Raw genomic sequence first — 56,293 nt, 5'->3', positions numbered from 1 at the left:
TGGTCGACATGCCACTGGGGCATGTCGTTTACGAATCAGGCGATCGACCTGAGTACGTCTACTTTCCCATCACGGCCATCGTTTCCCTGCTCTACGTCATGGAGAATGGCTCGTCGGGAGAAATCGCGATCGTCGGCAACGAGGGGCTGATCGGCATTGCCATCTTCATGGGCGGGGAAACCACGCCCAGCCGCGCCGTGGTCCAAAGTGCGGGAACCGCTTACCGCCTGAGTTCCCGCATGCTCAAACAGGAATTCAGCCGCGCCGGTGCCATGCAGCGTCTGCTGTTGCGCTACACCCAGGCACTCATTACGCAGATGGCGCAAACAGCCGTGTGCAATCGCCACCACTCGATCGACCAGCAGTTGTGTCGTTGGCTGCTGCTGAGCCTCGACCGCCTGCCGTCCAACGAGCTGCGCATGACGCAGGAACTGATCGCCAACATGCTGGGTGTGCGCAGATCCGGCGTCACCGAGGCCGCGTTGAAGCTGCAGACCGCCGGATTGATCCGCTATAGCCACGGGAATATCGAAGTGCTGGACCGGCCGGCCCTCGAACGCCGCGTCTGTGAATGCTATGCCGTGGTCAAACGGGAGTTCGACCGTCTCCTGCCCGCGCTTCAGGCGATCTGACTCCTGCACATCAGGAATCATTGATATCCCACCCCGCCTGATCTGGTCCGCCGCAAAGTTCCGTTTGAACGGTAGCGTACGGACGACACGCGAGAGACACCCCATCATGCGCCTGTGGGCGAAGCATTGGCCCGCGCACAGGACTGCGAGGCGACGCTGCCTGCTGCACGTTCAGTGCATCTGACCGAGTGGCGTCAAATTGAAGACGAATTTCATGATGCTTTGATCTACTGTAAAGGCAGGACTTCCGCGCGCGGCGCGAGCAGGGCCTTACCGCGCACTTCACTCCTGGGCACGACAGCTTGAAATTGCAGGCAGTCCTTTCCGTCTTGCCTTTCATCAGCCCAAGCTCTGTCGCGGTCATCCCGCCTCCAGTATTGCCGCAAGACCTGGAGTACCGATGAAGATTGCACAGATTGCACCACTTGCGGAGCGCTGCCCGCCCAGCCTGTATGGCGGCACGGAGCGCATCGTCTCCTACCTGACCGAAGAACTGGTGCGGCAGGGCCACGAAGTCACGCTGTTCGCAAGCGGGGACTCGGTCACACTTGCCGAACTGGTGCCGTGCTGCGATGTAGCGCTGCGCCTCGGCACGCGCGTGCGCGATCCGTTGCCGTATTACTTGATGATGCTGGACCGGGTCATGGCGCGCGCCAGCAGCTTCGATGTGCTGCATTTCCATATCGACATGATGCAGTTCCCGCTGCTGCGCCGCATGCCGGTGCCGGTGCCAGCTGTGACCACCTTGCATGGCCGCCTGGACCTGCCGGACCTGTTGCCGTTCTACACGCGCTTCCCGCAATTCCCGCTCGTTTCGGTCTCCACTGCGCAGCGCGCGCCGATGCCGCCGGTGAACTGGGCCGGCACCGTGCACCATGGCCTGCCTGCGAACCTACTCACCTGCTGTGCAAATCCACGCGGCGACTACCTGGCATTTCTCGGCCGGATTTCTCCGGAGAAGGGCCCCGACGATGCCATCGAGATTGCAGCACGCGCCGGGCTGCCGCTAAAGATCGCCGCCAAGATCGACGAAGTCGACCGCGCCTACTGGGAAAGCACCATCCGCCCACTGGTGGCGGCGCACCCGAATGTCGAATACCTCGGCGAGATCGACGAGCATGAAAAATCCGCCTTCCTCGGCAATGCGCTCGCGCTGCTGTTCCCCATCGACTGGCCAGAACCGTTCGGGCTGGTGATGATCGAGGCGATGGCGTGTGGCACGCCCGTGATCGCGTTTGCGTGCGGCTCGGTGCCTGAAGTGATCGAGTCCGGCGTCAGCGGCTATATCGTGCGCAGCATCGATGAAGCAGTGGCGGCAGTGCATCGCATTGGCACCTTGCCGCGCGCCGCGGTTCGTGCGGCCTTCGAGGCGCGCTTTACGGCAGATCGGATGACACGTGACTACGTGCGCATCTACCGGAGCCTGACAGAACCCAGCGCCGCGGCGTCGCCGGCAGACCAGCCCGGCGCACCGGCGCTCGCGTGAGTGGAGGAACCTTACCTATGCAATTCGAGCCGTCGAACGAACTACCGGGCAGCGCAACACTGGCCGCCGGGGCAGCCCATGTTGCGCAGTTCTATATCCCGGCGGCGGCCTCGCTGCAGGAGCGCCGGCCTCGCACGCTCAAACACGGAGACACCTTCGCGCTGTTCGACCACAACGGCGATGCCCTCGGTGTGCTGGGCAGTCCGGAAGGGCTGTTCCATTTCGATACCCGGCACCTCTCCTATCTGCGCCTGACCATCGATGGGGCGCGGCCGATGCTGCTGTCCTCCACATTGCGCGACGACAACGCCTCGTTGACCTGCGACCTGACCAATCCTGACCTGTTCGACGAGGACGGCCGCTTGTGGCTGGAGCACGATCTGATCCACCTGCGCAGGTCGCGCTTCCTTTGGAACGGCGCCTGCTATGAGCGGCTGAGCGTGCGCAACTATGACGACGTGTCACGAAGCGTGCGCGTGGATATTGCCTTCGATGCCGACTTTGCCGACCTTTTCGAAGTGCGTGGTACGCGGCGGCTGCGGCGCGGCACGGTGCACACGCCGGATGTCGCGGGTGCTACGGTCACACTGAGCTATACCGGTCTGGACGAGGTGCGGCGCGAGACCCGGCTCGCCTTTGATCCGGCGCCGGCCGAGCTGGGCGGTGGCAGCGCGAGCTTCAACCTGACGCTCGAGCCGTCGTGCTCGCAGGTACTTCGCATGGAGATCCGCTGCGAAGCGATGCAGCCCGAGCCCGTGGAGCCCCAATCCTTCCTCAGCGCACTGCTGCAGTCGCGGCGCGAGTTGCGGCGTGCGACCCGCCGCGCGGCATCCATCACGACCTCCAATGAACTCTTCAATGAAATGGCCCGGCGCAGCGTATCGGACCTGTACATGTTGCTGACCAACACCGAATACGGACCGTATCCGTATGCCGGCATTCCATGGTTCAGCACAGTGTTCGGGCGCGATGCCCTGATTACAGCGCTGCAGACGCTTTGGCTCGACCCCGAAATTGCCCGCGGCGTCCTGCAATACCTTGCCGCGATGCAGGCGAAAACGGTTGACCCACAGGCCGATGCCGAGCCGGGCAAGATCCTGCATGAAATGCGCCATGGCGAAATGGCGAGGCTGGGGGAAGTGCCGTTCGGACTCTACTACGGCAGCGTGGATGCCACGCCGTTGTTCGTGCTGCTGGCCGGCGCCTACCTGCGGCGCACCGGCGATGTCGAAACCATGCGCACGCTGTGGCCGCACATCCGGGCCGCGCTGGACTGGATCAACGACTATGGCGACCGCGATGGCGACCTGTTTGTCGAATATGGCCGACAGTCGCCGGAAGGCCTGATCAACCAGGGCTGGAAAGACAGCCGCGATTCGGTCTTTCATGAAGACGGGCAACTCGCCCCGGGCCCGATTGCGTTGGCCGAGGTGCAGGCCTACACCTATGGTGCCTGGCAGGCTGCAGCGTCGATCAGTGCAGCGCTGGGCGATCACGAGAGCGCAGCGGTCTATGCGGCCAGGGCGGACATGCTGCGTGAGGCTTTCGACGCGCGTTTCTACGACGCGGCATTGGGCACCTACGTGTTGGCGCTGGACGGCGAGAAGCGCCCATGCCGTGTACGTGCATCCAATGCGGGCCACGCCTTGTTTACTGGCATCGCGCTGCCCGAGCGCGCGCCTTCGGTGGTGGCTGCGCTGATGGACAGCAACGCATTCTGCGGCTGGGGCGTCCGTACCGTATGCACCGATGCAGCACGCTTCAATCCGATGAGCTACCACAACGGCTCGGTTTGGCCGCACGACAACGCTCTGATCGCCGCGGGCATGGCACGCTACGGCTACCATCCCGAAGCCAGCCGCATCTTTGAGGGCCTGTTCGCGGCCGCCAGCTACATTGAGCTGCGCCGGCTGCCCGAGCTGTTCTGCGGCTTTTCACGCCAGCGTAGCCAAGGCCCGACGTTCTATCCGGTGGCGTGCTCTCCGCAGGCCTGGGCGGCGGCCGCTCCGCTGCTGCTTTTGCAGGCCTGCCTGGGGCTCGACTTCGACACGCGCGAGCCGGCAATCACCTTCGAGTCTCCGTCGCTGCCGCCCTTCCTTGACGAAGTGGTCTTCCGCAACCTGGCAGTCGGTGAAGGCAGTGCGGATGTGGCGGTGCGCCGCTCCGGCGAGCGTGTGGTGGTCGATGTGCTGAACCGGCAGGGGCCAATCAGAACAATCACTCGAAACTAGCCGAGGGGTGACGGTCATTCGCGAATGACGGACGCGGGTTCTTTTATTGCACCGATCCCAGCGTTCCTGGCGATCAGTTTGTCACCCGCGCCGCGCTGGCCTCGGGGGTCAAGAACACCCCGCAACGCCCATGCCACTGACGAGGTGCCCGTCGCCCAGCACGTAGCGGCACTAATCAATCATGAGATGGCGCATCAAGAGCGCGGGATCCGCGATCTCCAGAATGAGACGACGTAGCACGCGTTTGCGCATGTGTTCTTCATCCAGCACCCACGGTGCGCTGACCTCGCTCAGATGGCGCGAGATCGCATCGTGATGGTCGGCACCTTCCGGAAGACCCAGGCGCGCCGCGAGCAGACCGGCAACGACGTCATCGATTTCAACGTCGAGGGCCTTCGCGTCAATGGTGAGCTGTAGTTTCATCGTGGCGGTTGAACCTGAAAAAGCCGGCACCGCAACAAGAGCGTGCGGCGCCGGAATGCAGTTGCACCGGCCGGCGGACCGGCCAGTCGATGGCAGCGCAACTGCGTGGTTCAGTAGTCCAGTTCAGGAGCCGCCGCTTGCGCGGGCTTCTCTTCCTTCGGCGCATCTGCAATGGTCGCATCCGTGGTCAGGATCAGCCCGGCGACAGACGCGGCGTTCTGCAGCGCGGTGCGCGTGACCTTGGTTGGGTCAACGACGCCCGCTTCCACGAGGTCGCCGTATTCGCCCGTGGCCGCGTTGTAGCCGTAGTTGCCCGTGCCTTCGGACACCTTCGCGATCACGACGGAGGGCTCTTCACCGGCATTGGCGACGATGGCGCGCAGCGGCGCCTCCAGGGCATGCTGCACGATCCGAATGCCGGCATCCTGATCGCTATTCGCACCCTTGAGGTTCAGCACCGCAGAGCGGGCTCGCAGCAACGCTACGCCACCGCCGGGCACGATGCCTTCTTCCACGGCCGCACGCGTTGCGTGCAAGGCATCGTCAACCCGGTCCTTCTTCTCTTTCATTTCGACTTCGGTGGCGGCGCCCACCTTGATGACGGCAACGCCTCCAGCGAGTTTCGCCACGCGCTCTTGCAGCTTCTCGCGGTCGTAGTCGCTCGTCGCTTCGTCGATCTGTACACGGATCGACTTGACGCGGGCGTCGATGCTGGCCTGGTCTCCGGCCCCGTCGATGATGATGGTGTCGTCCTTGCGGACTTCCACGCGCTTGGCTCGGCCAAGATCCTCCAACGTCGCCTTTTGAAGCTGCTTGCCTGTTTCCTCCGAGATGACGGTTGCGCCCGTGAGCACAGCGATGTCTTCGAGCATGGCTTTGCGGCGGTCACCAAATCCCGGCGCCTTGACGGCTGCGACCTTCAGGATGCCGCGCATTGCGTTGACAACGAGCGTGGCCAGCGCTTCGCTCTCGACATCCTCGGCGACGATCAGCAACGGCTTGCCGGCCTTGGACGCGGCTTCGAGGATCGGCAGAAGGTCCCGGATATTCGAGATCTTCTTGTCGTGCAGCAGGATGAGCGCGTCGTCCAGATATGCCGCCTGCTTCTCCGGATCGTTGATGAAGTACGGGCTGACATAACCACGGTCGAACTGCATCCCTTCGACGACGTCCAGCTCATTGTCGAGCGACTTGCCATCCTCGACCGTAATCACGCCCTCCTTGCCGACCTTCTCCATGGCGTCGGCGATGATCTTGCCGATGGCCTCGTCCGAGTTGGCCGAGATGGAACCCACCTGGGCGATTTCGCGGTTGGTCGAAATCGGCTTCGACAGATTCCGAAGCTCGTCGAGCACGGCGCCCACGGCCTTATCGATGCCACGCTTGAGATCCATCGGGTTCATGCCGGCGGCCACATGCTTCATGCCTTCCTGCACGATGGCCTGGGCCAGTACTGTGGCCGTGGTGGTGCCGTCCCCCGCAATGTCTGCGGTCTTGGATGCGACCTGCTTGACCATCTGGGCGCCCATGTTCTCGAAGCGGTCCTTCAGCTCGATTTCCTTGGCGACAGACACGCCGTCCTTGGTGATGGTCGGGGCGCCAAAGCTGCGCTCGATGACGACATTGCGGCCTTTGGGCCCGAGCGTCACCTTCACGGCGTCGGCAAGAACGTTCACGCCCTTGACGATACGGACGCGCGCGCTGTCGTGAAACTTGACGTCTTTTGCACTCATGTTTGTTGTTCCGGGTAAAGTCGTTGACTCAACGCGTCGCGAACGACCGGTCCACTCGCGGTGTCCGCGACCGGCTAGAGGCTTCAGGCAGCTTTGGCTACCGCTTCGGCATGGGTTTCGAGAACGCCCATGACGTCTTCTTCGCGCATGACGAGCAGCTCCTCGCCATCAACCTTGACGGTCTGCCCGGCGTACTTGCCGAACAGCACCTGGTCGCCGACTTTCAATTGGAGTTCGCGCTGCGTGCCGTCCTGGAGCAGGCGGCCGGTGCCGACCGCAATGACTTCACCCTGCTCGGGTTTCTCTGCGGCGGAATCAGGAATCACAATGCCCGAGGCCGTCGTCCGCTGCTGTTCGATTCGTTTGACGATAACCCGGTCGTAGAGGGGACGAATCTTCATTTCCATCTCCTGAGCGATAGATCACCAAAAAAGGAATCCGACTTGCGCACCGTTCTAGCGTGGAGCCCGACGGGCCGGCAAGCCGTGCCAACGCTTGGCGGAAACCAAAATAGAAGCGCACCGCAGCGACTTCAAGAGGCTCGCAAACCGTGAGTATGTAACCAAATGTTTCAAGGCAAAAGGATGCGCCGGACGGCGCCAAGCCGGTAGACCGTACGGCTGCGTCCCTGCCGTTGGCGCGGTACTGGAAGAATCGGACAGGGTGGCGGCCGCCCGCCATCGGGGCCCAGCGTGTCGTCCCGCTCGTCAAGCGCCCGCCACAGGCCACCCTTGACCGGACGGAACAGCCAGCGCAGGTAGCCCTCGTTTGCGGCAAGCTGCATCAGCTCGCCGCGATCGGGCGCGCCATCGATCAGCGCGTCATCCGCCGATGCGCCGTCGTAATCACCGAATGCCTGACGGCACGCCAGCGCTTCACCAGCCGACGCGCCCACCACGTTGCAACCGCGTCGCTCGACGCGCTCCAGATCCCATGCGCCGAGTCGCCAAGCCGCATCGAGTAGCACTTCATCGACAGCTTCGATGCAATGCCACGCGTGCCGGACTTGAATGGCTGAGCCCGGCACGGAGCGAGGTGGAATGTCGATGCCCGGTAACACGAGCGGACTGGCGCGGCGGAATCCGTGCCAATGCAGGATCGCCACGAGCGGCGTATTCAACCGCCTGGCCGCCGTCACGGTCACCGCGACCAACGGCAGACGCACCGCATCCATCTGTTCGTGCACCGCGTTGAAAAGGTCCATGAAACCTCCGAATGATGTATCGAATGGCCTCTTGAAATTTCCGCTTGCTTCCCTATTTTAGGTGTCGTCAATGCAGTCGCAGTTCACGCGCTGCGTGTTTCGATTTGTTTGTCAGTGGGCTTGCCACGGACGGATGACCTGGAGCGCGTAGTTCGGTTCAGTCTCCGTGCGGGCCCCCTTTCAGGAGCCAGCCATGAGCGATTTGTTTTTTGGCACCGATCTGCTGGGCGAATTCGACCGCCTGCACCGGCAGATGGCCAGCCTTTTTGCGGGGGCGCCCGCAAGCCTGCGCGCAACGCGCATCGGCACCTTCCCTCCCATCAACATCGGCAGCACAGACGACTCCGTCGAGATCGTCGCCTTCGCTCCGGGGCTCGACCCCACGCAGATCGATGTCTCGATCGACAAGGGGTTGCTGACCATCAGCGGCGAGCGCAAGCGCCCCGATTTCGAGTTGACCGACGATACGCGCGTCTATGCGGACGAGCGCTTCGTGGGCGCATTCCGCCGCGTGATTGAACTGCCACAGGACGTCGACCCGGAGAAAGTCAGCGCACGTTATGTCAACGGCTGCTTGACCATCAGTGTCGGCAAGTCGGAGGCTTCAAAGCCTCGGCAGATCACCGTGCAAGGCTGAGCCACGCCTTGCACATGAATGACGGAGCACATCATGAACGAGACCACCCAATTGGCTAACCCCGCCCAGACAGGCAATGCATCTGTTGCAAAGCAGCAGGCCGAACAGTCGGCTCAACGTCAGACCACGCTGGCACCGCCAGTCGACATCTTCGAGAACCGCCAGGGCATCACGCTGTATGCCGATCTGCCGGGCGTGCCGCGCGAGAAGCTCGATGTCAGGGTGCAGGACGGCACGCTGACCGTCGACGCAGAATTGATGGTGCCTACGCCGCCCGGCCTGCGTCTGCAGCACGGCGAAGTCCGGCACCCGCATTTCTCGCGCACCTTCGTCCTCAGCCCCGACTTTGACGCCTCGCGCATCGATGCTCAGCTGCGCGACGGGGTGCTAAAGCTGACGATCCCACGCCGGGATGAAGCCAAACCCCGGCGTATCGAGGTCCACGTCGGCTGAGCGGATCGCCCGCAGTGGCTCTGCCCTGGAAGCAGGCGCGTGCTATGCGCGCCTGCACTTGGCATGGCGGCTTGCCGCTAAGTCTCAAGGTATCCGGCGTGGCAAACGTTAAGCAGGCGCATGAGGATCCTGCCGATCGTGCGTGACCCAGATCAGCGCGGCGGTATCAATGCCCAGCGACCTCGCTCGCGCGACAATGGCCTCGCGCTGTGCAGAGCCCAGATGTTTGTCGCGTGCCAACACCCAGCAGTAACCGCGGTCAGGCCCCACCACGAGCGCCCAGCGGTAATCGACGTCGAGCGCGGCCACGTGATAGCCGCCATAGAACGGCCCGAAGAACGAGACCTTCAACGAGCCGACATGGTGGTCGCCCACGAACACCGCTTTGCCGACCGCCTCGCGCCACTCACCCTTGGCAGGATCGAAACCGCGGTTGACCACGCGGACGCTGCCATCGGGCCCGGGCTCATACGTGGCGGAGACATCGGTCAAGCCGCGCTCGAATGCATGATCGAGCCGTGCCAGTTCGTACCAGCGCCCTTGATAGCGCTGTAGATCGAACGGCGTGACGGCGGCGATGCCTTCGGGCGGGCTCGTCGGTGCGCACGCCGCCAGGAACGCCGCACCGGCGAGCAACGGTGCCAGCCATTGCAGGCGCCCCAGTGTGCGTGCGCCATGCAGCGCTACGCGCTTCGCAAGTTCAAACGCTTGTGTCAACGCATCTGCCATACAGCACCCCTATCGTGGTGTCGCCCATTGCGACATGAACTGCAGCACAACGCATCGCGTCTACAGGATATGGCGGAACACACCGCGCATTTCCGCCAATGAAACGGCATTGCATCAGCATGGTTCCGCTGCACCGCAGATGCCGGCTGCCCCGCGCGGTGCATGTCGTGTGCAGGATTTGCGTCAAGAAAATATCGTGCCAGTGTTCCCGCGCGAAGCGCTGCGTCAGTAGACTCCAGAAGCTGACTGTTCATCGCTTGCCCCACTTGTGCGCGTGCACCTTGCAATATGCCTGCCAAATGCACTCAGGTCGTTCGAACCGTGGTCCTTGTCCTGTGCATGCTCGTGAGCGCACAGGCGTTGCCCGATTGTCGCGACACGCTGCACGCGCCGCAACTGTCCGGCAAAGGTGCGCTGTGCCTGTTCGGGTTCTGCCTCTACGATGCGCAGCTATGGAGCGCTGAACTCCCGGCCAGCTATGACGCGCCATTTGCCCTCGAGGTGACGTATCGGCGGGCAATCGAGCGGAACCGACTCATCGAAACCGCCGTCGACGAAATCCGGCGGCTCCAGGCACCTGCCCCGTCCGACGACACCCTGGCGCAATGGCAGCGCGCAATGACGCCGGCCTTCCCCGACGTCAAGCCGGGCGATACCTTGTGCGGCGTGTATCTGCCCGGCCGCGGCGCACGCTTTTACGCCAATGGGCAACTGACGACCGAGGTGGACGATCCCGTCTTCGCGCGCGCATTCTTCGATATCTGGCTGGCACCCGGCACGCGCGCTCCGTCCCTGCGCCGCCAGCTCCTGGGCAAGTCACGCTGATGCACACCCAGCTAGTCGGCATCTCCCGGCGACTGGAAGCCCGGTTGCCCCAACTGACTTGGGAGCTGCGGCACACGCCGGAAGCGCGAAGTGTCGTAACCCATGGCTTCGAAACGACTCAGTGCCGCACGATAGTCGGCATCGCTCATATCGGGGTCGCGCGAGAACACCCAGCCGAGGCTTTTGTCTGGATAGCCCAGCAGGGTCACACGGTATTCGGGGTCGACATACAGCGTCAGCTGCGAGACGTAGATGGGCCAGAACAATCGCACGCGCCACTCGCCGCCGCCACTGCCCGGAACCACCGAATCGACGAACTGCATACGTTTGAACGGCGCATCGAAACTGCCTGGCCGATAGACGTAGGCATCGTCGATACGGCCATCGGGCCGCAGCGCCCATTCGGCATAGCTGCCGACATTGCCGCGCTCTCCAAAGTACGGAATGTTGGCGATGACATACCAGCGCCCCATGTAGCGCGGCAGATCAACCGGCACCGTCTGCAGCGGCACAGCAGCCCGCGGGTTGGGATTCGGCGGTGGGCCGGAGCAGGCAGCGCTGGCAAGGGCCAGCGCGACCACCGCCAGCCAACGTGCCCAACCTGACAGGGTGAGCCTACTGTGGCCTCTTCGATACGTTCTCATCGTGCCCTCCTCTATGCGGTCGCCGGACAGGCCGGCTGGTTTGTCTGCGTGCTGAGTGCCGCGTGGGATGCCGCGTGGCTGGGCATCGTCTTCGTCGCGGTACTGCTGGTGCTTCATCTGCGGCAAGCCCGCCACCCGTACCTGGAATTGCGGCTGGTACTGTGGGTCGTTGCGATCGCGGCGCCATGGGAGACGCTCCTGATCCGCACCGGGCTCATCGCCTATCCGCATGGCGCCCTGTGGGTCGGGCTCGTGCCGCCCTGGCTGCTGGCGCTGTGGGTGCTGTTCGCGATCCAAGTGAATGTCCTCTTTCGTTGGCTGCGCGGCAGGTGGTGGCTGGCAATGCTGCTGGGTGCCATTGCTGGCCCGCTGTCGTTTCGCGCGGGCGCGGCGCTGGGGGCTGCGCACATTCCCGATATGGCTACCACGCTCAGCGTGCTGGCTGTCGGCTGGGCAATATGGATGCCGCTACTGGTGTGGATGGGTGAGCGCAGCGACGGAATCGGCACCCTGCCCTGACTGTCCGCTGACTGTCCCCTGACTGCCGCCGCCCCCTATCGCTTGACGAATCGGTAGTGCGCCACGCCCCATTCGTTACCGCCGGCATAGCCGAACAACGTGGACACCGCCAGGTAGAACATGCGCCACCGCTGGAACCACACTGCCGCTTCGCGTTCACCGTAGGTCTGGGCAAACACCGGCATCAGGCGGCTCCGGGCGGCATCAAGGTTGGCCAGCCAGTGGTCGGCCGTGCGCGCGTAGTGCGTGCCGCTGACCCACCATTGCCTCGTCACGCGCAGGTCGTCCTGGAAGTGCAGCAGCAGCGCCTCCGATGGCATGGTCCCGCCCGTGAAGAAATACTTCGACATCCAGTCGGTACCGTCCTGCACCTGGAAGTGATACGCCAGCGTGCGGTGCGCAAAGATGTGCACGAACAACACTGCATCTGGGCGCATCCAGCGTGCAATCTTGGCGAGCAACAGACCGTAGTTCTTCATGTGCTCGAACATCTCGATCGACACGACGCGGTCGAAGCGGCCGCCTTCGGGCATCTGTGCAAACTCGAAGTCGACGATGTTGCCGGTGTGCACGGTAAGGTTGGACAACCCCCGCTCGGCGGCACGTGCCTCGATCCAGCTACGCTGGCCCTGCGAGTTGGACAGCGCCACGATGCGCGCATTGGGATAGCGCTTGGCCATCCAGAGCGACAGCGAGCCCCAGCCACAGCCGAGGTCCAGAATGCACTGGCCGTCAGCCAGGCCGGCCCGGTTGGCGTAGCACGAGAACATCGCCTCTTCCGCCTCGGCCAGCGTTTCATTGCCGCTCGGGTACAGCGCGCAGGAATACTTCAACTGCGGCCCCAGGTGGGCCTCGAAGAATGCGGGCGGCAACTCATAGTGCTGCGTGTTGGCCGCGTCTGTCTCAATTGCAATGGGGCTGGCGTGCAGTTCATCCAGCAACGCATTGAAGCGCCGTGAGCGCAGCTCGCCATCATGAATGCCTTCGTCTTGCAAACGACGGCGCATGAGGGTGCGCATGCCGGCGCGCACCAGGGCATCCGGCAGCCATCCGCGCTCGCAGCACTGGATAAGCCAGCTGTCACCGGCGTCGGGCGCGGCCTGCGGCGGTATGGTCGGCGTGAACAGCGCAGTCATGTGAGGTCTCCTTCGGTCTGCATATCAGCGGCGCGGTGGCCAGGGGATCAGCACGCTCGTTGTGCGAGCGTATTCGGCATAGTCGTCACGCGTGGCACGCATGTGGGCTTCGAGCATGGGAACGCCCGAGACCTTCACGAGCAGCCACGCCATGACCACCGGTGGCAGCAGCGTGAGCCATGCCCACGGCGTGCCGATCGCCAGCGGCACGTAGGCCAGCCAGTGCACGCATTCAAAGAAATAGTTGGGATGTCGCGAATAGCGCCACAGCCCCGCCCGGCAGGTCTTGCCCCGGTTCGCCGGGTCCGCCGCAAACTTGCGCAGTTGCCTGTCGGCCAGTGCCTCGCCGGCCACCGCAATCACCCACAGCGCGACCGCAGTCGCCATGGCGAAGGCGCCCGGTGAATCCTGCCGGTAGCTCGGCACCGCGAACGCAATCGACAGGAGCATCGATACCGCCGCCTGCAACTGGAAAAATCCAAACATGTTTCGCGTTGCCGCTGCACCCCACTCCTGGCGCAGCTTGCGGTAGCGCGCGTCTTCCGGCTTGCCGGCGTTACGCTGCCACAGGTGCCGGCCAAGGCGCGCGCCCCAGACCGCTCCGCCCACTCCGACCAACACGCGTGCAGGCAACGAACCCGTGCCCAACCACGCGTAAAGCAATGCCACCGCGCCGAGTGAGAACGCCCAGACCGGGTCGACCATGCCGGCGTTCTCGCTGGTCAATTGCCACGCCCACACGGCACTGAACACCAACACCAGAAACACGAGCGCTACGAGCGCGACGCCGATCGCCGACATGGTCATCCCCGCTGCAGCAGAAACTGCGACACGCCGATCCGGCCCTCGTCAAAGCCGGCCTCGCAGTAAGCGAAGTACAGCCGCCAGATGCGGATGAAGGGCTCGTCGAATCCGAGTGCGCGCACGGCCTCCAGCCGGGCCTCGAAACGCTGGCTCCAGCGGCGCAGTGTCTCTGCGTAGTCGCGGCCGAAGTCCAGGCGGTCGACCACACGCAAGCCGTACTGCTGCGCGAGCTTGGTAAAGCGCTCACGACTGGGCAACATGCCGCCCGGGAAGATGAACTGCTGGATGAAATCGGTGCCGGCGCGGTAGCGCTCGAAGTGTGCTTCGTCGATGGTGATGCTTTGCACCAGGGCTCGGCCGCCATGCCGCAGGCAGCGCGCCAGCGTCTGGAAGTAGGTCGGCCAGTAAGCCTCGCCCACGGCCTCGAACATCTCGATGGACGCGATGGCGTCGTACGCGCCATCCACGTCCCGGTAGTCGCGCAGTTCAACGCGTGCCCGGGGCTCGCCGGCCAGGCGCTCTGCGGTGTAGCGGCGCTGTTCTTCCGAGAGCGTGATGCCGTGCACGTGCGCACCGCGCGCGCAGGCCATCTCCATCAGGCCGCCCCATCCGCAGCCGATCTCCAACACATCCATGCCGGGCCCCACCCCGAGCAGATCGCACACGCGCCGATACTTGGCGGCCTGCGCGTCTGCAAGCCCGTGCCGCAGGCTGCCGTTGAACCACGCGGACGAATAGGCCATGCCCTCGTCCAGCCACAGCCGATAGAAATCGTTGCCGAGGTCGTAATGCAGGTGGATATTGCGGCGGCTGCCGCGACGGCTGTTCCGGCGCAGCAAGTGGCGCAGGCGAAGCACAGAGCGCGCAAGCGCATGTCCGAAGATCGCCTGGTCCAGCGTGGCGGCGTTGACGATAGCCAGGCGCAGCAGATTCGGGAGGTTGCCCGTGTCGATCCATCCGTCGCGATACGCCTCGGCAAAGCCCACATCGCCGCTGCGCAGGATGCGCCCACACGCACGCCAGTCGAGAATGCGCAGATCCGCCACCAGCGGCGAGGCGGCATCGCCGATCTGCACATCGCCATCGGGCGTGACAAGGTGGAGGAAACCGTGTCGCAGTCGACCGGCCAACGCCACGAACAGGCGCCCGGCAGCAGGAACATGGGGCGGCACCCAGGCGAGGGAGTGCAAAGCGGTCATCGGGAGTTCTCCGGAGAAGATCTGTCGTGGGCATCACGGCCAACGAACGGCACGCCCTTGAGCCACAAGCGAAGGGCCTGCCAATGGATGCGGCCGATAACCTGCAGCGCAAGCAACGGCTGCCGCAGCACCGCACGGCGCAGGTGAACGGCATCAAAGGGCCGCAGCCGTCCGCCGATGGCGGTCTGCAGCAAGAGGCCGTCTCGGTCGTGATAATCGATGCGCACCAGCGCTGTTGCAGCGGTCTCGGTAAAGCGGAACTGATAACCGCCCTCGACCCTGCAGAAGGGCGAGACATGCAACTGCTTGCGGCACGTCAGTACGGTGTGCGCGCCGATGGCCCCGCCGTCCTGCGCGCACAGCAGGTAGCGGTGGTCCTGGCCGAAGGTGTTGTTGACCTCGGCCAGCACCGCGCGCAGCTTGCCGGCCGCGTCGTGGCAATACCAGAACGAGACAGGGTTGAACATCCAGCCGGCAATGCGCGGAAAGGTCTGCAACCAGACCTCGCCATCGGCAGGCAAACCCGCGCCGCGCAGCACGCCACGTATCCAGGCGAGCAGGTCTGTGCCGTCTCGCGGTCCGTAGTCACGCACGCGCAAAGACAGCGGCCGGAAGCAGTCCACGCCAAACCAGGTGCCCGTCAGGCGCCCCAGCGCCGAGAGCTTTACGCGCACCGCAAACACCGGGTAGACAAAGCGATGGGCCACCGGCCGCAGGCGGCGATGCATGACCTGGCCGACGAGAAGCTGTGCGTCGCCGTTCATGGCGTCACCTGTGCCCACGCAGGAGCGCAGCCGAAATCCGCCGCCACGCGCAGGGCGGACTTCAACCCGTCTTCGTGGAACCCGTATCCCGTCCAGGCGCCCGCGAACCACGTGCTGCCACGGCCTTGCAATGCAGGCAGGCGGGCCTGCGCATCGATGGCCGGCTGATCGAATACCGGGTGCTCATATGCAAAGCGCTGATACTCCAGCTCGGGCGCCGGCGGAGCCGGCGGGTTGAGCGTGACGACCACGGGCGTCGACACGGGCAGCGGTTGCAGCTGGTTCAGCAGATAACTGACGCACGGCGCCGTGCCCGTTGCGCCCGCCCGCGAGGCGTCGAGATAGTTCCACGCCGACCACACACGACGCCGACGCGGCAGCAGACGGGGATCGCGATGCAGGAAGGCAGTGTTGGGCTGGTAGCGGAATGCGCCCAGCACGGCACGCTCTTCGTCCGTTGCATCGTCAAGCAGATGCAGCGTCTGGGGTGCGTGCGTGGCGAGCACCACGGCGTCGTAGCGCTCGCTGCCGGACTCGGTCCGCACGTCGACATGCCCAGCGGCACGGCGGATGCCGCGTACCGGCGTGCCCACACGCACATCGGCCAACCGGCGGGCAATCGCGTGCACATAGCTGCGCGCACCGCCTTTGACGGTGCGCCAACGCGGCCGGTTGAAGACCTGCAGCAAGCCGTGGTTCAGACAAAACCGCAGGAATGTTTCGGCCGGGAACGCCAGAATGTCGCGGCTGGGCGTGGACCAGATTGCCGCCGCCATCGGCAGCAGATAGTGCGCACAGAACGGCTCACCATAGCGGCCGGCAGCCAGCAGCGTGCCAAGGCTGTGGCGCTCATTGCGAGCCAGCGCCAGGTTGGCGTGCGCTTGGCGGTTGAATCGCAGGATGTCGCTCAGCATCGACAGAAACCGTGCCGACACCACGTTGCGCGGCTGCGCAAAGACGGTGCGCAGGCTGGTGCCGGCCCACTCCAGCGCACCGCCGTCGACCGACACACTGAACGACATGTCGCTTTCGCAATGCGCCACGCCAAGCTCGTCAAACAGCGCAATCAGATTCGGGTACGTGCGCTGATTGAAGACGAGAAACCCAGTATCGACGCCGAAGACCTGTCCGCCCTCTTCGATATCCACCGTATTGGTATGCCCACCCAACCGGGGCGAAGCCTCGAACAGCGTCACGGCGTGCCGCTTGGCGAGGAAATGCGCCGCCGCCAGCCCCGAAATGCCGGAGCCGACCACCGCGATGCGCTGCGCAGGAGAGGAATGCATGTTCAAGGCAAGGCCCCGTTGGATCGTTGGACGGTCAAAAAAAGAAGACGGCACGCTACCCACCGCGCCGGCAAGTCCGGGCGGACCCAAATGCGTTTCATGAAGTTGTCGTCGCAAGCCGGCGGTGCACGCACCGCAGATACCGGCTCAGGCGGGCATCCCGAGCGAGGCGGATGCGACGCGATGCGACATATACGTGGCTAACCCGCAGGTGGATGCAGCGTCTCCGCCCGAATAGCGAATTCCATTGCGTCTTCGAGCATCAGACGGGCACGGTTGGCAACATCGCCGAGATGGCGGTGGAGTTGTTCATCGAGCGAGGACCGCACCGCGCAGCCATCGCTGAAACGCTCGAACGCGTCAAGCTGGCGGATCAGCCCAACAAGATGCCGTGGACACTCGCAGGCAAGCGTCTGCGATGCGTTGGCGAAGATCTCCAGCTGGCGGTCCGTAAATCGGCGCGCGTTGCGCCGCAGCGGTTCGAGCTTTCCGTACACGGCGTCTACGCGCACGAGCTGCGACAGCTCCTGCAGGACCTGGTCGAGTTCACCCTGCGCATTGGGCTCCCGATACAACCGCACGCCGGCCGCGCGCAGCATGTCGGTGGCGCGAACCGTGCCAAAGCTGTAGATCACGCCGACAGCACTGGCGCCGCAGCGGCGCGCTGCCGCCAATAGGGCTTCCGCCGTCTCCGGATGCAGGGATGAGGCTTCCACGATCAATGCGTCTGTGCGCGGCAGTGGCTCAAGGCGTGTCTCGCCATCAATTGCGGGCAGCTCGATGACCGGCTCGATCCCCAGCGACGCGAGCGTGCTTTTTCTGCGCCGGACGCGCTCTGCCAGCAACGCGCCACACACCGCAAGCGAAATTGCCGCGTTGGACGGTATCGGCCCCGGTGCCTCGGCAGCCAGGGAGGTTTCCAGCAACTGCTCGAGTTCGGCGCTGTCCGCATGCGCAATCGCGCCGATCGCGTGCCCCTGATTGACGAGCGAGCGCAGCAGCACGAGGCGCCTGACGTCTTCGCTCGAATACAACCGCTGGCCGGACTCCGATTTGGTCGGCGAAATCACGCCATAGCGCTGCTCCCACACACGGAGGGTGGATACAGGCATCTTGGCCATGCGGGCGGCCGTTCCGCTTCGGTACATCGGCGCCGCGTTGTCTTCATGTGGCACGTGCGTCTCCATGCAAGAGCTGCTTTGCTGACATGAAACGCTGTGCCGCCGACATCGTCAATGAAATGAAGCGCAAAACACGCGTCAGCCCGGTAATGAGTCGGAATTGAGTCGCCATTTCCGGGCAGAACCACCGCTGTTGTGCGAAAGCCGCCACATCGGCGCGTTCAGGCCGTACTCCCGCCAAACCGCAACGGCGGGAGCCGTCCCGACGTTACGAAGCGCGTGCCGTCAACCACTGGCTCGGTGGCAGCGGCGCGCCGACAATCCGCATCTCCCCAAGGCTGCCGAAGAAGCCATTGCCCATGCTGCCGCCATACTGCGCGCAGCCGATCGCCATCTGCTGCGTGCTCGCCACGTAGCGGATGCCGTCCATCCCGCTGCTATTGCGCAGGATGGGCGCGCCCTCTACGTACATCGTCGTGCTGCCCTTTCCGTCGTTGACGATGGCAACGTGCAGCCACTGCCCCGCCGAGACACCGCCCGACCAGCACGCCAGGTTCTCGGTGTTGTCGGTGGGGATGACCTCCCACTGGAACTCCATCAGGTTGGAAAACGCGAACATCGCCATCGTGTCGCCCTGGTCGACATCGCCCGGCCACGACACGCCGGTGGCTGCGCTGCGTGCACCCAGCCGATAGAGGATGCCCATCCACGCGTTGTTCTGCGCAGTCCAGGCCGAATCGATCTTCACGAATGCCTCGATGGTGTAGCCATCGGCAAACGTTTGCACGTTCAGCGGCGACGTCGAGGCAGTTGTGAAATACGAGGCCCTCGTCTGGTTGGCGTTCTTGAACTGCAGGCTGCCCGGTGCAGACGACAACGGATGATGGTCCTTCGACCAGACCAGGTCGCCGGGTTGCCCACCCATCCACGTGTTCAGCGAGATGGGATTCGCGCCCCCCGTGGTATCGCCCGGAACAGACGCATCCTTGATCTGGAAGCCCGGCTGATACGGAGACAGTGCCTCGCCTTCAGCGGCGGCCGTGTTGTAGAAGCGCCAGTGCGCCAGCGTGTTAGGCACCACCGGGTAGTCACTCGGGCCGGACGCCGGTTTGCCCGCATCCTGCGGCGGGTTGTGAAAGTTCGCCAGGATCAGCCCCTTGGCGACGTCCGTCAGGCTGCCCGACACCGAGCCCGTCGCCGCCTTGAAGGTGGAACTGAAGCCGGCAAAGCGCTTCGCAAAATCGATGTCGATCGAGAAGTTCTGGTTATCCGCCGTCAGCCACGCCGAGTCGAACTGATTCAGGCTCGCCTCCGGCTTGACCGGCACCCACGGCGAGAACGAACTGGCGATGATCTTGTTGTTCGTCAGATCGAATTCGTACAAGCGCATCAGGCCATTGCCGCCCATATAGGCCATCTGATAATCGACAACCATGAAGATGACGTCGTTGCCGGCGGCGTTCTTCTTCGTCATCTTGCAGGAGCCGTGATAGTGACCGGAAACGGCCATGAAAATCTGGTCGTTATTCTTGATCAGCTTGTCCCACAGGTAATTCGAATACGCCGTATCGGCCGCCGTCACCGCATCCGGACCAATGCCCGCAAGCTGGTGGCAAATCAGGATGACCGGAATGCCAGGGTTCTTTGCGATGACCCAATTGGCCCACGCAATCGCATCGTCCGAAGCGCGCCACGACATCGACAGCACCAGGAACTGATTCCCCTCCGCCTTGAAGACGTGGTACTCGTGAAAGCCCGAGCCATGACGGCCGCCGAAGGTGGACTGCTGCTGCGCCCGCGCGGTTGGGAACACCTTCAGATACGGTTCCACCAGGCCCTGCCGGTGGCTTCCGCCGTCCTGGTATCCGTCCGTGTTATCGAAACCGGAGACGCCAACGCCCCAGTCCGGTCCCCATTGCATCGACGAGCCGATCGCGCCGACATCGTGGTTGCCAGCGCAAATCGAATAATTGCAGTTGGCCTTTTCCAGCACCTGCATTGCCTGGCTCGCCAGTTCCCACTCTTTGGTGACCGTGCCGTTGCTGAGCTGGCTGTTGCTGAGCAGATCGGTGCTCGCGCTCCACGGTGCCGAGCCTTCGGAGGTGTAATACCAGGACTGATCGACAATATCGCCAAGGTGGGTGGTGAATGCCAGTTTCAGCGCCTTTGCATTTTGGGCAATCCATTGCGTCTGCGCCTTGAATGGATTGTCAAATTGCGGATTGATGGTCGGATAATTCTTTTGATACAACTCGCCCATTTTTGCGGATGCATAGCGCGGATAAAATTGCGTATCCGGCAAGGCCGCCAGCGTAAATGACGACACCAGCTTCGGCGTAGCCGTACCGGTGCCCGGGTCCCCCGACCCTGGCGAAGTATTCGTGCCCGTTGACGTGGAGCCCGTGGAGGCATCCGCCGAATCTCCGCCACCGCACCCGCTCAGCGCGCCCGATAGGCCGACCGCCGTCGAAGCCAGCATCATGCGCAGCAATTGCCTGCGTTTCAGTTCAGGAACAGCGGCCAGATCATCCAGCGTCAACCGCTGTTGCTCAGCCCGACTTTTCATTGACATGGTTCTCTCCGTTACGTTTTAGGCTACCCAAAAGGCAAACAATTGCCGTCGCAATTCGCAGGGCTGGTCCAACGCTCGAAGGGAAATGAAAGTGAAGCCTGAAACGCTGCAATTCTCATCGACACAGATCAACCGCACTGAGCATCCGAGACGAAACATTCTCAAAAAAACTCAGACTGCGAATGCGTTCGATGCTCTTTTTATTGCCTGCGATTCATAAAATGAATCGGTCACATCGATTGGCATCCGCATGGTAGGAATGCTGTATGACAGTGGCGTTTATTTAAGTCATGCGCATTCAATCGCGATTGGTTTGAATCGCAACTCAATAGATAGGAACACACCGTCTATTTGAGGGTGCTGTGCGACGGCTCGATGCCGAGCCACCATGCCCTGCGCCGTCGCGCGGGGGCCTCTGCAGCGGTGACAAACGGCCGACCCTTGGTGTGCCTAAACCAGGTTTGCAAGTGGCGTCATCGGGCCCGACACGGCACCCGCCGAGCGTGCACATGGCCCTCGTCGCCTCGCGTACTCCCGTGGTGGGGATCGGGAAAACCCGGCCTTGACCACTAATATATCAATCCATAAATTCTGATATATCAAAAGACATGCCCCGATTCGGCAGCTTCCGGCCGAGTCGACACGTCAGACAAAACCAGACGAGGAGACCCATGACAGCGCCCTTCCGTAACCGGCGGCGGCAGGCATCTGATGCCCGCACCCCGCACAATCCGTCGCGACGCGCCTTTCTGAGCTATGGCGGTGCCGTGGTCGGCGGGGCGCTGGTGAGCGCCTGCGGCGGCAGTTCCGACGACGTCGCGCCGGTTGCCACGACGCCGACGGCGCCCGTGCAGGCCGATCCGATCTGGGGCGCCAACGGCGCGGCCACCACCATCATTTCTTCGCTGAAGGGCGTTGCACAGAGCGCGTTCCCGGCCGTTGATTTCCAGGTCGAGGCGTTTGGCGCACAGCCGTGCAGCGTTGTCGCGCAGACAAGCCCCTACACCGATCCGACCAAATCGCCCGTGAGTTCGGGCGCCGGGGCAACGCAGGCGGCAGGCGCATTCGACTCGCGCCCCGCGTTCCTGGCTGCCATTGCGGCATGCAATGCAGCAGGCGGCGGGCGCGTGGTGGTGCCTTCTGGCACGTGGTATTGCGCCGGGCCGATCGTGCTCCAGAGCAACGTCAACTTCCACCTGAGTGCAAACTGCACGATCTACTTCAGCGCCAATCCGGCGGATTACGCCAAGGATGGCCCGATCGATTGCGGCGCCAACGGCAAGCTGTATTACAGCCGCTGGCAAGCCGACGACTGCCTGAACTACGGCTCGCCCATCTACGCACGCAACGCCAGCAACATCGCACTGACGGGCGAAGGGGCAACCTCGGTGCTCAACGGCCAGGCCATGACCCCGTTTGCCGGCACGGGCAACACCAGCACGTGCTGGTGGACCTTCAAGGGCACCAACGGCGCCTATGGGTGTGCCGGCTCGAGCACGCCGTCGCAGGCTTACAGCAACCCCAACAACGTCGACCTGCAGACCGCGGTGCCGGGCATCCCAAGCGCGCTGTACACACTGCTTACCAATCCGGCGACGCCCTGGCAGCAAGACCAGAACTACCTGCCCGCGCTGTCCGAAGCCGGCGTGCCGGTCGAGAAGCGCATCTTCGGGCTCGGCCACTACCTGCGCCCGTGCATGGTGGAGTTCATCGGCTGCACCAACGTGCTGATGGAAAACTACCGCACGGTCAACACGCCGTTCTGGCAGCACCACCCGGTGCACTGCACGAACGTGGTCATCCGTGGCGTGACGGTGGACAGCATCGGCCCCAACAACGACGGCTTCGACCCCGACGCCTGCAGCAACGTGCTGTGCGAGAACGTTACGTTCAACACGGGCGACGATTGCATTGCGATCAAATCGGGCAAGAACCTCGACACCGGCTACGGTCCGGCGCAAGACCACGTCATCCAGAACTGCACGATGAACAGCGGCCACGGCGGCATCACGCTGGGTAGCGAAATGGGCGGCGGCGTGCAGAACATCTACGCGCGCAACCTGGCGATGCTCAACCAGTTCTGGGCAACGAACTCGCTGAACATCGCGATCCGCATCAAGACGAACATGAACCGGGGCGGGTTCGTGAAGAACTTCTATGTGACCAACGTCAGCCTGCCCAACGGCGTGAACCTCACAGGCGCCGGTTACGGCAGCAAGATGCTGGCAGGCAGCCCGATCAACAGCACGGTGCCGCTGGGCGTGGTGACCGCGGCCGCCGCAAACCCCTCGGCTTCCCAGGGCGGCCTAATCACGTTCGACTGCGATTACCAGCCTGCAGCGGATGCCATCCGCACGCGGCCGGCCCTGGTGCAGAACGTGAACATCTCCAACGTGACCGCCGGCAACGTCACGACCGGCGGCCTGACGGGCTCCTGCTTCCAGGCCATCGTTGCGCAGGGCCCCGTAGCGTTCGACTACAACGGCACGCTGCCCGCGCCCACCGTACCCCCCATCACCGGCGTGACGATCTCGAACTGCAACTTCGGCACGCCCACGGCGGCGAGCCCGGCAAGCGCCACCACGCCGGGGCCAATCTACGCCTACAACGTGCACGACATCACGCTGCAGAACGTGGTGATCGGAGGACAGACCTTCAACACCACCGTGACCGACGCCCGCTGAGCAACCCGCCTCCTTCGCGCTTGGCCGGTTCCGCTGGCCAGCGCCTTTTTATTCCGACCCTGCAGCCAATACATCCATCATGAGACGCCCTGCCGCAATCGTTCGTACCTCCCTGCTGCTCGCCGCCCTGCTGGCCGCCTTTGCAAGCGGCGCAGCGCAAGCGCGCACCTTCCGTGTTGCCGACGTGCACGGCGACACCTACCCCACCAACATGGCCGTCAAGTTCATGGGGGAGGAAATCAAAAAGGCCACCGACGGTAAGGACTCCGTCAAGGTGTTCGGCAACAGCGCGCTGGGTTCCGAGAAAGACACCATCGACCAGGTGCGCATCGGGGCGATCGACATGGTGCGTGCCAACGGCGCGGCCTTTAATGAGATCGTTCCGGAATCGGTCATCCCTTCGCTGCCCTTCCTGTTCCGCGATATCGAGCACTTCCGCAAGGTGATGTACGGCCCCGTCGGCCAGAAGATCCTCGATTCGTTTGCCGCCAAGGGCTTCGTCGCACTCACGTTTTACGAGAGCGGCGCCCGCTCGATCTACGCCAAGAAGGCAATCCACACGCCGGCCGACATGAAGGGCGTGAAGATCCGTGTGCAGCCGTCGGACCTGATGGTCGACGAGATCAAGGCCATGGGCGGCACGCCCACGCCGATGCCTTTCAGCGAGGTCTACACGGGCCTGAAGACGGGCTTGGTGGATGCGGCGGAAAACAACATCCCGTCGTATGAAGAAACCAAGCACTTTGAAGTTGCGCAGATCTACTCCGAAACGCAGCACGCAATGACGCCGGAAGTGCTGGTGTTCTCCAAGAAGATCTGGGACACGCTCACGCCGCAGGAGCAAGCCGCCATCCGCAAGGCGGCTGCCGATTCCGTGCCGTACTACGTCAAGCTCTGGACCGCACGCGAGCAGGCCGCCACGGCAACCGTAACCAAGGGCAACGCCACCATCGTGCCGGCTTCGCAGGTTGACCGCGCCGCCTTCGTCAAGGCCATGCAGCCGATCTGGACAAAGTACGAGACCACGCCGCAGATGAAGGACATCGTCAACGCGATCGTGGCCACCAAGTAAGCCTGCATCACCGCTCAAGCGCAGGGCCCGCGCCTTTCCCGCAGGCCCTGCGCCGGGCAGGCTGCCGATGTACGTCGTTGGTACACCGGCCCCGCCTGCCCACCTCCGATACCGCGTTCCCCTCCAGGTTCAGCATGCAATCGATGTCTTTACTCAAGCGCATCAACGATGCGTTTGCGCTCGTGCTCACGCTTGTGGCGGCGTCATGCCTGGCCACGCTGACCGTGCTTGTCTTCTACGGCGTGGTCATGCGCTACGTCTTCAACAACGCGCCCGATTTTGTTGAACCCATCGCCCTGCTCATGGTTGTAGCCATTGCCATGTTCGGGGCCGCGCTCAAGGTGCGCGAAGGCGGCCATATCGGCCTGGATTCCTTTGTTGAACGCCTGCCCGCAGGCGGCAAGCGCGCCGCGCATGTGCTGCAGAAGCTGTGCCTGATCGCCTTTGCAGTGGTGATCTTCGTCGGCTGCTTCGACATGGCCGAAACCACGTTCGGTGACCGCATCCCCATCCTCGGTCTGCCCGAAGCCGTTCGCTATTGGATTCCCATCGTGGCCAGTGTCGCCATCGCCCTATTCGCTCTCGAACGCCTGATCGGGCTGTTCGCGCAAGACGCAAGTTAAGTCACCATGGATCTCGCCATTCTCTCCGTCAGTTTTCTGGCGTTTCTTCTGCTGGGCGTACCGGTTTCGTTCGCGCTCGGCCTGTCGTGCGTGCTGACGTATCTGCACGAGGGTCTGCCAGCGGCCACCGCCATGCAGTCGATGATCTCGGGCATGAACGCGTTTTCGTTCCTGGCCGTGCCGTTCTTCATTCTGTCCGGCGAATTGATGCTGCACGGCGGCATCGCAGACCGCATCCTGCGCTTCGCGCAATCCCTGGTGGGGCACTTCCGCGGTGGCCTGGGCATGGCCAACGTGGTGGCTTGCACGCTGTTCGGCGGGGTCTCAGGCTCGCCCACCGCTGACACGTCGGCCATGGGCGGCGTGGTGATTCCGCTGATGAAGCGCGAAGGCTACAGCGCGGCCTACGCCGTGAACGTGACCACGCATGCCTCGCTTGCCGGCGCGCTCATGCCGACCTCCACCAATATGATCATCTACGCCTTTGCGGCGCAGGGCATCGTGGGCTCGCTCAACGGGCAGCAGGTGAGCGGCGTGTCGATCGGCGACCTGCTGTTCTCCGGACTGCTGCCGGTGCTGTGGGTGATGGGTTTCGTGCTGATCGCCGCCTACTGGCAGGCCAAGCGCTACGGCTTTCCGCGCCGCGCCGATGGCTCGACGGAGCTGCCGCCCTTCCCCGGCTGGTTTGCCGTGGCACGCGCCTTTGTTGGTGCGGTACCGGGCCTGATGGTGATCGCGCTGATCCTGGTGTGCGTGGCCATGGGCATTGCCACCGCCACCGAAGCCGCCGCCATCGCGGTCGCGTATTCGCTGTGCCTGACGGTGCTCGTCTATCGTTCCATGACGTGGACCAAGTTCCGCCGCGCGCTGGCCCACGCCGCCAAGACCACGGGCGTGGTGCTGCTGCTGATTGCCGTGTCGAACATGCTGCGCTTCCAGATGGCCTACCTGGAGATTCCGGATGCCATCGAGCAGATGCTCACGCAGACCAGCGCGGCACCGTGGCTGATGCTGCTCTACATCAACATCCTGCAGGTGTTCCTTGGGACGTTCGTCGACATGGCGGCGCACATCCTGATCACCACGCCGCTGTTCCTGCCCATGGCCATGCATTGCGGCGTCGGCCCGGTGCAGTTCGGGATCATGCTGCTGCTCAACTGCTCGCTGGGTCTGGTGCATCCGCCCATCGGCTCGGTGCAGTTTGTCGGCTGCGCCATCGGCGAGGTCTCCATCGGCGAGACCACAAAGATCGCCTGGCCTTACTACCTCGCCATCTTCACCGCCATCAACGTGGTGACCTACATGCCGTTCTTCTCGACCTGGCTGCCCAGCGTGATCAACGGGCACCCCGTGTACTGAGGCCGCCCCAACCAATAACCAACATGCAGCCACGGCTGCGACATCAAGGAAGGAGTCATCATGAAAAGCCAAATAGCAATCGCGGCAGCGATCGCGCTCGCGGGGGGCATCGCCGGATCGGCGTACGCGCAGAGCAGCGTCACGCTGTACGGCAACATCGACGTGTCGATCGGGTATCAGAGCAACCAGACCTCGGTCGGCTCCACGTCGAACGGCCATTCGGTCGTCAAGCAGAACAGCGGCATCTGGTCGGGCAGCCGCTTCGGCTTCAAGGGCAACGAAGACCTGGGCGGCGGCAACAGCGCGCAGTTCGTGCTCGAGGAAGGCTTTAACGGCGACACGGGCTCGCAATCGGTCTCGGGGTTGATGTTCAATCGTCAGGCCTTCGTGGGTCTCGCCAACCGCGACCTGGGCACCGTCACGCTGGGTCGTCAGTACACGGCATACTTCTCGATCCTCGCCCCGTACAGCCCGATCAACTGGCTGACGGGCTTCTACGGCGCGCACCCGGGCGATATCGACTCGCTCGACACCAACTACCGCGTCAACAATTCCGTGGTCTACACCTCGCCGACGCTGGGCGGCGTGACGTTCAGCGGCTCCTACGGCTTGGGCGAAACGCCGGGCAGCGCCGGCAACGGTTCCACCTGGAGTTTTGCCGCGCGTTATGCCAATGGCCCGGTCGGCGTGGGCGCGGGCTTCATGCGCGTGAACAACTCGACGGTGGGTGGCGGTGCGTGGGGCGCGAACTCGTCGCTGTCCAACGGCGGCAGCGAACCTGCCGTGTCCGCCATCAATGCCGGCTACCAACTCGCGGCTGCGCAACAGCGCTTTGCCGTGCTGGGTTCGTACACGTTCTCGCCGGCATGGGACGTGTCGGTGTCGTACTCCAACGTGCAGTACATCCCGGGCGTGAACTCCAAGTTCGCCAGCCAGGCGATCTTCAATACCGGCGGCGCCGTCCTGCACTACAAGGCCACCCCGACGCTTGACCTGGCAGCCGGCTATTCGTACACGCGTGCCACCAAGGCCAACGGCATTGCCGATGCGGCTACGTACCATCAGTTCAACCTGTCGCAGTACTACAGCCTCTCCAAGCGCACGGGCCTGTACGTGCTGGAGGCCTATCAGAAAGCAAAGGGTAAGACGATCTCGCCCACGGGCAGCATCATCGATGCCACGGCGTCCATCGGCGATGGTCAGAACGGCGCACCGTCGGCAACCGGGTCGCAACTGGCCGTGGCTGTCGGCATGATTCACCGCTTCTGACCGGTGTGAGCACCGGGCACGGCTTTCGCTTGGACGCCGCGCCCGGGTTCACCTCTGTTCAAGTGCGCGGAGTTTGCCGCTATCATGGTGCCCGCGCTGTCCTTGGTCTCTGACCGCATCGACAATCTCAGGCTGCGCCGTTGCGATCCCTTCCACTACCACCCGAACTCGTTGCGAGCTGTATGACTTCGCGCCCTTTCCCCTCGCCTCCTGAGGACGAGGCCACCATGACCGCCGCCCGACGCGTGTATCGGAGCCTGCGCGAGCGGATTGTCGAGATGGAACTGCTGCCTGGAACGCGCATCGTCGAGAAGGATCTCGCAGAAGAATTCGGTACCAGCCGCACCCCCGTTCACGAGGCCGTCCAGCGGCTGGCCGAGGAAGGGCTGATCGACGTCCAGGCACGCGTCGGGACGTTCGTATCGCGCATTCCGCTCAATACGCTGGAAGAAGCCATGCTCGTGCGCGGCGCGCTGGAAGTCGCCATCATCGAAAAGGCCGCCGAGCGCATGACGCCGGAAGGCATCCACAAGCTCAACGTCGTGCTGGAGCGGCAGGCGCAATGCGTGCGCGAGAGCAACCGGCGCGGCTTCTTCCGCACCGACGAAGCCTTTCACGCCACGCTGGCCGAGCTATCGGGCTACCCCGGCGTCTGGCAGATCATCCTGGAAGTCAAAACGCAGATCGACCGCTACCGGCTGCTGACCCTCCCGCTGGAGGGGCGCATGACCGAGGTGCTGGCCGAGCACCGTGCCGTGATCGACGCCCTCGCTTCCAACAACCCGAAACGCGCCGTGCGCGCCATGCGCGAACACCTGGATCACGTGCTGCCGGTGCTGGAAATCACGCGCCGGCTGCGGCCCGAATACTTCACGGTGTAAGAGCGAACTTCACGCCGGGGCGGTACCGCAGCAGCCGACGGTGCCTTGCGCCGCCCCGCGCAACTCAAATCGACAGGCACAGCTTGCCGAAGTGCTTGCCCGCCGCCTGATGCGCAAACGCATCGGCAATGTCTTCCAGCGCGAAAGTCCGATCGATCACCGGCTTGATGCCGGTTGCGTCGAGGGCGCGCACCATGTCGCGCTGGTGGTTTCGGCTGCCGACAATCAAACCCTGCAAGGTCTGGTGGCGCCGCATCAGCTCAACCGTCGGTACCGGGCCGGCAACACCGGTCAGCACCCCGATCAGGGCGATGTGCCCGCCGGTGCGGCACGCCTGGATGGATTGGCCCAGCGTGTCGGGCCCGCCCACTTCAATCACGTGGTCGACACCGCGGCCATTCGTGTAGTCGAGCACCTTGGCCGCCCAGTCGGTGTCGCGCCGGTAGTTGATCGTGCAATCGGCGCCGAGTGCCTGCGCCCGCGCCAGCTTCTCGTCGGAGGATGAGGTTGCGATCACGGTTGCGCCCATGCTCTTGGCAAATTGCAGCGCAAAGATCGATACGCCGCCTGTCCCGAGCACCAGCACGGTGTCCCCCGCCTTCAGGCGCGCGTCGACCACCAGCGCCCGCCATGCGGTGAGCCCCGCCGTCGTCAGCGTTGCGGCTTCGGCATGGCTGTAGCCGCTCGGTGCATGCGTGAACCAATGCGCCGGGCGAACGACGTATTCCCGTGCATAGCCGTCCACACCGTCGCCGGGCACGGTCGAAAAGTCGGCGATGGTCGGGCCGCCATCCAGCCATGTCGGGAAGAACGTCGACACGACCGAATCGCCCACGGCAAACTCGTCCACGCCTTCGCCAATCGCCTCCACCACGCCGGCGCCATCGGACATCGGGATGCGGCCGTCGGCGCTGGGCATCCGGCCGGTCACAACACCCAAGTCGTGAAAGTTCAACGAGCTGGCATGCACGCGCACGCGGATTTCTCCGGCGCCCGGCTGGCCGGGGTCTGGTAGATCGACGAAATGAAGTTTGTCCAGGCCAGCGGGCTGGCGCAGGGTAATGGCTTTCATGAGCACGACATCCTTAGTCAACGGGTTGCGAAAGGGCAGCTCTGCAAAACTTGCAGCGAGGCCGCATTGCAGGCATTGTCACGGCGTACCTCTTTACTCGCAAGAACGTACAATTTTCACCAGTACTATCAATTTTGTAGGTATAAAACCATGCGTCTGAAACGTCAGGACGGCAAGAGCGGCTGCGCAGTCGAAGTGACGCTTTCCGTGATCGGCGGCGTCTGGAAGCCCGTGATCCTGTTCCACCTGCTGCCGGGAAAGAAGCGCTTCATGGAACTGACGCGCCTGATTCCGAATGCCACGCAGCGCATGCTGACGTTGCAATTGCGCGAACTTGAGGCAGACGGCGTCATCGCGCGGCACGTCTATCCGCAGGTGCCACCCAAGGTCGAATATGCGCTCACCCCGCTTGGCGAATCGCTCGCGCCGGTACTCATCAGCCTGCGCGAATGGGGCGAGTCCTATCGCGTGAGCGAGATGTCCCGCGAGCCGGCCGAAGCTCCGGAATGCGCGCGTGACGAAGCCATGGCGCGTTGAAGGAGCGCAAGGGCTTCGAAAAAAATGAGGCCGTCAAACGGCCGGCCTTGCCGCCGCCACCTCGCAGTTACACCTGGTTACACTTTGAGAGTCGGAGCGTGTCGATTTCCTAGTTCTTCATTCGACGTGCAAGTAGAGGCGCACACATCTTGCAAAGCCTCTCACCCAACCGAACCCAAGGAGAAACACCATGCGATTCATGATCCTGCGACTGGCCGACAAAGACACTGAAGCCTCGGTGATGCCCAGCGAAGAGCTGCTCACCGCCATGGGCAAGTACATGGAAGACCTGGCCAAGGCGGGCGTGCTGCTGGGCGGCGAAGGGCTGCACCCCAGCTCGCGCGGCGCACGCGTGGAATTCAAGAATGGCAAGCCGACGGTGATCGATGGCCCGTTTGCCGAAGCCAAGGAACTGATCGCCGGCTACACCATGCTGCAGGTCAAGTCGGAAGAAGAAGCACTGGAGTGGGTCAAGCGCTGGCCCGCACTGGATGCCGGCGGCAATGTGCGCCTGGAAATCCGCCGCGTGTTTGAGGCGGAAGATTTTGGTGCGGAGTTCACACCCGAAGCCCGTGAGCGTGAAGAGCGCCTGCGCGCTGAACTGGCAGCCAAGCAGCAGTAAGCGGCGCCGTCATGGCCGATTCGACGCAGGATGCGCTCGCCATCCACCGCACCATCGACGCGGTGTGGCGCATCGAGTCGGCCAGGATCATTGCCGGCCTTGCCCGCCTGCTGCGCGACGTGGGCCTGGCGGAAGACCTGGCGCAGGATGCGCTGGTCGCGGCACTGGAGCAATGGCCCGCATCGGGCATCCCCGACAACCCGGCAGCGTGGCTCACGGCCACCGCCAAGCACCGCGCCATCGACCGCCTGCGCCATCACACGCTGGCGGAGCAAAAACACGCGCGACTGGCCATCGAGCTGGAGATCGAACAAGAGCTTGCCCAGGCCGATGCTGAAACAGCGCGCGACGAGGCCATCGGCGACGATCTGCTGCGGCTGGTCTTCATCTCGTGCCACCCGGTGTTGCCGCACGAGGGCCGCGTCGCGTTGACGCTGCGGCTGCTCGGCGGGCTGACTACGGACGAGATCGCCCGCGCCTTTCTGGTGCCGGAGCCGACGGTGGCGCAGCGCATCGTGCGCGCGAAGAAGACGCTTTCCGCGGCGCGCGTGCCGTTCGAGCTGCCCGAGCCGGATGCGTTGCCCGAGCGGCTTTCAGCCGTGCTGCAGGTGATCTATCTCGTCTTCAACGAAGGCTATGCCGCCACCGCCGGTGACGACTGGACGCGCCCCACGCTATGCGAAGAAGCGCAGCGCCTGGGGCGCATCCTCGCCGGGCTCATGCCGGGCGAGCCGGAGGTGCATGGTCTGCTCGCCCTGATGGAACTGCAGGCCTCGCGCCTGCGTGCACGCGTGGGCCCCGGCGGACGCCCTATCCTGCTGATGGACCAGGACCGCAGCCGTTGGGACTCCCTGCTCATCCAGCGCGGCTTTGCGGCGTTGGCACAGGCTGAAGCGCGCGGGCGCGGCCTGGGCCCCTATGGGCTGCAGGCGGCCATCGCGGCATGCCATGCAAGCGCACGCACCGCCGAGCAAACCGACTGGGTGCGTATTGCCGCGCTGTACGACGCGCTGGCGCAGCTCACGCCCTCGCCCGTCGTCGAGCTGAACCGTGCCGTGGCTGTGGCGATGGCGTATGGCCCGCAAGCGGGGCTCGAGATTGTCGATACGCTGCTGGCCGAACCGGCGCTGCGCAGCTATCACCTGTTGCCCAGCGTGCGCGCCGATTTTCTTGCGCGCCTCAACCGCATCGAAGAAGCCCGTGTGGAGTACGAACGTGCAGCGGCGCTCGCGCACAATCGGCAGGAGCGCGCGCTGTTGCTGGAGCGCGCAGCCAAATGCGCTGCCGGAGAATAGTCACGCGGCACGCCACTTGCTAGGCAAGGCGAATTGTCGATAACGAGACGGCGGCGGAACCTTGATTGCGCTGCGGTCGTCCATCCTGCGTGAACCGTTCTTCGTCTTCCCTCCTGGGTATCCAGGCACTGCGGGGCTTCGCCGCGCTGTATGTAGTGGTGTTCCACTCGGGGCTCGCTCTGGCTCATGCCGACATCCCTGCCCTTGCGTGGCTGACCACGCATGTGATCAAGCGTGGGCATGTCGGTGTGGATGTGTTCTTCGTCATCAGCGGCTTCATCATTGCGTGGGTCGCCATTCTTGGCCCCAGGGGGCCTGAGCCGGCCGGAGAGTTTCTCGTCAAGCGGGCGTTCCGCCTGGCGCCGCCTTACTGGCTGATGTCGGTGCTGCATTCCACCTGGCTCAATCCTGTCTCGGCGGGCGTACTGCTCACTTCGCTCGCGTTTGTGCCGCAGGCCAATGTGGATGCGCCGTACTTCGGATATCCGGCCTTGTATGTCGGCTGGTCGCTCAACTACGAGGTGTTCTTCTATGCGCTGTGCGCGGTGGGGCTGGCGCTGTTCGGCCGGCGCGCGCTGGCGCTGGTAGCACTGGCGCTGTTCACAATGACGATCATTGTGCCGTTCTGGCACAGCGGTGTCGTGCAGCGCAGCCCCGAAGCGTTGTACGTCTGGGCCACACCGCTGCAGGCCATGGCAGCCAGCCCGCTGGTGCTGGAATTCCTGTTGGGCGCGGGGCTGGCGTGGCTGTATGCGGCGCATCGGCATCGTCTGACACCCGCCTTTGCGCGTGTACTGATGGCGGTTGGCGTGGCGACGTTCGTGATGTCGGTCGTTGGTCCGGTTCCCAAGTTCGATCTGCTCGCGCGCGGGCTGCCCGCGGGCGCGTTGTTGATCGGCATGGTGGCCATGGAGCACTGCGGCGAGCTTCGCGTGCCGCGCACCGGCGTCTGGCTGGGTGAGTTGTCGTATGCGCTATACCTTGTGCACCCGAGCGTGATTGAAGCCACGCACCGCCTGGTGGGCAGGCTCGCGCCGGAATGGATCTGCACGCAATTGATGCTGTTTTCCGTCAACCTTGCGCTCACGCTGGTGCTGGCTGTGATGCTGCATCGCTATGTCGAGCGACCATCGATCGCCCTGGGCCGTCGCGCCGTCGATTGGATGCGCAACCGTCGGCACGCCTCGCATACGCGGCTGGGTCAACAAAAGTCCTGAGCAGCGCAAAACCCGCAGGCAGCAGGAATACGCTGGCGGCAGTGCTTTCGCTCGGCGCCTATCCACCGCCTGTGGCACGCATGACGCGATGCGGATACCGCCAGCCGCTACTGCTCCTCACGCTGTCACGCTGAACATCAGCGCCTGGATCTTTCCGTCGACGGGGCCCGCGCCGAAGCGCGCGGCCAATGCATCGGTGCACACATCGGTGGCGTCGGTGAGTGCGTCGGGGCCCAGGGCCTCCAGCTCGCCGCGCACCGGTGTGCCCTGGCAGTAGGCGACGGCCACCACGCGCGCCGTGTCTGCCCGGCTGCGTGCCGTGACAACGTCGCACGTAAACGCCGCAGTGAAGCCGCCTGCGCGGGCGTCGGCTTGAATCGGCGCCGGATCGTAATGGCCATGCGGCGTACGCGCCAGAAACATCGGCGGCTTCTCAGGAAAGCGTTTCGCCAGCGCGTTCGTCACCACATTCGCAAAGTCATTGTCTTCAATCCGGCCCCACACGCTGAAGAGCAGCTTGCCGCCCGGCGTCAACACACGTCGCGCTTCGGCAAAGGCCTTGGGCCGATCAGGGAAGAACATCGCGCCAAACTGGCAAATCACCAAATCGAAACTGCCGTCGGCAAACGGAAGTTGCTGGGCATCGGCCTGTTGCCATGTCACGGGCCGGCATGTGCCCACGGCGGCCGCGCGATCGAGCATCGGCGGGTTCAGGTCGGTCGCGACAATCTCCGAGGTTGCCGGCAGTGCACGCGCCAGTGCGCGCGTTACCGCTCCGGTACCAGCCGCGACCTCCAGCACGCGCTGCGGCTGACAGGCCGCCGCCCGCGCGGCCATGTCCACCGCATAGGGCGCGAAGATCAAGGGAACCAGCAGCGTGTCATACAGCTCGGGAATGGAGCCGGAGAAGACCTGATCGGTGCTATGCGCGTCCATCGTTCACCACCTTTGCCCGAAGAAGGGTTGGGCATGCATGGTTATAGTCCGGAACCGCGCCGCGGGCACTCCGCCAAGTCGACTAGATGGCACGCCTGCCCAGGCATGGAGTGTCGACAAGGCGCGGACTACGCCCGCCTTCGGATGGCCGCCCCCGCCAGACGGGGCATGCGGCCCAACGCCGGCTTGAGCACCGGTGCGTGGTCGCCGAGAAAGTCCCACAGCCGATTGGCAACCGGCCCATGCGGCTGATCCCGCCGGCGTGCCACCGCCAGTTCCTGCACCATGCCGGGAAAATGCCGCCCCGCAATCGACAGCAGTGTCCCTTCGCGCAGTTCTGCATCGATCAGAAAACGCGGCAGATGCCCCCACGCCATGCCGTGGACGATCAACTCTTTCTTCATCAGTTGATCAGGCACGGCGCACTGCGGCGCGCCTTCAATGACGTAGTGGGATTGCTCCGGCGGATTCCGCGCGGAATCGTTGATGACGCACTGCATGAAGCGCTGCATCTGTTGCGGCGTCATCGTCGAGGTAACGGGAAACGGTAGAAAGCCCGGCGCCACCACCGGCACCATGGCGATCTTGCCCAGGTCGATCCACTCCATGCGCATGTCGCCTTTGGGCACGCGGTGGACGATCAGGTCGGTGTCATCGTCCAGCAAGCGCTCCCACGGTCCGGTGACGGCTTCGAACTGCAATTGCAACCGCGTCTGCGGACACTGGCTGAAGAATTCGCTGAGCAACGCCAGCACGGGCTGCAGCGGGCACAGGTCACCCAGCACCACGCGCAGATCGGCTTCCTCGCCCATCGCCAACTGCTTTGCGTGGGTTCGCAGTTCATCGCTCTCACGCAACAAGGACTGCATCTTGCGGTGAAACGATTGCCCCGCTTCCGTCAAGCGAACGCGATAGCCGCTACGGTCGAGCAGGCTCAAACCCAACTGCCCTTCCAGCTTGGCGACCGCCGCAAACACGGAGGGGTGCGAGCGATGCAGCCGATCGGCCGCCGCCTGAAAGCTGCCGCTGGTCACCACCGCATCGAAACACTGAAGCTCGTGAAGCGTGAAGTTCTGCATTGTCGGCAAAACCTACAAAGTCCGTCAAAACTTCATAGTATCCATGAAACACCTCGGCTTCTAGGATGACGACATCCCAATCGTTTCAACCGTCTTTCTCAGGAGCTCATGATGACTACCCGCAACGACCTCGCCTTCATCACCACCGGTGACGGCACGCGCATCGCTTATCGCTTTGACGGCTCGGCGGACAAGCCCGTCCTGCTGCTGTCGAATTCCATCGGCACCGACCTGCACATGTGGGACGTGACCGTGCCACGCCTGGCCGAGCACTTTCATGTGCTGCGCTACGACGCGCGCGGCCACGGCGCTTCGGATGCCCCCTCTGGCGCCTATTCGATGGACCGCCTCGGGCGTGACGTGGTGGAGCTGCTGGATGCGCTGGGCATCCGGCGCGTGCATATGCTGGGGCTGTCGCTCGGTGGCATCGTGGCGCAGTGGCTGGCGATTCATGTGCCCGAACGCATCAACCGGCTGGTGCTCTCCAACACCGCCGCGCACATCGGCCCGACCGCGTATTTCGATCAGGCCATTGCAGAGCTTCAGCAAGCGCCCGACATGCAGGCCACGACCGAAACGTTCCTGCGCAACTGGTTTCCGGCACGCATGCTGGAGACAAACGACCCTGCCGTAGAACCCTTCCGCCGCACGCTGCTGGCAACACCGCGCGAGGGCATCATCGGCGGTTGGACGGCGGTGCGCGATGCCGACCTGCGCCGCACGATCACGCTGATCATGCATCCGACGCTCGTCATTGCCGGCCGGCACGACACCGTGACGTCTGCCCGCCATGGTGAGGAAATGGCCGCAGCCATTCCGGGCGCACAGCTGCGCATGCTGGACACCGTGCACCTTGCCAACGTGGAGCTGCCGGACGCGTTCCTTGAAGCTGTGCTGGATTTCCTCGCCGTGCACGAAACCGCTTGATGGCCCCATGCGGCATCGACACGCGGCAACCCCGCCGGTTAACATGGCGGCCATCCAACCGATGTGCCGCCAGCCATGTCCCGCGTCAAGAACGAAGACGAATTCGAGTTGCGCCGCGAAAGTGTGCTCGACACCGCCGCCGAAGCCTTTGCGGCAGACAGCTACCCGAGCGTGTCGATGAATCAGCTTGCCGCTGCGTGCGGCGGCTCCAAATCGCGCCTGTATCACTACTACGAAGGCAAGGAAGCTATCCTGTTCGACCTGCTCGACCGCTACACGCGCCGGCTGGCCGATCTGGTTGAACGCGCCGAGAGCGACGCGCGCCACGCCAGGCTTTCGGCGCGCGCCACGCTGCATCTGCTGATCCGCACGTTTTTGGCCGAATACGCCACTTCACGCACACGGCATGTGGCCTTGCTCAACGATGTGAAATACCTGGCGCCGGAACAGCGCGACATCGTGCTCGCGCGCGAGCGGGACGTGGTGGCCGCGGTGGGTCGGCAGCTTGGCGCGGCTTACCCCGACAAGGTGGACGAAGCCAACCGCACGCCCATCACGATGATGCTGTTCGGCATGATGAACTGGACATTCACTTGGCTCAAACCCGACGGGCCGCTTTCGTATGAAGGCTATGCGGAGATGGTGATCGACATGCTGGAGAACGGGCTGGGCAGCCCGGATGGTCGAAAGGGTTGACGTTCAACGCTCGTCGTAGCTGACCACCACGCGCTGCGTGAGCGGCCGTGCCTGGCAGGTCAACACAAACCCCTGCTGGATTTCCCAGTCTTCCAGCGTGAAGTTCTTCTCCATCTCCACACGGCCTTCCAGCACCTTGGCCCGGCACGTGCAGCACACGCCGCCCTTGCACGCATAGGGCAGATCCAGCCCCGCCCTCAACGCACTGTCGAGCACCTTGGCTTCGCCCGCCATCGGCACCTCGTGCGATTTGCCGTCGAGCACGACAGTCAGTGCCACGTCGCCCGCCACGGCGGCGTGCCTGCGCGGCTTGGCCGCTGCTGACGCATCGCCCACCGGCACGCCAAAGCGCTCCGCATGCACGCGCTCGCGCGGCACACCGCGCGCAAGCAGCGCAGCTTCCACAGCATCGATCATCGTCGACGGGCCACAGATGAACGCGGCATCAATATCGTCGGGCGGGATCAGCGCATCCAAAAAAGCATGCGCCTTCGGACCATCGAGCCGCCCGTTGAACAACGCGATCTCCTGCGCCTGGCGCGACAACACGTGATACAGCGCGAAGCGATCGAGGTAGCGGTCTTTCAAATCTTCGAGTGCTTCGCCAAAGATGATGCTGTCGACGCTGCGGTTACCGTAGACCAGCGTGAAGCGGCTCTGCGGCTCGGCTGCCAGCGTCGTCTTGATGAGCGACAGGATGGGCGTGATACCGCTGCCGGCTGCAAAGGCGACGTAGTGGCGCGCGCTTTCGGCTGCCAGCGGCACGTAGAAGCGGCCATCGGGCGGTAGCACATCAAGCGTCTGGCCCACGCGGATGCGGTCATGCAGGTGGTTGGAGAAGACACCGGCATCGACACGCTTGACCGCCACACGCAACTCTCCGTGCGCGTCGTAGTCCTGCACGGCACAGCAAATGGAATACGAGCGCCGCAGTTCTTCCTGTCCGGGAAGTTGACCCGACGGCACGCGCAGCGTCAGGAACTGGCCTTGCGTAAAGCGGTACGCATCGCGCAGATCGTTCGGCACGTCGAAGCGCACAGAAATCGTATCGGCCGTCTCGCCGCGCACTTCGGCAACGCGCAAAGGGTGGAATTGCGGAGTCATGACGGTCGTGCTCAGTGGCGTTTAGTAGGGCTTGAAGTAGTCGAACGGCTCGCGGCACGCGCGGCAGCGGTACAACGCTTTGCAAGCTGTCGACCCGAAGGCAGAGATGAGCACCGTATCGTGCGATCCGCATTGCGGGCAGGCGATGTGCTCGGCCTGCGCAGGACGCGTTAGACGAATGGGGTGAATGGGGCGAGCGCCACCCGCTTCCGCCATGTGCGCCGGCGGTGCAATGCCAAAGTCTCGCAGCTTGCGGCGCCCTTCGGCGGTGATCCAATCCGTCGTCCATGCCGGCGACAGCACCGAGCGCACGCGATACACACCCACGTCCGCCGCCCGCAACGCGCGGCTCACGTCATCGGCAATCTGTTCCATTGCCGGGCAGCCGGAGTATGTTGGCGTGATCGTTGCCACCAGGGTGCCGGCCTCGTCGAGTTCCACATCGCGCAGGATGCCCAGTTCGGCAATCGTGACCACCGGGATCTCCGGATCGGTCACGGCCTCCAGCGCAATACGGGCGCGGTTCAACCGCTCGCTTACCACGATGCCCCCGGAAACTGACGCGCCAGCCCCTGCATCTCGGCCAGCAGATAGCCCATATGCTCGGAATGCACGCCGTGCTTGCCTGTGCTGACAAAGGGACCGGGTTCCGGCCAGCGCAGGGTGGCCTCGTCAAGTGCGTCACGCACCGTGGCGTCCCATGCGCTGCGCAGGTCTGCCGCGCGCACGCCAATGCCGGCCTCGGCCACGGCCGCTTCAACGTCGTCCGCGGCAAAGTATTCGTTGGTGTACGGCATCAACCAATCGAGCGCGGCCTGGGCACGCGCATGCGACGCTTCGGTGCCGTCACCGAAGCGCACAAGCCAGTCGCGCGTATGAGCGAGGTGGTAACGCACCTCCTTCAGCGACTTGGCGGCAATCGCGGCCAGTTCGGTATCGATCGAACGCGTCAACGCTTCCCACAGCGGCACCATCAAGGCGGCGTACAGGAAGTGGCGGACGATGGTGACGGCGTAGTCGCGCGCGGCTGCCGATGTCGCGACCAATGGCCCCGCATGCGGCAGCTCGAGCAGCGTGTAGTTGCGGAAAGCGGGCTCGGCGCGCCAGTAGGCGTAGTCGTCCTCCGTGCGCGGCGTACCGGTGAGCGTGCCTTCGATCTGCCCCGCGTGCGTGTAGAGCAGCCGCGCCTGGCCGATCAGGTCAAGGCTCAGGTTGGACAGCGCGATGTCTTCTTCCAGCACGGGGCCGTGGCCAGTCCATTCAGCGTTGCGCTGGCCGAGGATGAGCGCATTGTCGGCCAGACGAAGGATGTATTGCAGATGCGCGTCGGAAGTCATCACCGCGACTCACATGTGGTTGACTTCATCGGGCAGCCGATAGAACGTCGGGTGCCGATAGATCTTGTCGGCCATCGGGTCGAACAACATGGGCTTGTCATCCGGTTCGCTGGCGGTGATGGCAGCGGAAGGCACCACCCAGATCGAAACGCCTTCCTGACGGCGCGTGTACACATCGCGTGCCATCTGCAGCGCCTGCTTGGCATCCACCGCGTGCAGGCTGCCGCAATGCTTGTGCTCCAGACCCTGCTTGCTGCGGATGAACACTTCCCATAGCGGCCATTCATGTTGAGGCATGGCGGGCTCCTTCCATTTCAGGCGGCTTGTTGGTTGACGGCGGCGCGTTCGGCCTGCTTGCGTGCGTAGGCGAGCGCGGCTTCGCGCACCCATTCGCCTTCTTCGTGTGCGCGCTTGCGGGTGGCAAGACGCTCGCGGTTGCATGGGCCGTGGCCGTCGAGCACGCGCTTGAATTCGGACCAGTCGAGCGGCGAGAAATCGTAGTGGCCGCGCGCCTCGTTCCACGTGAGGCCGGGGTCGGGCAGCGTCACGCCCAGCACGCGCGCCTGCTCGACGGTGGCATCCACAAAACGCTGGCGCAGATCGTCATTGGAGATGCGCTTGATGCCCCAGGCCATGGTCTGCGCGCTGTTGGGCGATGCGGTATCGGGTGGACCGAACATCATCAGCACCGGAAACCACCAGCGGTTGACGGCCTCCTGCACCATATCGCGCTGTGCCTGCGTGCCGCCCATCATCGTCAGCAACGATTCATAGCCCTGACGCTGGTGAAACGACTCCTCCTTGCAGATGCGGATCATGGCGCGCGCATACGGGCCATACGAGCATCGGCACAGCGGCACCTGATTCATGATCGCCGCGCCATCGACCAACCAGCCGATCACGCCCACGTCTGCCCAGGAGAGCGTCGGGTAGTTGAAGATCGACGAATACTTCGCACGCCCTTCATGCAGCGCGTCGATCATCTCGTCGCGCGAGCTGCCGAGCGTTTCAGCGGCGGAATAGAGATAGAGGCCGTGGCCCGCTTCGTCCTGCACCTTGGCCAGGAGGATAGCCTTGCGCTTGAGCGACGGCGCGCGGCTGATCCAGTTGCCCTCGGGCAGCATGCCCACCACCTCGGAATGCGCGTGCTGTGAAATCTGCCGCAGCAGCGTCTTGCGGTATGGCGCGGGCATCCAGTCTTGCGGCTCGATCTTGTGGTCGGCGCCAATGCGCGCATCAAAGCGCGCCTGCAAATCGGCTTCGCCGAGCGAGGCGGCCGCCAGCTCCTGCTCCGTAGGCAGGCCACCGGGCTGGTCGAGGCTTTGGGTGTACATGCGATCCTCCGGCCGCTTTCGCGGCATGTGCACGGCACGTCATGCGCACCGTGTTCTGGACAGATCGATTATAAACCGTCCGACCGGTCGGTCAATCACGGGTTTCACCGCATGCCTTGCTTGAGACATGCGGTGCGCCCTCTTTCTTCGCTCTCTTCGTCGCCGACTTAGATGGGCGCTGCCGACGATGCCTCGCCGTGCGCCGCTGCGTGCGCGCGAGTGCGCACAAACACCCCCGCCAGCACCGACCCGAGCAGGGCTGCGACCGCGCCCAGCAGGAACGCGAGGTGGTAACCGCCATTGAGCGCGGTTGTGGCATCGGCGCCTGCCGCGGCCAGACCTTCCGTGCGCGCGGCGGCCAGACTTGCCAGGATGGCCAGGCCCAACGCACCGCCCATCATGAACGACGTGTTGACCACGCCCGACGCCAGGCCCGATTCATCCGGCGCCACATCGCTCATGGCGGCCAGCAGCACCGGGTTGAATGCCACACCGGCACCCAGGCCCAGCAACAGCATGCCGGGCAGCACGTCCAGCACAAAGCTGCCGCCGGCCGGCGCGCGCGCAAACAGCGCCAGCCCAACGCCTGCCACCAGCAAACCCACTGACAGCGGCACGCGAATGCCAAAGCGCATCACCAGCTTGGCCGACAAGCCCAGCGAGAACACCGCCATGATGATGTTGGCCGGCAGAAAGGCCAGTCCCACCTGCATGGCGCCGTAGTCGAGCACGCGCTGCATATACAGCGCCGAGATGAAAAACCACGCGAACATCGCAGCCGCCCACAACACGCCCACCACGTTGGCCGTGGCCACGTTGCGCAGCGCGAACATATGCAGCGGCATCAACGGATGCGACACGCGCGATTCGACGGTCAGGAACGCGATCATCAGGGCAATGGCAATGCCCAGCTGCGAGAGCGTTTGCGTGGACGTCCAACCGGCTTCGTTGCCGTGCACGACGGCGTACACCGCCAGCATCAGCGATGCGGTCACGGCAATCGCTCCCGCCACGTCCAGCTTCGTGCGATCGGCCAGCGGTTTGCCCGCAGGCAACAACGCCACGCACGCGGCATACACCGCCACGCCAATCGGCAGGTTGACCAGAAAGATCCAGTGCCAGCTCAGCGTGCTCGTCAGCAAGCCGCCGAGCAATACGCCGATGCTGCCGCCGCCCGCACATACAAAGCCGTAAATGCCCATCGCCTTGGCGCGATCCGCCGGCGAAGTGAACAGGTTCATGATGAGCGACAGCGACACCGCCGACACTACTGCCCCGCCCAGCCCTTGCACGGCGCGCGCCGCGATCAGCAGCCCCTGCGAGTTCGCCAGCCCGCATGCGGCCGAAGCCAGCGTAAACAGCGTCAGCCCCAGCAGGAACAGCTTGCGATGTCCGAAGAGGTCCCCCAGCCGGCCACCCAGCAACAGGCAGCCGCCGAAGGTCAGCATGTAGGCGTTGACGACCCACACGAGCGAGGTTTCGGTAAAAGCCAAGTCAGCCTGGATGGACGGCAGTGCCACATTCACGATGGTCGTATCCAGCACGATCATCAGCACGCCCAGGCAGAGCACGATGAGGGCAAGCCAGCGCTTGCGTTCTTCGATGCCATGCGTCATGGAACCACTCCTATGATTTGCTGCGCCTGAACGTCGCTCAAGATTCCGCAGCCGATTTGAGGTTGGCAAGACCCGCTTCAAAATCCTTGCCGATCATCGCGTCCATACTGAAGAACAGGCCCATCACCTTGGAGACGAATGGGCTCGGGCCGTACATGGCCCAGGTCACGTGAGTCACGTCACCCGCAGGCTTCAGCGTGAATTCCGCCGTGTTGTGCGCTTCGAAGGGTTTCAGGAAATCCAACTGAATCTGGATGCGGCTGGGCGACGTTGAATCGACGATCTCCATGCGCCCCGCCCCAACCTCCCGCGAGCCATCCCACGCATAGTTCGCGCCATTGCCACTGGCGGGGCCGGCATAGGTGCGCCGCATCGCCGGGTCACGCTTTTCCCACGGAGACCAAGCCGTCCATTGGTGGAAATCGTCGATCAGGGCGAACACCTTTTCAGGCGGCGTCTTGATGTCGATTTCGCGCTGCACGCGGAAGGTGTCCGGACGCGTGGCAGCAAAACCCAGCACAGCAACAATCGCGACGACGATGACGATCGCAATGACCTTCAGCATGGAGTGCGCTCCGACAAAATGGGGGCAGCGGGTGAATGCACGCCTTTGCGCAGGCCGTGCAAAGGGTCGCGGCCAGCACAGCCGGGCGTCACCCACGGGGGGATTTCGTTGATATTGGTAAGGCCCCGGTGACCGGGCAGTCTAGCACCGGACCACCGCCCTGCGCCCAGGCAGGGGCCTACGATTTTGCGTAGAACGGCCACCGCTCGGCGGCCGTTTTCACACACGCACTGCACTTACATCGGCTTGGGTGCGATCACCATCCACGTGATGCCAAAGCGGTCGGTCACCATGCCGAACGCGTTGGCGAAAAACGTTTCGGACATCGGCATCGTGACGTGGCCGCCCTCGCCGAGCGACTGGAATGTGCGTTCGGCAGTGGCGTTGTCTTGCACGCTCACAGACAACCCGAACCCCTTGAAATCGGTCTTGCCAGCGGCCATGCCGTCGGATGCCAGGATCTGGGTTTCCCCAACTCGGAAGGCGGCGTGCATCACCTTGTCAAGCGGGGGCGCCATACCGCCACATTGCTCGGCGGTGGGCTGGGCGTCCTTGGGCGCATCCTTGTAGTGCATCACCACATCGACCTTGGCGCCCAGCGTCTTCTTGTAGAACTCCAGTGCTTCTTCACAACGGCCTTCGAAGAACAGGTACGGTTGAACTTGCATCACAACTCCTTGGGGTGGACTTGGGGGACTGCAAAAGCCGCGCACTGCTCCACGCGGTCGGGGAAAAACCTCGCTCAGGCACACGCCGGTTCAGGCACCGGCATCGGCACCGAGGCATGCTCGTGCACGACTTGCCAATGGCCATCGCGCTTGCGAAAGCACACGGTGGCGCGCGTCTGCGCATCGTGCCTGGTACCGTCGCGATAGCGCGCGCGCAGGCGATTCACGCTAAAGCAATAGGCCAGTTCGCCACCCACCTCAAGGTGCAGCTCGGCGAACTGAAAATCGGCCTGCCCTTCCAGCGCATCGAACCAGCCCTGCCAGTTGCGGCGGTATGCGTCGACACCTTTGACAAACAGCGGCGGCATCACATCGAACACCACCACATCGGGCGCGTAATGGCGCATGACGGCATCGATGTCCTTGGCGCGGACGGCGGCAGCCCATTCGTCGATCAACGTGCGCAGTTGCGCTTCATCGTCCGCTGCAGTTGTGGCAATCGTCATGTTGGCCTCCAAAGAATCTGCGCCAATCAGGGCTTGGAATCAGGGCTTGGAAATTCGCGCAACAGCGCCTAGGGTTGAATTGTGAACACTGTCCACAAAAGATAGCAGACATAATGGACGGCGTCCACATAGAACTTGCGGAGATGCATCGCATGACCCAGGAACCGCCTCGACCACCCGTACGCACCACATATCGCCATGGCGACTTGCGGCGTGCGCTGCTCGATGCCGGCATTGAACTGGCGCGCGCCGGCGGCCCCGAGGCCATCGTGCTGCGCGAAGCCACACGCCGCGCTGGCGTGGTGCCGAATGCCGCATACCGGCACTTTGCGGGGCGACAGGACCTGCTGCAAGGCGTGCGGGCCGAGGCATTGGCCGCGTTGGCGCGCGCCATGGAAGCTGAGTTGGATGCCATCGACCCGACGTGGCCCGACGATGCGCGCGCACGTGCGTCGCTGCGCGCCATCGGCGTGGGTTATCTGCGGTTTGCGCAGATGGAGACCGGCCTCTTCCGCACAGCCTTTGCAGTGCCCGATGAAGTGGAAAACGATGCGGACCCCGCCAAAGCCGGCAATAGCGGCCTGAACCCGTTCCAGTTGCTGGGCCTGGCACTGGACCGCATGACCGCCGCCGGCGTACTACCGGCCGAACGCCGTCCGGGCGCCGAATACCTCGCATGGTCGGCGGTGCATGGGCTGGCCCTGCTCATCATCGATGGGCCATTGCGCAGGCGTCCGCCCGAGCAAACTGGCGCCATTGCATTGCGTGTGGTCGAAATGGTGGAGAACGGCCTGTAGATACTTGCGGACCGATGGAATATTGCTCGCGCCTGAAGTGTTTACCATCAGGACAAGCCATTCAGGAGAACCACCATGCAGATGCGACCAGGCAGATGGATCAGTGCCGCCGCGCTCGTGCTGAGCGCGTGCGCATCGCTCGCACCAGTCCAGACGGCGCAAAAGATGATCGGCCAGCCCGAAAGTGCCGTGCGCGAGACCTTTGGCGCGCCCACCGAGACTTACCCGCTGGCAAACGGCACGCACCGCTGGATCTATTCCAAGCAGCCGATGGGGCACGAAGTCTATGCCGCCGACTTTGACGCCAGCGGCAAGCTCACCAACTTCCGGCAGATGCTGACTGAAAAGGAAATCTACGAAGCCCGGCCCGGCGTCTGGACCAAGCGTGATGTGGCCGAACGCTTTGGCATGCCGCGCGAGCCGACGCAGTACTACCCGCTGATGAAGCGAGAGGCGTGGTCATACCGGATGTACGTCCTCGGGTATCAGCAGGCGCACTTCAATGCCCTGTTCGACGACAACGGCGTGCTCGATCGCACCATGATCGTCGTCGACCCGCTTGGCGGCGACCACCACAGCCGGAAGTAATACTGAGCCCAGCGGCGCATTGCACGCCGCCAGGGGCTCAATGATGAGCGCAGCGCTTAACCCAGCGCAGAGGCGATGGCCTGCGCGAGTTCGTTGGCTTCGAACTTGGCGACGTAGCCGTTGGCGCCAACGCGGCGCACGTGGTCTTCGTTGGCCGAGCCCGACAGCGACGAGTGGATCACCACCGGAATCGACTGGAACGCCGGCTCGGTCTTGATCTTGCGCGTGAGCGTAAACCCGTCCATCTCAGGCATCTCCAGATCGGTCAGCACCAGCGCAATCTTGTCGCGCACGGTCTTGCCTTCGCGGGCGGCATCGCGTGCGATGTTCTGCAGCGTATCCCACGCTTCCTGGCCGCTCTTGGTCATCACGTAGGGCGTGCCCATCGCCTCCAGGCCGTTGGCGATCAGCGAGCGCGCGAGGCCCGAATCATCCGCCACCAGCAGCTTGGCACCCGGCGGCAGCTTGATCGGACGCTCGCCATTGTCGGGCGCCAGATCGGTGCGGCGGGTTGGGAACACATCCACCAGGATCTGTTCGACGTCGATCACCTGCGCCAGACGCGAGTTGTCGGCGTTGCCATCCAGGCGCGCCAGGCTGGTGATATTGCTGCTGCCCACGCTCGCCTCGGCCGGGAAGATCTGGCTCCATTCCAAGCGCACGATCTCGTCCACTTCTTCCACCGCAAAGCCTTGGGTGGAGCGCGCGTATTCGGTAATCAGCAGGATGTTGGCATTGCCGTTCTTGGTGCCGATCACGCTGGCGAGGTCGATCACCGGAATGATCTGGCCGCGCACATTGACCGCACCCAGGATATGGGCGCCGGCATCCGCCACATGCGTCACAGGCGGCATGACCATGATCTCGCGCACCTTGAACACGTTAATGCCGAACATCTCGCGCTGATTGGAGCGCGCAGATTCTCCCAAGCGGAACAGCAGCAGCTCAAAGCGGTTGTTGTTCGTCAGATTGGTCCGTTCATCGACTTCGTGCTGCGAATGCTGTGACATCGCGTCTTCCCCCGTTCAAGCACACGTTATGTGGCGGTAAACGGCACAGCGTTGGGCAACTTGAAGAGGTTTTGCGAATGTGAAGGCTGCGCCCTTTCAGCGTGGGGGGGGAACGCAAGCCTAGGCAACCTTTACATGCGCGACCAGGAAATCCAGAAACGCCCGCACGCGCGCCGGCAGATGCGCGCCCTGGCCGACATAGACGGCATGGATGTCTTCGGTATCGCCGGGGTTGCAATCTTCCAGGACGGGGACGAGACGGCCTGCATCCAGATCGGCGCGCACCTGAAACTCGGCCAGGCGCGCCAAACCCAGGCCGGCGACAGCCACGGCGCGCAACGCCTCGCCATCGCTGATCTGCGTGTTGCCTAGCGGCGTAAACTCCGTGCGGCGACCGCGCTTGATAAAGGGCCAGGCGTTTGTGGCCCGCACGTAGCTGAACGCCAGGCAGTTGTGATTCGCCAAATCGGCCGGCGTGCGCGGCGTGCCGGCGCGCGCCAAATAAGCGGGCGACGCCACCACCATCAAGCGCGTCTGCCCCAGCTTGCGCGCCACCAGCCTTGAACTCTTCAGCGGGCCGCTGCGCAGCGCAACATCGGTGCGGTCTTCCAGCAGATCGACCACGCGATCCGTGAGCGCAATGTCGAGCGACACCTCCGGATGGCACGCCAGAAACGCCGGCACAATCGGCAGCAGCAAATGCGTGCCGACCGGCACATTGGAATTGACACGCAATCGCCCTGAGGGCTGCGCCCCGGCAGAAGCCTCGCGTTCCGCCTCATCGAGATCGGCCAGCACCGTCACGCTGCGCTCATAGAACGCTGTGCCCTCGGGCGTGAGCTGAAAACGCCGCGTGGAGCGGTTCACCAGCCGCGCGCCCAACCGGGCTTCCAGCCGCGCCACCAGCTTGCTCACCGCCGACGGGGTCATCCGGCAAGCACGCGCGGCAGCGGAGAAACCGCCCAGTTCGACCACCCGCACGAAGACTTCCATCTCGCCAAAGCGATTGACATCGAGCCGCGACATTGTGATTTCAATTCATAAATGTTGTTCTTACAGGCAGTCTATCGCACAGATCCAGACCTTCTCATACTGGTCGCCATTGCTGCATCGGGGTCCCACCCAACACCAACATGACTGCACAGAACAAGGTCGCGCTCGTCGTGGGCGCACAGGGCGTGATCGGCCGCAACCTGATCGACCACCTCGCCACATTGGACGACTGGCGCATCGTGGGCCTGTCGCGCCGCGGCGGTGAATCGACGGAGCGCATCCGGCACATCGCCGTCGACCTGCTCGACGCGGCGGACACGCGCGCCCGGCTCCATGCGCTCGGCAACGTTACCCACCTCTTCTACGCCGCATATCAGGACCGTCCGACCTGGGCTGAACTTGTGCCGCCCAACCTCGCCATGCTGACCAACGTGGTCGACGCCATGGAAGCGGCGTCGCCCCACCTCACGCACATCAGCCTGATGCAGGGCTACAAGGTCTATGGCGGTCATCTCGGGCCGTTCAAAACCCCGGCGCGCGAAACCGATGCGCATTTCATGCCGCCCGAGTTCATGTTCGACCAGCAGACCTTTCTGGAAGCGCGCCAGCAAGGCAAGACGTGGACATGGTCGGCAATCCGCCCGTCGGTGGTGGGCGGCTTTGCGCTGGGCAACCCGATGAACCTGGCCGTGGCGATTGCCATATACGCGTCGATCTCGAAAGAACTGGGCCTGCCGCTGCGCTTTCCCGGCAAACCTGGCGCGTACGACCATCTGCTGGAGATGACCGACGCCGGCCTGCTCGCCCGCGCCACCGTGTGGGCCGCCACCGAGCCGCGCTGCGCCAACCAGGCCTTCAACATCAACAACGGCGACCTCTTCCGCTGGAGCGACATGTGGCCCAAGATCGCGCGGGACTTTGACCTGGAAGTCGCCCCGCCGCTGCCCTTGTCGCTCGACACCGTCATGGCCGACAAGGCGCCGCTGTGGCAACGCATGATCGCCAAGCATGGTTTGGCGAACACACCCTACCGCGACGTGTCTTCATGGCGCTTTGCAGACTTCGTCTTCTCGTGGGACTACGACATGTTCGGCGACGGCTCAAAGGCACGCCGCTTCGGTTTTCACGACTATGTAGAGACGGAGGCGATGTTCATGCGCATCTTCGACGACTTGCGCCAACGCAAGATCATTCCGGGGTAGAGCATCCGGATGCCTTCGCCAACGAGGCGCACTGGCCGATCCGGCTAGGGGGATGTCCCGACTCGGGTTTCCTCAGGAAGGGTCGATATAGTGAAGGCGGGACGGTAGCTCATGGGTCGAGCGGCGACGGTTTACCGACGCAGGCAGGCAGGTTCAAATCCTGTACGTCCCACCATCTGACGATTTATTGAGGGACAACAAAACTCAAGAATCCCACTCTCAAAAGGCTTCGCCCTCCGGTGGCAAATGGTGGCGCCTCAAATACCGGATCGATGAGAGAGAGAAGCGTCTGTCGAGCGGTGCCTACCCCTAGGTCAGCCTGGGAGGCGAGCTGCACAACAGAGTCATACAACGCCCAGGCCGCCGAACAACGATGCAAAGCCGGTGTCGCCCATCGTTGGACCGAACACTGCGATCGAGCAGTCAAGGCCGTTGCGGATCGCCGGCTGGATGAAAAATGCCTCCCGGTACGCACGCGCAGATATCGAAGCCCGTCTCGCTGTCGCCAGGCTCTTCTGCTCCATCGAGCGCCCAGTTCGCCCAGTCCTTCAGTCGTCCGCATGTGCGTGCACGAGCGTCGCTGGACTGGTGAAAGTAGGCTTGCAGCATCCACTCCGTCAGGTGGAATGAAAACGAATTGACCTGCTTGTCGCCGTGCTGGCCTTCCACTATCCACCAAGCGTGTACGTCGATTCCGTCCAGTTCATCCCCTTCAAGTCGCAAGACAGCCCGACGGGGCAGCGTCTCGGTTAGCGCATCTTGGAGTTCACGTAGACACGTCCTCTCGGCTTCGTTGATCCGCTCGCGCATAAGACCTCCGCATCTCCGCGTGCCCACATTGACAGGCCGCCATTCGAAGGTAGCTGCTGCGTAACCCCACGCGTTGACGGCGCACAACAAACAGGTGTTTAGAGACCCAGGCGGCGCAGAGGCCAGGGGCCAATGGCCGCGGACCGGACCTTGCGCTCACGTCAACGGCGGGGGCGGTGCGCCACGATAGAGCGAAAAATCGTGCTCCCGGTCTTCCCGGCCCACGTGAATGGCGCCTCTCTCATCGAGAAAGAAGGCGTTTGGCGCCGTGAGCACCAAGTCGTAGCCTGTGTCCGCGCACAGCTCTCCGGCCCGCACTTCCAATTGAATGCACAGCCATTCGCTCAAACGCCGACAAACCTCTTCCCGTTTTGGGTGGTTCAATCGGCAGTACGCTTTAGCGTCGACCAAGCTGAAATGCACAGCCATCGTGCATTCCTGCCGATTGCCACGCGCTGTCGACATCGTCCACCTCGCTGCCACGTCGTAGCCGCCGCAGTTGGCACGAGCCGAGCTGACGAGCGTTCCTCTGGGTAATGCACGGGACACTGAGGACTCCAGTTCCCAAAGAGCGGCGGCGACCACCTCGTCTGGTTGGTGTTCAAGCATGACGTTCCCCCGTTTTTAGCCTATTGGATGGCTCTTTCTAATCGGACCCACGGTACGTCGATGCTGGCCTTCGCTGGCTGATGCAGATCAACTTCTGAATCGGTCGCGCAGCGCCTGAGAAGTGGCGCTCACGGCCCGCGAATGTTTGAGCGCCGATGGTGTCGCTATTCGTCCACGTCGGCCGCCCCATTTTTTTCATCACCATTGAAGAAATAGCGAACCGGCTCCGCTGTCTCGGGGCCGACTGTCAAGGCCGACTGCACCGTAACCAACCACCAAGAAGCCTGGCATGCCGGCTGCTTGCGCCACGGGAGCAACGAAGGCCACCCATGCATCATGCGTTACGAGTGACAGGTCAAACAGCCGCAGGTCGGCTGTTCTTCCTGGTATCGACGGCCGGCAGCGGGCTTACGTTGGCGCAACCCACTGAGCCGCACCCCGCACCACCAGACACCGCTCAGGCGGTTCAGCCGAAGACGGCGAAGCATTCTTTGTCGCGGTATCCTGACACCCTGCCAGCCTCCGCGCCGAACGCGTCCACTCCGCGGGCTACGGGCACTTCCGCAGGACCGCACGCGCCAGGCAGCCGCAATGATTCGTCGGCACCGATGCCGCTGGAGGCCCCGGGGGGGCCCGGCTGAGATGCGTGGCGAACCTGTCCGCAAGCAGCCATTGCGTCAACGGCGTCGCGGGAGTCGGATAGGGGCATCCAATGAGAGCGAGCGATGACCAGCGCAGCGGACTTGATCGTGACAACGCCCAGCGGCCTGTACTGCCCGACAGGCGACTTCTACGTTGACCCATGGCGGCCGGTCGACCGTGCCGTCATCACGCACGCCCACAGTGACCACGCCCGCATCGGACACCAGCATTACCTCGCGGCTGCCGCTGGGGCCGGCGTGCTGCGCGCACGCCTGGGTGACGACATCCCCCTGCAAACGCTGCAGTACGGCGAATCCATCGTCCACCACGGGGTCCGGTTGAGCTTTCATCCGGCGGGGCATGTGCTGGGGTCCGCGCAGGTGCGACTGGAATACGGCGGTGACGTGTGGGTCGTGTCCGGCGACTACAAGGTCGAGGCCGACAGCACCTGCACCCCGTTCGAGCCGGTGCGCTGCGATACCTTCATCACCGAATCCACCTTCGGGCTGCCGATCTATCGCTGGCGGCCGCAGACCGAGATCTTTGCGCAACTCAATGCATGGTGGCGCGGCAATGCCGACGCCGGGCGCACGAGCGTCGTGTTCTGCTACGCGTTCGGCAAGGCGCAGCGCATTCTCTCGGGGCTTGATACCGACATTGGGCCGATCGTTTCGCACGGCGCCATGCTGCAGTTGGACGCCGCATATCGGCACGCGGGCGTTGCGCTGCCAAGCACGCAGCTCGCGACCGACGTGCCGCGCGCGGAATTGCGACACGCGCTCGTGCTGGCCCCGCCCTCCGCACAACGCACGCCGTGGATGCGCCGGTTTGGCGACTATGCCGATGCCTTTGCCAGCGGCTGGATGCAGCTTCGCGGGGCGCGGCGCCGGCGCGGTGTCGATCGCGGCATCGTGCTGTCCGATCATGCCGACTGGCCGGGGCTGCTGCAAGCCATTGATGCCACGGGCGCCTCACGGATCTATGTCACGCATGGGCAGGTCGCGCCGATGGTGCGCTGGCTGTGCGAGCGTGGCCTGGATGCACGCGCCTTCGCCACCGAGTACGGCGACGAGGGCGAAGAAGGCGCAGAAGGCGATGCAACCGAAGCAAGCGACACGCCCCCGCCATGAAAGCCTTTGCCGATCTGTACGCGCAGCTCGACGCCACCACATCAAGCAACGGAAAGTTGGCCGCACTGGTGGCCTATCTGCGCACCGCGCCCGATGCCGACGCCGCGTGGGCGGTCTACTTCCTGGCGGGCGGCAAGCCCCGCCAGTTGGTGCCCGTGCGCGTACTGGCGAGCTTTGCGCAGACCACATCCGGCCTGCCCGAATGGCTGTTTGACGAGTGCTACCAAGCCGTAGGTGACCTGGCCGAGACCATCGCCCTCGTCCTGCCCGATGCGGATCATGCGGACGACACCAGCCTGGCCGAGTGGATGGAAGCCCGCCTGCTGCCCTTGCGTGGCCAGCCGCCCGAACTGGTACTGCCCCGCCTTGCCGAGCTGTGCCGCGGCCTTCCGCTGCATGCCCGGCTGGTATTGATGAAGCTGATCACGGGGGCATTTCGCGTGGGGGTGTCGAAACTGCTGGTCACGCGCGCGCTGGCCGAAGTGGGCGGCACCGACCCCAAGCACGTGGCGCAGCGGCTGATGGGCTATACCGACATCGGCCAGGCGCCCACCGCCGCGCACTATCGCGCGCTGCTGGTCGATGCCAGTGTCGATGGTCACGCGCTCGATACCGGGCATCCGTATCCGTTCTTTCTCGCGCACCCGCTGCAGGCCGACGTGGAAGCCTTCGACACACTGCTCGGCACCACCGCTGAATGGCAAATCGAATGGAAGTGGGATGGCATCCGCGCCCAGCTCGTGCGCCGAGCCGACAGCGCATGGCTGTGGTCGCGCGGCGAGGAACTCATCACCGATCGTTTTCCCGAACTGTCCGCCATGGCGGAAGTCTTGCCGCCCGGCACCGTGCTCGATGGCGAGATCGTGGTGTGGCATGCGGGCCGCGTGCAGCCGTTTGCGCTGCTCCAGCAACGCATTGGCCGCAAGACGCTCAACGCACGCGTGCTGCGCGATGCGCCGGCCGTGCTGCTGGCGTACGACCTGCTCGAATGGCAGGGGCAGGATCTGCGCGAGCGCACGCAAAGCGAGCGGCGTGCGCAGCTTGAACGCGTGATCGCAGAATGCATCCATCCGGCGCTGGAACTGTCTCCGCTGCTTCAAGGCGACGACTGGCAGCATCTTGCGCACCAGCGTGAAGCTTCGCGTGAGCAGGGCGTGGAAGGGCTAATGCTCAAGCGGCGCGATGCCCGCTACGGCGTGGGCCGTACCAAAGACGTGGGCGTGTGGTGGAAGTGGAAGATCGATCCGTTCTCGGTAGATGCCGTCCTCATCTATGCGCAGCGTGGCCACGGCCGACGCGCGAGCCTGTACACCGACTACACCTTCGCCGTGTGGGATGCACCGCCCGAGGTGCCCGAGCGCAAGCTTGTACCCTTTGCCAAGGCCTACTCCGGCCTGAGCGACGCAGAGATCCGACAGGTCGACGCGCTCATCCGCAAGACCACGGTCGAGAGCTTCGGCCCCGTGCGCAGCGTGGCCCCGACGCTGGTGTTCGAACTCGGATTTGAAGGCATTGCGCGCAGCGCGCGCCACAAGAGCGGCATTGCCGTGCGGTTTCCGCGCATGCTGCGCTGGCGCCACGATAAGCCCGTTGCCGAAGCCGATACGCTACAGACGCTGGAAAGCCTGCTGCCGCCAACATGAACGAAACCGCACTATCCGATGATCTTGATGCATGGTTCGCCGCGCGTGGCTGGACGCCAATGCCGTTCCAGCGCACGGTGTGGTCGGCCATGGCGCACGGTGAATCGGGCCTGCTGCACGCCACCACGGGGGCGGGAAAAACCTATGCGGTCTGGCTCGGTGCACTTCAACGGTTGGCGCAAGTGCGCGGGCGCAGCGGCGCTCCGCCCTTGTCGGTACTGTGGCTCACGCCCATGCGCGCGTTGGCTGCCGACACCACGCGCGCATTGACCGAGGCCGCCCAGGCATTGGCGCCACACTGGACCCTCGGCTTGCGCACCGGCGACACCGGCAGCGCCGAGCGCGCCGCGCAATCACGGCGTTTGCCCACGGCCCTGGTGACGACGCCCGAAAGCCTGTCGTTGCTGCTTGCGCGTGCCGATGCCCGCGAGGCCCTGGGCTCGGTGCGCGTGGTGGTGGTGGATGAATGGCACGAGCTGGTGGGCAACAAACGCGGCGTGCAGGTGCAGTTGGCGCTGGCGCGGCTGCGCACGTGGTCGCCGGGGCTGGTCGTGTGGGGGCTCTCGGCCACGCTGGGCAACCTAGCGGAAGCCATGGACGCCCTGGGTGATGCGGGCGCGCCGGCCACCGGCACCCTGGTGCAAGGCCACCTGCCCAAGCGCATGGAGATCGATACGCTCCTGCCCGACGGTGTGGGCCGGTTTCCGTGGGCCGGACACCTGGGCATGGCGATGCTGCCCCACGTGTTGGATGAGTTGGAGAGCGCACGCACAGCACTGGTGTTTCTCAACACACGTTCGCAGGCGGAGCTGTGGTACCAGGCCGTGATCAATGCGCGGCCGGAATGGGCGGGGCTGATTGCGCTGCATCATGGCTCGCTGGACCGCTCAACGCGCGACTGGGTCGAGACCGGGCTCAAGCAAGGCACGATCAAGGCAGTGTTCTGCACGTCGAGCCTGGACCTGGGCGTGGACTTTCTGCCGGTGGAGCGCGTGCTGCAGATCGGCTCGCCAAAAGGCGTGGCGCGGCTGCTGCAGCGCGCAGGGCGATCTGGCCATGCGCCGGGCCGGCCTTCTCGCGTGACGGTGGTACCCACGCATAGCCTTGAACTCGTGGAAGGCGCTGCCGCACGCGCAGCCGCCATGTCGGGCCAGGTGGAAGCCCGCACCTCGCCGCACAAGCCGCTCGATGTGCTGGTCCAGCATCTGGTAACAGTGGCGCTGGGCGGCGGCTTCGTGCCTGACGCGCTGTTGCAGGAAGTGCGCCGGGCATGGGCCTACCGAGATTTGCGCGACGACGAGTGGCAATGGGCGCTCGACTTTGTGCGGCAGGGCGGCCACTCGCTCACGGCGTATCCCGACTACCACCGCGTTACGCCCGATGAACACGGCATCTGGCGCGTGCCTGATGCACGGCTCGCGCGGCGGCACCGCATGAGCATCGGCACTATCGTCAGCGATGCAACGATGTCCGTGCGCTGGTGGCACGCTTCCGGTGGCGGCGCGCTGGGGTCGATTGAAGAAGGCTTCATTGCGCGGCTGCGCCCCGGTGACAACTTCCTGTTTGCAGGCCGCTTGCTGGAGCTGGTGCGCGTGCAGGACATGACGGCCTATGTGCGGCGCGCCACCGGCAAACGCGCTGCCGTGCCCCGCTGGAACGGCGGTCGCATGCCGCTTTCCACCGAGCTGGCGCACGCGGTAGTGGCGCAGCTCGATGCGGCGGCGCATGCCCGCTTCGATAGCCCCGAAATGGAAGCCGCGCGCCCACTGCTGGAGCTGCAGGCGCGCTGGTCTGCGCTGCCCACCACGGCAACGCTGGTGGCTGAGACCCTGCACTCACGCGAGGGCTGGCATCTCTTTCTCTACCCGTTTGCCGGGCGCCATGCGCACCTTGGGCTGGCAAGCCTGCTGGGCTGGCGCGCCGCCAATCGCACACCGGCCACCTTCTCCCTGGCCGTCAACGACTACGGCCTCGAACTGCTGTCGGCCACGCCGATCGACTGGCCCGCGCTGCTTTCCAGCGGCGAACTCTTTGCCACGCACACGCTCATGGAAGATGTGCTTGCCAGCCTCAACGCCGGAGAACTGGCCCAACGTCGCTTTCGTGAGATCGCACGCGTATCGGGGCTGGTGTTTCAGGGCTACCCGGGCGCACACAAGAGCACGCGCCAGTTGCAGGCATCGTCCGGCCTGTTCTATGAAGTCTTCCGGCGCCACGACCCGGGCAACCTGCTGCTCTCGCAGGCAGAAACCGAAGTGCTGCGCCAAGAGCTGGATCTCGATCGCATCGAAGCCGCCCTGATCCGCATGCGCGGCTTGCAGCTCGAACTTTGCGCGCTGAAGCGGCCCTCGCCCTTCGGCTTTCCGTTGATGGTGGAGCGTTTTCGCGAACAGCTCTCGACAGAAAAGCTGGCCGACCGGATCGCACGCATGCTGGCCGAAGCGGAGCGCGCCGCCGGCCCCGAGCCCACCGATCCGGATGCCGCAGCGCGCCCGGAGATTGACGCCGACGTACAGGCCGCGTTGCGCCTGACCGAATCGCCCGACGCAGCGGGCAAGACCAGCCGCCGCACGCGCCGGCCGCGCAAGACATCGAAGCCGCTTCCCTTGCTATGACCGCTCCCCAGGACCTCGTCATCCAGTGCGCGGGCGAGACCGTATGGCTCCTGCCCGAGCGCACACTATGGTGGCCCGCGCAACGCATGCTGATGGTGGCTGACGCCCACTTCGGCAAGGCTGCAACGTTCCGCGCACGCGGCGTGCCGGTGCCCGCCGGAAGCACTGTCCAGGCTATCGCCCGGTTGGATGCCATGTTGGCACGGCTGCCCGTCGCACAGATCGCGTGGTTGGGCGACCTGCTCCACGCGCGCGAGGCGCACGCAGCCATAGACGCACTCATCGCCTGGCGCGCACGATACGCCGACCTAGCGTGCACGCTGGTCCGCGGCAATCACGACCGCCATGCGGGCGACCCGCCTGCGGGCCTGCACTTCAACGTGGTGGAAGAACCGTGGGCAATTGGTCCGCTTGCGCTATGCCACGCACCGCAAGCGGTACCCGGCCGCTACGTTAT

General features: G+C 64.1%; 55 protein-coding genes (2 of these 55 cut by a window edge). 26 read left to right on the top strand and 29 right to left on the bottom strand.

Translation table 11 applies throughout. The annotated features are described in order from the left end of the window. The 3 genes from R2N16_RS11665 to R2N16_RS11655 form a co-directional block, all read left to right on the top strand. Window positions 1-632, top strand: the 3' portion of a protein-coding gene (locus tag R2N16_RS11665) for a Crp/Fnr family transcriptional regulator (RefSeq protein ID WP_316665829.1). Its footprint begins 88 nt before the window's first position; only the last 632 of its 720 coding nucleotides appear in the window; its start codon lies off the left edge, out of view; it ends in the stop codon at window positions 630-632. A gap of 400 nt (window positions 633-1,032) precedes the next feature. Then, window positions 1,033-2,118 carry a glycosyltransferase family 4 protein gene (locus R2N16_RS11660; protein ID WP_316665828.1) on the top strand — a complete coding sequence of 362 codons (1,086 nt, stop codon included), beginning with the start codon at window positions 1,033-1,035 and terminating at the stop codon, window positions 2,116-2,118. A 17-nt stretch (window positions 2,119-2,135) separates the two neighbouring features. Next, window positions 2,136-4,349: an amylo-alpha-1,6-glucosidase gene (locus R2N16_RS11655; RefSeq protein WP_316665827.1), complete on the top strand. Its 2,214-nt coding sequence runs from the start codon at window positions 2,136-2,138 to the stop codon at window positions 4,347-4,349. Window positions 4,350-4,520: 171 nt separating this feature from the next. Here the strand turns inward: R2N16_RS11655 and R2N16_RS11650 are convergent, their stop codons facing one another. From R2N16_RS11650 to R2N16_RS11635, 4 genes are all read right to left on the bottom strand, one after another. Further along, a complete protein-coding gene (locus R2N16_RS11650) occupies window positions 4,521-4,772 on the bottom strand; it encodes a hypothetical protein (protein ID WP_316665826.1) in 252 nt (83 codons plus the stop codon). A gap of 110 nt (window positions 4,773-4,882) precedes the next feature. Further along, window positions 4,883-6,505, bottom strand: coding sequence for a chaperonin GroEL (gene groL / locus R2N16_RS11645; RefSeq protein ID WP_316665825.1), 1,623 nt, complete (start codon window positions 6,503-6,505; stop codon window positions 4,883-4,885). Window positions 6,506-6,588: 83 nt separating this feature from the next. Continuing rightward, complete coding sequence (locus R2N16_RS11640) at window positions 6,589-6,906, bottom strand: co-chaperone GroES (RefSeq protein ID WP_316665824.1); 318 nt, start codon at window positions 6,904-6,906, stop codon at window positions 6,589-6,591. 170 nt (window positions 6,907-7,076) lie between these two features. Beyond that, window positions 7,077-7,709: a diguanylate cyclase gene (locus R2N16_RS11635; RefSeq protein WP_316665823.1), complete on the bottom strand. Its 633-nt coding sequence runs from the start codon at window positions 7,707-7,709 to the stop codon at window positions 7,077-7,079. A 193-nt stretch (window positions 7,710-7,902) separates the two neighbouring features. Between R2N16_RS11635 and R2N16_RS11630 the strand changes: the two genes are divergently transcribed. Both R2N16_RS11630 and R2N16_RS11625 read left to right on the top strand, forming a co-directional pair. Beyond that, entirely contained in the window at window positions 7,903-8,346 is a 444-nt protein-coding gene (locus tag R2N16_RS11630; RefSeq protein ID WP_316665822.1) for an Hsp20/alpha crystallin family protein, read from the top strand. Window positions 8,347-8,379: 33 nt separating this feature from the next. Continuing rightward, window positions 8,380-8,799: an Hsp20/alpha crystallin family protein gene (locus R2N16_RS11625; RefSeq protein WP_316665821.1), complete on the top strand. Its 420-nt coding sequence runs from the start codon at window positions 8,380-8,382 to the stop codon at window positions 8,797-8,799. Between the two features lie 108 nt (window positions 8,800-8,907). Here R2N16_RS11625 and R2N16_RS11620 read toward each other — a convergent pair whose 3' ends face one another. Next, the gene (locus tag R2N16_RS11620) at window positions 8,908-9,528 is read right to left on the bottom strand and encodes a lipocalin family protein (protein WP_316665820.1); all 621 of its coding nucleotides are present in this window, start codon (window positions 9,526-9,528) and stop codon (window positions 8,908-8,910) included. A gap of 339 nt (window positions 9,529-9,867) precedes the next feature. Here R2N16_RS11620 and R2N16_RS11615 point away from each other — a divergent pair, with 339 nt between their 5' ends. Continuing rightward, on the top strand, window positions 9,868-10,353 hold the full coding sequence (locus R2N16_RS11615; RefSeq protein WP_316665819.1) for a chalcone isomerase family protein: 486 nt from the start codon (window positions 9,868-9,870) through the stop codon (window positions 10,351-10,353). An 11-nt stretch (window positions 10,354-10,364) separates the two neighbouring features. Here R2N16_RS11615 and R2N16_RS11610 read toward each other — a convergent pair whose 3' ends face one another. Then, on the bottom strand, window positions 10,365-10,997 hold the full coding sequence (locus R2N16_RS11610) for a lipocalin family protein (RefSeq protein WP_316665818.1): 633 nt from the start codon (window positions 10,995-10,997) through the stop codon (window positions 10,365-10,367). On the opposite strand from R2N16_RS11610, the gene R2N16_RS11605 reads away from it, so the two are divergent. Then, window positions 10,974-11,516 (top strand): DUF2878 domain-containing protein, encoded by a 543-nt coding sequence (locus tag R2N16_RS11605; protein WP_316665817.1) that lies wholly within the window; start codon window positions 10,974-10,976, stop codon window positions 11,514-11,516. The two genes, R2N16_RS11610 and R2N16_RS11605, sit on opposite strands and share 24 nt — an antisense overlap. Window positions 11,517-11,551: 35 nt before the next feature. Here R2N16_RS11605 and R2N16_RS11600 read toward each other — a convergent pair whose 3' ends face one another. The 7 genes from R2N16_RS11600 to R2N16_RS11570 form a co-directional block, all read right to left on the bottom strand. After that, the gene (locus tag R2N16_RS11600) at window positions 11,552-12,652 is read right to left on the bottom strand and encodes an SAM-dependent methyltransferase (protein WP_316665816.1); all 1,101 of its coding nucleotides are present in this window, start codon (window positions 12,650-12,652) and stop codon (window positions 11,552-11,554) included. Window positions 12,653-12,676: 24 nt separating this feature from the next. Beyond that, a complete protein-coding gene (locus R2N16_RS11595) occupies window positions 12,677-13,453 on the bottom strand; it encodes a DUF1295 domain-containing protein (RefSeq protein ID WP_316665815.1) in 777 nt (258 codons plus the stop codon). A 2-nt stretch (window positions 13,454-13,455) separates the two neighbouring features. Beyond that, on the bottom strand, window positions 13,456-14,655 hold the full coding sequence (locus R2N16_RS11590; RefSeq protein ID WP_316665814.1) for a class I SAM-dependent methyltransferase: 1,200 nt from the start codon (window positions 14,653-14,655) through the stop codon (window positions 13,456-13,458). After that, a complete protein-coding gene (locus tag R2N16_RS11585) occupies window positions 14,652-15,419 on the bottom strand; it encodes a DUF1365 domain-containing protein (RefSeq protein WP_316665813.1) in 768 nt (255 codons plus the stop codon). The genes R2N16_RS11590 and R2N16_RS11585 overlap by 4 nt, the downstream gene beginning before the upstream one ends. Further along, window positions 15,416-16,705 carry an NAD(P)/FAD-dependent oxidoreductase gene (locus tag R2N16_RS11580; RefSeq protein WP_316665812.1) on the bottom strand — a complete coding sequence of 430 codons (1,290 nt, stop codon included), beginning with the start codon at window positions 16,703-16,705 and terminating at the stop codon, window positions 15,416-15,418. Before R2N16_RS11580 ends, R2N16_RS11585 begins: the two co-directional genes overlap by 4 nt. 200 nt (window positions 16,706-16,905) lie before the next feature. Continuing rightward, window positions 16,906-17,853, bottom strand: a complete 948-nt coding sequence (locus tag R2N16_RS11575; RefSeq protein ID WP_316665940.1) for a MerR family transcriptional regulator — start codon at window positions 17,851-17,853, stop codon at window positions 16,906-16,908. Window positions 17,854-18,094: 241 nt separating this feature from the next. Then, a complete protein-coding gene (locus tag R2N16_RS11570) occupies window positions 18,095-20,398 on the bottom strand; it encodes a LamG-like jellyroll fold domain-containing protein (protein ID WP_316665811.1) in 2,304 nt (767 codons plus the stop codon). A 671-nt stretch (window positions 20,399-21,069) separates the two neighbouring features. Between R2N16_RS11570 and R2N16_RS11565 the strand changes: the two genes are divergently transcribed. The 6 genes from R2N16_RS11565 (at window position 21,070) to R2N16_RS11540 (ending at window position 28,286) form a co-directional block, all read left to right on the top strand. After that, window positions 21,070-23,082 carry a glycoside hydrolase family 28 protein gene (locus R2N16_RS11565; RefSeq protein ID WP_316665810.1) on the top strand — a complete coding sequence of 671 codons (2,013 nt, stop codon included), beginning with the start codon at window positions 21,070-21,072 and terminating at the stop codon, window positions 23,080-23,082. 79 nt (window positions 23,083-23,161) lie between these two features. Then, the gene (locus R2N16_RS11560; protein ID WP_316665809.1) at window positions 23,162-24,154 is read left to right on the top strand and encodes a TRAP transporter substrate-binding protein; all 993 of its coding nucleotides are present in this window, start codon (window positions 23,162-23,164) and stop codon (window positions 24,152-24,154) included. A 143-nt stretch (window positions 24,155-24,297) separates the two neighbouring features. Beyond that, window positions 24,298-24,777, top strand: a complete 480-nt coding sequence (locus R2N16_RS11555) for a TRAP transporter small permease (RefSeq protein ID WP_428984116.1) — start codon at window positions 24,298-24,300, stop codon at window positions 24,775-24,777. Between the two features lie 6 nt (window positions 24,778-24,783). Further along, window positions 24,784-26,136 (top strand): TRAP transporter large permease, encoded by a 1,353-nt coding sequence (locus tag R2N16_RS11550; RefSeq protein WP_252693655.1) that lies wholly within the window; start codon window positions 24,784-24,786, stop codon window positions 26,134-26,136. Between the two features lie 60 nt (window positions 26,137-26,196). Further along, complete coding sequence (locus R2N16_RS11545) at window positions 26,197-27,405, top strand: porin (protein WP_316665806.1); 1,209 nt, start codon at window positions 26,197-26,199, stop codon at window positions 27,403-27,405. A 227-nt stretch (window positions 27,406-27,632) separates the two neighbouring features. Then, a complete protein-coding gene (locus tag R2N16_RS11540; RefSeq protein ID WP_316665805.1) occupies window positions 27,633-28,286 on the top strand; it encodes a GntR family transcriptional regulator in 654 nt (217 codons plus the stop codon). A gap of 64 nt (window positions 28,287-28,350) precedes the next feature. On the opposite strand, the gene R2N16_RS11535 is transcribed toward R2N16_RS11540, so the two are convergent. Continuing rightward, the gene (locus tag R2N16_RS11535; protein WP_316665804.1) at window positions 28,351-29,358 is read right to left on the bottom strand and encodes a zinc-dependent alcohol dehydrogenase family protein; all 1,008 of its coding nucleotides are present in this window, start codon (window positions 29,356-29,358) and stop codon (window positions 28,351-28,353) included. 150 nt (window positions 29,359-29,508) lie between these two features. Between R2N16_RS11535 and R2N16_RS11530 the strand changes: the two genes are divergently transcribed. From R2N16_RS11530 to R2N16_RS11515, 4 genes are all read left to right on the top strand, one after another. Further along, a complete protein-coding gene (locus R2N16_RS11530) occupies window positions 29,509-29,895 on the top strand; it encodes a winged helix-turn-helix transcriptional regulator (RefSeq protein ID WP_316665803.1) in 387 nt (128 codons plus the stop codon). A 190-nt stretch (window positions 29,896-30,085) separates the two neighbouring features. After that, window positions 30,086-30,517, top strand: coding sequence for a YciI family protein (locus tag R2N16_RS11525; protein WP_045203354.1), 432 nt, complete (start codon window positions 30,086-30,088; stop codon window positions 30,515-30,517). 11 nt (window positions 30,518-30,528) lie between these two features. Further along, window positions 30,529-31,812: an RNA polymerase sigma factor gene (locus tag R2N16_RS11520; protein WP_316665802.1), complete on the top strand. Its 1,284-nt coding sequence runs from the start codon at window positions 30,529-30,531 to the stop codon at window positions 31,810-31,812. A gap of 89 nt (window positions 31,813-31,901) precedes the next feature. After that, complete coding sequence (locus R2N16_RS11515; protein ID WP_316665801.1) at window positions 31,902-33,029, top strand: acyltransferase family protein; 1,128 nt, start codon at window positions 31,902-31,904, stop codon at window positions 33,027-33,029. A gap of 117 nt (window positions 33,030-33,146) precedes the next feature. On the opposite strand, the gene R2N16_RS11510 is transcribed toward R2N16_RS11515, so the two are convergent. Both R2N16_RS11510 and R2N16_RS11505 read right to left on the bottom strand, forming a co-directional pair. Then, window positions 33,147-33,965: a class I SAM-dependent methyltransferase gene (locus R2N16_RS11510; RefSeq protein WP_316665800.1), complete on the bottom strand. Its 819-nt coding sequence runs from the start codon at window positions 33,963-33,965 to the stop codon at window positions 33,147-33,149. Between the two features lie 128 nt (window positions 33,966-34,093). Beyond that, a complete protein-coding gene (locus tag R2N16_RS11505) occupies window positions 34,094-35,044 on the bottom strand; it encodes a LysR family transcriptional regulator (protein ID WP_316665799.1) in 951 nt (316 codons plus the stop codon). 111 nt (window positions 35,045-35,155) lie between these two features. On the opposite strand from R2N16_RS11505, the gene pcaD reads away from it, so the two are divergent. Together pcaD and R2N16_RS11495 are read left to right on the top strand one after the other, a co-directional pair. After that, window positions 35,156-35,971 carry a 3-oxoadipate enol-lactonase gene (gene pcaD, locus R2N16_RS11500; protein WP_316665939.1) on the top strand — a complete coding sequence of 272 codons (816 nt, stop codon included), beginning with the start codon at window positions 35,156-35,158 and terminating at the stop codon, window positions 35,969-35,971. A gap of 75 nt (window positions 35,972-36,046) precedes the next feature. Then, on the top strand, window positions 36,047-36,667 hold the full coding sequence (locus R2N16_RS11495) for a TetR/AcrR family transcriptional regulator (protein WP_316665798.1): 621 nt from the start codon (window positions 36,047-36,049) through the stop codon (window positions 36,665-36,667). A 3-nt stretch (window positions 36,668-36,670) separates the two neighbouring features. On the opposite strand, the gene paaE is transcribed toward R2N16_RS11495, so the two are convergent. The 9 genes from paaE to R2N16_RS11450 all read right to left on the bottom strand — a co-directional run bounded on the left by paaE (window position 36,671) and on the right by R2N16_RS11450 (window position 43,797). Then, the gene (gene paaE, locus R2N16_RS11490; protein WP_316665797.1) at window positions 36,671-37,771 is read right to left on the bottom strand and encodes a 1,2-phenylacetyl-CoA epoxidase subunit PaaE; all 1,101 of its coding nucleotides are present in this window, start codon (window positions 37,769-37,771) and stop codon (window positions 36,671-36,673) included. Between the two features lie 21 nt (window positions 37,772-37,792). Further along, window positions 37,793-38,314 carry a 1,2-phenylacetyl-CoA epoxidase subunit PaaD gene (gene paaD / locus R2N16_RS11485; protein WP_428984115.1) on the bottom strand — a complete coding sequence of 174 codons (522 nt, stop codon included), beginning with the start codon at window positions 38,312-38,314 and terminating at the stop codon, window positions 37,793-37,795. Beyond that, window positions 38,308-39,108: a 1,2-phenylacetyl-CoA epoxidase subunit PaaC gene (paaC, locus tag R2N16_RS11480; RefSeq protein WP_316665796.1), complete on the bottom strand. Its 801-nt coding sequence runs from the start codon at window positions 39,106-39,108 to the stop codon at window positions 38,308-38,310. The genes paaD and paaC overlap by 7 nt, the downstream gene beginning before the upstream one ends. Window positions 39,109-39,117: 9 nt before the next feature. Continuing rightward, window positions 39,118-39,405 (bottom strand): 1,2-phenylacetyl-CoA epoxidase subunit PaaB, encoded by a 288-nt coding sequence (paaB, locus tag R2N16_RS11475; RefSeq protein ID WP_316665795.1) that lies wholly within the window; start codon window positions 39,403-39,405, stop codon window positions 39,118-39,120. Between the two features lie 17 nt (window positions 39,406-39,422). Next, window positions 39,423-40,442 (bottom strand): 1,2-phenylacetyl-CoA epoxidase subunit PaaA, encoded by a 1,020-nt coding sequence (gene paaA / locus R2N16_RS11470; protein ID WP_316665794.1) that lies wholly within the window; start codon window positions 40,440-40,442, stop codon window positions 39,423-39,425. 167 nt (window positions 40,443-40,609) lie between these two features. After that, window positions 40,610-42,058: a DHA2 family efflux MFS transporter permease subunit gene (locus R2N16_RS11465; protein WP_316665793.1), complete on the bottom strand. Its 1,449-nt coding sequence runs from the start codon at window positions 42,056-42,058 to the stop codon at window positions 40,610-40,612. A gap of 37 nt (window positions 42,059-42,095) precedes the next feature. Further along, a complete protein-coding gene (locus R2N16_RS11460; protein WP_316665792.1) occupies window positions 42,096-42,623 on the bottom strand; it encodes an SRPBCC family protein in 528 nt (175 codons plus the stop codon). 236 nt (window positions 42,624-42,859) lie between these two features. Continuing rightward, window positions 42,860-43,291: a VOC family protein gene (locus tag R2N16_RS11455; protein ID WP_316665791.1), complete on the bottom strand. Its 432-nt coding sequence runs from the start codon at window positions 43,289-43,291 to the stop codon at window positions 42,860-42,862. 74 nt (window positions 43,292-43,365) lie between these two features. Further along, on the bottom strand, window positions 43,366-43,797 hold the full coding sequence (locus tag R2N16_RS11450; RefSeq protein WP_316665790.1) for a YybH family protein: 432 nt from the start codon (window positions 43,795-43,797) through the stop codon (window positions 43,366-43,368). A 152-nt stretch (window positions 43,798-43,949) separates the two neighbouring features. Here R2N16_RS11450 and R2N16_RS11445 point away from each other — a divergent pair, with 152 nt between their 5' ends. Both R2N16_RS11445 and R2N16_RS11440 read left to right on the top strand, forming a co-directional pair. Next, a complete protein-coding gene (locus R2N16_RS11445; RefSeq protein ID WP_316665789.1) occupies window positions 43,950-44,594 on the top strand; it encodes a TetR/AcrR family transcriptional regulator in 645 nt (214 codons plus the stop codon). Between the two features lie 75 nt (window positions 44,595-44,669). Next, window positions 44,670-45,182: a hypothetical protein gene (locus tag R2N16_RS11440; RefSeq protein WP_316665788.1), complete on the top strand. Its 513-nt coding sequence runs from the start codon at window positions 44,670-44,672 to the stop codon at window positions 45,180-45,182. A gap of 56 nt (window positions 45,183-45,238) precedes the next feature. On the opposite strand, the gene R2N16_RS11435 is transcribed toward R2N16_RS11440, so the two are convergent. Together R2N16_RS11435 and R2N16_RS11430 are read right to left on the bottom strand one after the other, a co-directional pair. Next, complete coding sequence (locus R2N16_RS11435) at window positions 45,239-46,192, bottom strand: chemotaxis protein (RefSeq protein ID WP_316665787.1); 954 nt, start codon at window positions 46,190-46,192, stop codon at window positions 45,239-45,241. A 120-nt stretch (window positions 46,193-46,312) separates the two neighbouring features. After that, entirely contained in the window at window positions 46,313-47,218 is a 906-nt protein-coding gene (locus R2N16_RS11430) for a LysR family transcriptional regulator (protein ID WP_316665786.1), read from the bottom strand. A gap of 107 nt (window positions 47,219-47,325) precedes the next feature. On the opposite strand from R2N16_RS11430, the gene R2N16_RS11425 reads away from it, so the two are divergent. Beyond that, window positions 47,326-48,387 carry an SDR family oxidoreductase gene (locus R2N16_RS11425; protein ID WP_316665785.1) on the top strand — a complete coding sequence of 354 codons (1,062 nt, stop codon included), beginning with the start codon at window positions 47,326-47,328 and terminating at the stop codon, window positions 48,385-48,387. A gap of 423 nt (window positions 48,388-48,810) precedes the next feature. On the opposite strand, the gene R2N16_RS11420 is transcribed toward R2N16_RS11425, so the two are convergent. Next, window positions 48,811-49,197, bottom strand: coding sequence for a hypothetical protein (locus R2N16_RS11420; RefSeq protein WP_316665784.1), 387 nt, complete (start codon window positions 49,195-49,197; stop codon window positions 48,811-48,813). 156 nt (window positions 49,198-49,353) lie between these two features. Then, entirely contained in the window at window positions 49,354-49,806 is a 453-nt protein-coding gene (locus tag R2N16_RS11415) for a hypothetical protein (protein ID WP_316665783.1), read from the bottom strand. Between the two features lie 725 nt (window positions 49,807-50,531). Here R2N16_RS11415 and R2N16_RS11410 point away from each other — a divergent pair. The 4 genes in view from R2N16_RS11410 to pdeM are tightly spaced (each overlapping or abutting the next) and all read left to right on the top strand, a layout consistent with a single transcriptional unit that may run on beyond the window. Beyond that, on the top strand, window positions 50,532-51,578 hold the full coding sequence (locus tag R2N16_RS11410) for a ligase-associated DNA damage response exonuclease (protein WP_316665782.1): 1,047 nt from the start codon (window positions 50,532-50,534) through the stop codon (window positions 51,576-51,578). Continuing rightward, window positions 51,575-53,221: an ATP-dependent DNA ligase gene (locus R2N16_RS11405; RefSeq protein WP_316665781.1), complete on the top strand. Its 1,647-nt coding sequence runs from the start codon at window positions 51,575-51,577 to the stop codon at window positions 53,219-53,221. The genes R2N16_RS11410 and R2N16_RS11405 overlap by 4 nt, the downstream gene beginning before the upstream one ends. After that, window positions 53,218-55,836: a ligase-associated DNA damage response DEXH box helicase gene (locus R2N16_RS11400; protein WP_316665780.1), complete on the top strand. Its 2,619-nt coding sequence runs from the start codon at window positions 53,218-53,220 to the stop codon at window positions 55,834-55,836. The genes R2N16_RS11405 and R2N16_RS11400 overlap by 4 nt, the downstream gene beginning before the upstream one ends. Then, window positions 55,833-56,293, top strand: the 5' portion of a protein-coding gene (gene pdeM / locus R2N16_RS11395; RefSeq protein WP_316665779.1) for a ligase-associated DNA damage response endonuclease PdeM. It continues 199 nt past the right edge of the window; only the first 461 of its 660 coding nucleotides appear in the window; the start codon lies at window positions 55,833-55,835; its stop codon lies beyond the right edge, outside the window. The genes R2N16_RS11400 and pdeM overlap by 4 nt, the downstream gene beginning before the upstream one ends.

It is taken from the genome of Ralstonia psammae (genome assembly GCF_958405935.1).
GTDB classification, from domain to species: domain Bacteria; phylum Pseudomonadota; class Gammaproteobacteria; order Burkholderiales; family Burkholderiaceae; genus Ralstonia; species Ralstonia psammae.
Note: the sequence above shows the minus strand (reverse complement) of the source record. Positions and strands in the feature narration are given on the sequence as shown.

Coding starts and splice junctions, on each gene's coding strand:
- pcaD (WP_316665939.1), top strand. CDS start 35,156: ATGACTACCCGCAACGACCTCGCCTTCATCACCACCGGTGACGGCACG.
- R2N16_RS11460 (WP_316665792.1), bottom strand. CDS start 42,623: ATGCTGAAGGTCATTGCGATCGTCATCGTCGTCGCGATTGTTGCTGTG.
- R2N16_RS11400 (WP_316665780.1), top strand. CDS start 53,218: ATGAACGAAACCGCACTATCCGATGATCTTGATGCATGGTTCGCCGCG.
- R2N16_RS11635 (WP_316665823.1), bottom strand. CDS start 7,709: ATGGACCTTTTCAACGCGGTGCACGAACAGATGGATGCGGTGCGTCTG.
- R2N16_RS11545 (WP_316665806.1), top strand. CDS start 26,197: ATGAAAAGCCAAATAGCAATCGCGGCAGCGATCGCGCTCGCGGGGGGC.
- R2N16_RS11595 (WP_316665815.1), bottom strand. CDS start 13,453: ATGTCGGCGATCGGCGTCGCGCTCGTAGCGCTCGTGTTTCTGGTGTTG.
- R2N16_RS11550 (WP_252693655.1), top strand. CDS start 24,784: ATGGATCTCGCCATTCTCTCCGTCAGTTTTCTGGCGTTTCTTCTGCTG.
- R2N16_RS11520 (WP_316665802.1), top strand. CDS start 30,529: ATGGCCGATTCGACGCAGGATGCGCTCGCCATCCACCGCACCATCGAC.
- R2N16_RS11580 (WP_316665812.1), bottom strand. CDS start 16,705: ATGCATTCCTCTCCTGCGCAGCGCATCGCGGTGGTCGGCTCCGGCATT.
- paaA (WP_316665794.1), bottom strand. CDS start 40,442: ATGTACACCCAAAGCCTCGACCAGCCCGGTGGCCTGCCTACGGAGCAG.
- R2N16_RS11560 (WP_316665809.1), top strand. CDS start 23,162: ATGAGACGCCCTGCCGCAATCGTTCGTACCTCCCTGCTGCTCGCCGCC.
- R2N16_RS11625 (WP_316665821.1), top strand. CDS start 8,380: ATGAACGAGACCACCCAATTGGCTAACCCCGCCCAGACAGGCAATGCA.
- R2N16_RS11555 (WP_428984116.1), top strand. CDS start 24,298: ATGTCTTTACTCAAGCGCATCAACGATGCGTTTGCGCTCGTGCTCACG.
- R2N16_RS11465 (WP_316665793.1), bottom strand. CDS start 42,058: ATGACGCATGGCATCGAAGAACGCAAGCGCTGGCTTGCCCTCATCGTG.
- R2N16_RS11425 (WP_316665785.1), top strand. CDS start 47,326: ATGACTGCACAGAACAAGGTCGCGCTCGTCGTGGGCGCACAGGGCGTG.
- R2N16_RS11430 (WP_316665786.1), bottom strand. CDS start 47,218: ATGTCGCGGCTCGATGTCAATCGCTTTGGCGAGATGGAAGTCTTCGTG.
- R2N16_RS11505 (WP_316665799.1), bottom strand. CDS start 35,044: ATGCAGAACTTCACGCTTCACGAGCTTCAGTGTTTCGATGCGGTGGTG.
- R2N16_RS11620 (WP_316665820.1), bottom strand. CDS start 9,528: ATGGCAGATGCGTTGACACAAGCGTTTGAACTTGCGAAGCGCGTAGCG.
- R2N16_RS11630 (WP_316665822.1), top strand. CDS start 7,903: ATGAGCGATTTGTTTTTTGGCACCGATCTGCTGGGCGAATTCGACCGC.
- R2N16_RS11575 (WP_316665940.1), bottom strand. CDS start 17,853: ATGTACCGAAGCGGAACGGCCGCCCGCATGGCCAAGATGCCTGTATCC.
- R2N16_RS11495 (WP_316665798.1), top strand. CDS start 36,047: ATGTCCCGCGTCAAGAACGAAGACGAATTCGAGTTGCGCCGCGAAAGT.
- R2N16_RS11435 (WP_316665787.1), bottom strand. CDS start 46,192: ATGTCACAGCATTCGCAGCACGAAGTCGATGAACGGACCAATCTGACG.
- R2N16_RS11585 (WP_316665813.1), bottom strand. CDS start 15,419: ATGAACGGCGACGCACAGCTTCTCGTCGGCCAGGTCATGCATCGCCGC.
- R2N16_RS11570 (WP_316665811.1), bottom strand. CDS start 20,398: ATGTCAATGAAAAGTCGGGCTGAGCAACAGCGGTTGACGCTGGATGAT.
- R2N16_RS11445 (WP_316665789.1), top strand. CDS start 43,950: ATGACCCAGGAACCGCCTCGACCACCCGTACGCACCACATATCGCCAT.
- R2N16_RS11415 (WP_316665783.1), bottom strand. CDS start 49,806: ATGCTTGAACACCAACCAGACGAGGTGGTCGCCGCCGCTCTTTGGGAA.
- R2N16_RS11455 (WP_316665791.1), bottom strand. CDS start 43,291: ATGCAAGTTCAACCGTACCTGTTCTTCGAAGGCCGTTGTGAAGAAGCA.
- R2N16_RS11540 (WP_316665805.1), top strand. CDS start 27,633: ATGACCGCCGCCCGACGCGTGTATCGGAGCCTGCGCGAGCGGATTGTC.
- R2N16_RS11525 (WP_045203354.1), top strand. CDS start 30,086: ATGCGATTCATGATCCTGCGACTGGCCGACAAAGACACTGAAGCCTCG.
- R2N16_RS11420 (WP_316665784.1), bottom strand. CDS start 49,197: ATGCGCGAGCGGATCAACGAAGCCGAGAGGACGTGTCTACGTGAACTC.
- paaE (WP_316665797.1), bottom strand. CDS start 37,771: ATGACTCCGCAATTCCACCCTTTGCGCGTTGCCGAAGTGCGCGGCGAG.
- R2N16_RS11655 (WP_316665827.1), top strand. CDS start 2,136: ATGCAATTCGAGCCGTCGAACGAACTACCGGGCAGCGCAACACTGGCC.
- R2N16_RS11590 (WP_316665814.1), bottom strand. CDS start 14,655: ATGACCGCTTTGCACTCCCTCGCCTGGGTGCCGCCCCATGTTCCTGCT.
- R2N16_RS11650 (WP_316665826.1), bottom strand. CDS start 4,772: ATGAAACTACAGCTCACCATTGACGCGAAGGCCCTCGACGTTGAAATC.
- R2N16_RS11405 (WP_316665781.1), top strand. CDS start 51,575: ATGAAAGCCTTTGCCGATCTGTACGCGCAGCTCGACGCCACCACATCA.
- R2N16_RS11565 (WP_316665810.1), top strand. CDS start 21,070: ATGACAGCGCCCTTCCGTAACCGGCGGCGGCAGGCATCTGATGCCCGC.
- R2N16_RS11510 (WP_316665800.1), bottom strand. CDS start 33,965: ATGGACGCGCATAGCACCGATCAGGTCTTCTCCGGCTCCATTCCCGAG.
- paaB (WP_316665795.1), bottom strand. CDS start 39,405: ATGCCTCAACATGAATGGCCGCTATGGGAAGTGTTCATCCGCAGCAAG.
- R2N16_RS11660 (WP_316665828.1), top strand. CDS start 1,033: ATGAAGATTGCACAGATTGCACCACTTGCGGAGCGCTGCCCGCCCAGC.
- R2N16_RS11410 (WP_316665782.1), top strand. CDS start 50,532: ATGACCAGCGCAGCGGACTTGATCGTGACAACGCCCAGCGGCCTGTAC.
- R2N16_RS11450 (WP_316665790.1), bottom strand. CDS start 43,797: ATGACGATTGCCACAACTGCAGCGGACGATGAAGCGCAACTGCGCACG.
- R2N16_RS11530 (WP_316665803.1), top strand. CDS start 29,509: ATGCGTCTGAAACGTCAGGACGGCAAGAGCGGCTGCGCAGTCGAAGTG.
- R2N16_RS11615 (WP_316665819.1), top strand. CDS start 9,868: ATGCTCGTGAGCGCACAGGCGTTGCCCGATTGTCGCGACACGCTGCAC.
- R2N16_RS11535 (WP_316665804.1), bottom strand. CDS start 29,358: ATGAAAGCCATTACCCTGCGCCAGCCCGCTGGCCTGGACAAACTTCAT.
- R2N16_RS11640 (WP_316665824.1), bottom strand. CDS start 6,906: ATGAAGATTCGTCCCCTCTACGACCGGGTTATCGTCAAACGAATCGAA.
- R2N16_RS11440 (WP_316665788.1), top strand. CDS start 44,670: ATGCAGATGCGACCAGGCAGATGGATCAGTGCCGCCGCGCTCGTGCTG.
- paaC (WP_316665796.1), bottom strand. CDS start 39,108: ATGACTTCCGACGCGCATCTGCAATACATCCTTCGTCTGGCCGACAAT.
- groL (WP_316665825.1), bottom strand. CDS start 6,505: ATGAGTGCAAAAGACGTCAAGTTTCACGACAGCGCGCGCGTCCGTATC.
- R2N16_RS11600 (WP_316665816.1), bottom strand. CDS start 12,652: ATGACTGCGCTGTTCACGCCGACCATACCGCCGCAGGCCGCGCCCGAC.
- R2N16_RS11610 (WP_316665818.1), bottom strand. CDS start 10,997: ATGAGAACGTATCGAAGAGGCCACAGTAGGCTCACCCTGTCAGGTTGG.